The organism is Xanthobacter sp. NM-25 (assembly GCF_022138605.1).
Classification (GTDB): Bacteria; Pseudomonadota; Alphaproteobacteria; order Rhizobiales; family Xanthobacteraceae; genus Xanthobacter.
In genome coordinates, this window is the sequence record NZ_JACBFS010000001.1 from 1078087 (window position 1) to 1133821 (window position 55735).

54 protein-coding genes and 1 other RNA gene (2 of these 55 running past the window's edge) are annotated in these 55735 nt (G+C 69.0%); 24 read left to right on the top strand and 31 right to left on the bottom strand.

Going from position 1 to position 55735, the window contains the following annotated elements; translation table 11 throughout:
- Positions 1 to 1460: the 5' portion of a tetratricopeptide repeat protein gene (locus MEU52_RS04860; protein WP_238119733.1), read on the bottom strand. 1393 nt of this gene lie to the left of the window's left edge; 1460 of the gene's 2853 nt are visible here — the first part of the coding sequence; it begins with the start codon at positions 1458 to 1460; its stop codon lies beyond the left edge, outside the window.
- Between the two features lie 618 nt (positions 1461 to 2078).
- Here MEU52_RS04860 and MEU52_RS04865 point away from each other — a divergent pair.
- Positions 2079 to 2486, top strand: a complete 408-nt coding sequence (locus MEU52_RS04865) for a MerR family transcriptional regulator (protein ID WP_443266059.1) — start codon at positions 2079 to 2081, stop codon at positions 2484 to 2486.
- 81 nt (positions 2487 to 2567) lie between these two features.
- Here MEU52_RS04865 and MEU52_RS04870 read toward each other — a convergent pair whose 3' ends face one another.
- The 6 genes from MEU52_RS04870 to MEU52_RS04895 all read right to left on the bottom strand — a co-directional run bounded on the left by MEU52_RS04870 (position 2568) and on the right by MEU52_RS04895 (position 5958).
- Positions 2568 to 3314: a YebC/PmpR family DNA-binding transcriptional regulator gene (locus MEU52_RS04870; RefSeq protein WP_238119725.1), complete on the bottom strand. Its 747-nt coding sequence runs from the start codon at positions 3312 to 3314 to the stop codon at positions 2568 to 2570.
- 176 nt (positions 3315 to 3490) lie between these two features.
- The gene (locus tag MEU52_RS04875) at positions 3491 to 4315 is read right to left on the bottom strand and encodes a TIGR00282 family metallophosphoesterase (RefSeq protein ID WP_238119723.1); all 825 of its coding nucleotides are present in this window, start codon (positions 4313 to 4315) and stop codon (positions 3491 to 3493) included.
- A gap of 10 nt (positions 4316 to 4325) precedes the next feature.
- Positions 4326 to 4964, bottom strand: a complete 639-nt coding sequence (locus tag MEU52_RS04880) for a 5-formyltetrahydrofolate cyclo-ligase (RefSeq protein WP_238119721.1) — start codon at positions 4962 to 4964, stop codon at positions 4326 to 4328.
- Positions 4965 to 5037: 73 nt separating this feature from the next.
- A non-coding RNA gene (ssrS, locus tag MEU52_RS04885) (6S RNA) lies at positions 5038 to 5191 on the bottom strand.
- 69 nt (positions 5192 to 5260) lie between these two features.
- Positions 5261 to 5647, bottom strand: coding sequence for a cell division protein ZapA (locus tag MEU52_RS04890; RefSeq protein WP_238119719.1), 387 nt, complete (start codon positions 5645 to 5647; stop codon positions 5261 to 5263).
- A gap of 5 nt (positions 5648 to 5652) precedes the next feature.
- Positions 5653 to 5958: a DUF4164 domain-containing protein gene (locus MEU52_RS04895; RefSeq protein WP_238119717.1), complete on the bottom strand. Its 306-nt coding sequence runs from the start codon at positions 5956 to 5958 to the stop codon at positions 5653 to 5655.
- A gap of 437 nt (positions 5959 to 6395) precedes the next feature.
- Between MEU52_RS04895 and tkt the strand changes: the two genes are divergently transcribed.
- From tkt to MEU52_RS04930, 7 genes are all read left to right on the top strand, one after another.
- Entirely contained in the window at positions 6396 to 8387 is a 1992-nt protein-coding gene (gene tkt / locus MEU52_RS04900) for a transketolase (protein WP_238119715.1), read from the top strand.
- A gap of 106 nt (positions 8388 to 8493) precedes the next feature.
- Complete coding sequence (gene gap / locus MEU52_RS04905) at positions 8494 to 9501, top strand: type I glyceraldehyde-3-phosphate dehydrogenase (RefSeq protein ID WP_238119713.1); 1008 nt, start codon at positions 8494 to 8496, stop codon at positions 9499 to 9501.
- A gap of 20 nt (positions 9502 to 9521) precedes the next feature.
- Positions 9522 to 10718 carry a phosphoglycerate kinase gene (locus MEU52_RS04910; protein ID WP_238119711.1) on the top strand — a complete coding sequence of 399 codons (1197 nt, stop codon included), beginning with the start codon at positions 9522 to 9524 and terminating at the stop codon, positions 10716 to 10718.
- 151 nt (positions 10719 to 10869) lie between these two features.
- Positions 10870 to 11892 (top strand): class I fructose-bisphosphate aldolase, encoded by a 1023-nt coding sequence (locus tag MEU52_RS04915; protein WP_238119709.1) that lies wholly within the window; start codon positions 10870 to 10872, stop codon positions 11890 to 11892.
- A gap of 172 nt (positions 11893 to 12064) precedes the next feature.
- Positions 12065 to 12715, top strand: coding sequence for a thiamine phosphate synthase (locus MEU52_RS04920; protein ID WP_238119707.1), 651 nt, complete (start codon positions 12065 to 12067; stop codon positions 12713 to 12715).
- 41 nt (positions 12716 to 12756) lie between these two features.
- The gene (locus MEU52_RS04925) at positions 12757 to 13926 is read left to right on the top strand and encodes a tetratricopeptide repeat protein (RefSeq protein ID WP_238119705.1); all 1170 of its coding nucleotides are present in this window, start codon (positions 12757 to 12759) and stop codon (positions 13924 to 13926) included.
- Positions 13927 to 14095: 169 nt separating this feature from the next.
- Positions 14096 to 14884, top strand: a complete 789-nt coding sequence (locus MEU52_RS04930) for an inositol monophosphatase family protein (RefSeq protein ID WP_238119703.1) — start codon at positions 14096 to 14098, stop codon at positions 14882 to 14884.
- A 63-nt stretch (positions 14885 to 14947) separates the two neighbouring features.
- Here MEU52_RS04930 and mutL read toward each other — a convergent pair whose 3' ends face one another.
- From mutL to rph, 4 genes are all read right to left on the bottom strand, one after another.
- The gene (gene mutL / locus MEU52_RS04935) at positions 14948 to 16837 is read right to left on the bottom strand and encodes a DNA mismatch repair endonuclease MutL (RefSeq protein WP_238119701.1); all 1890 of its coding nucleotides are present in this window, start codon (positions 16835 to 16837) and stop codon (positions 14948 to 14950) included.
- 98 nt (positions 16838 to 16935) lie between these two features.
- Positions 16936 to 18057: a radical SAM family heme chaperone HemW gene (gene hemW / locus MEU52_RS04940; protein ID WP_238119698.1), complete on the bottom strand. Its 1122-nt coding sequence runs from the start codon at positions 18055 to 18057 to the stop codon at positions 16936 to 16938.
- 221 nt (positions 18058 to 18278) lie between these two features.
- Entirely contained in the window at positions 18279 to 18914 is a 636-nt protein-coding gene (gene rdgB, locus MEU52_RS04945) for an RdgB/HAM1 family non-canonical purine NTP pyrophosphatase (protein ID WP_238119697.1), read from the bottom strand.
- On the bottom strand, positions 18911 to 19627 hold the full coding sequence (gene rph, locus MEU52_RS04950) for a ribonuclease PH (protein WP_238119695.1): 717 nt from the start codon (positions 19625 to 19627) through the stop codon (positions 18911 to 18913). Before rph ends, rdgB begins: the two co-directional genes overlap by 4 nt.
- A gap of 217 nt (positions 19628 to 19844) precedes the next feature.
- Here rph and hrcA point away from each other — a divergent pair, with 217 nt between their 5' ends.
- Together hrcA and grpE are read left to right on the top strand one after the other, a co-directional pair.
- Positions 19845 to 20939 carry a heat-inducible transcriptional repressor HrcA gene (gene hrcA / locus MEU52_RS04955; protein ID WP_238119693.1) on the top strand — a complete coding sequence of 365 codons (1095 nt, stop codon included), beginning with the start codon at positions 19845 to 19847 and terminating at the stop codon, positions 20937 to 20939.
- A 108-nt stretch (positions 20940 to 21047) separates the two neighbouring features.
- Complete coding sequence (gene grpE, locus MEU52_RS04960; RefSeq protein ID WP_238119691.1) at positions 21048 to 21668, top strand: nucleotide exchange factor GrpE; 621 nt, start codon at positions 21048 to 21050, stop codon at positions 21666 to 21668.
- Between the two features lie 148 nt (positions 21669 to 21816).
- Here grpE and MEU52_RS04965 read toward each other — a convergent pair whose 3' ends face one another.
- Together MEU52_RS04965 and efp are read right to left on the bottom strand one after the other, a co-directional pair.
- Positions 21817 to 22248: a response regulator gene (locus MEU52_RS04965; protein WP_238119689.1), complete on the bottom strand. Its 432-nt coding sequence runs from the start codon at positions 22246 to 22248 to the stop codon at positions 21817 to 21819.
- Positions 22249 to 22357: 109 nt separating this feature from the next.
- A complete protein-coding gene (gene efp, locus MEU52_RS04970) occupies positions 22358 to 22927 on the bottom strand; it encodes an elongation factor P (protein ID WP_238119687.1) in 570 nt (189 codons plus the stop codon).
- Positions 22928 to 23071: 144 nt separating this feature from the next.
- Here efp and epmA point away from each other — a divergent pair, with 144 nt between their 5' ends.
- On the top strand, positions 23072 to 24139 hold the full coding sequence (epmA, locus tag MEU52_RS04975; RefSeq protein ID WP_238120284.1) for an EF-P lysine aminoacylase EpmA: 1068 nt from the start codon (positions 23072 to 23074) through the stop codon (positions 24137 to 24139).
- A gap of 66 nt (positions 24140 to 24205) precedes the next feature.
- Here epmA and MEU52_RS04980 read toward each other — a convergent pair whose 3' ends face one another.
- The 8 genes from MEU52_RS04980 to MEU52_RS05015 all read right to left on the bottom strand — a co-directional run bounded on the left by MEU52_RS04980 (position 24206) and on the right by MEU52_RS05015 (position 31616).
- On the bottom strand, positions 24206 to 24508 hold the full coding sequence (locus tag MEU52_RS04980; protein WP_238119684.1) for an STAS domain-containing protein: 303 nt from the start codon (positions 24506 to 24508) through the stop codon (positions 24206 to 24208).
- Positions 24498 to 26138, bottom strand: a complete 1641-nt coding sequence (locus tag MEU52_RS04985; RefSeq protein WP_238119682.1) for a Na/Pi symporter — start codon at positions 26136 to 26138, stop codon at positions 24498 to 24500. Before MEU52_RS04985 ends, MEU52_RS04980 begins: the two co-directional genes overlap by 11 nt.
- A 188-nt stretch (positions 26139 to 26326) precedes the next feature.
- On the bottom strand, positions 26327 to 26779 hold the full coding sequence (locus MEU52_RS04990) for an ATP-binding protein (RefSeq protein ID WP_238119666.1): 453 nt from the start codon (positions 26777 to 26779) through the stop codon (positions 26327 to 26329).
- Positions 26780 to 26788: 9 nt separating this feature from the next.
- The gene (locus tag MEU52_RS04995; protein ID WP_238119664.1) at positions 26789 to 27148 is read right to left on the bottom strand and encodes an STAS domain-containing protein; all 360 of its coding nucleotides are present in this window, start codon (positions 27146 to 27148) and stop codon (positions 26789 to 26791) included.
- A 109-nt stretch (positions 27149 to 27257) separates the two neighbouring features.
- Entirely contained in the window at positions 27258 to 27929 is a 672-nt protein-coding gene (locus MEU52_RS05000) for a GNAT family N-acetyltransferase (protein ID WP_238119662.1), read from the bottom strand.
- Entirely contained in the window at positions 27926 to 28936 is a 1011-nt protein-coding gene (locus MEU52_RS05005) for an ABC transporter substrate-binding protein (RefSeq protein WP_238119661.1), read from the bottom strand. The genes MEU52_RS05000 and MEU52_RS05005 overlap by 4 nt, the downstream gene beginning before the upstream one ends.
- Positions 28936 to 30924, bottom strand: a complete 1989-nt coding sequence (locus tag MEU52_RS21760; RefSeq protein ID WP_273546036.1) for an MFS transporter — start codon at positions 30922 to 30924, stop codon at positions 28936 to 28938. Before MEU52_RS21760 ends, MEU52_RS05005 begins: the two co-directional genes overlap by 1 nt.
- A complete protein-coding gene (locus MEU52_RS05015; RefSeq protein ID WP_238119659.1) occupies positions 30921 to 31616 on the bottom strand; it encodes a hypothetical protein in 696 nt (231 codons plus the stop codon). The genes MEU52_RS21760 and MEU52_RS05015 overlap by 4 nt, the downstream gene beginning before the upstream one ends.
- Positions 31617 to 31745: 129 nt before the next feature.
- Here MEU52_RS05015 and MEU52_RS05020 point away from each other — a divergent pair, with 129 nt between their 5' ends.
- The 4 genes from MEU52_RS05020 to MEU52_RS05035 all read left to right on the top strand — a co-directional run bounded on the left by MEU52_RS05020 (position 31746) and on the right by MEU52_RS05035 (position 36648).
- Positions 31746 to 32492: a hypothetical protein gene (locus tag MEU52_RS05020; RefSeq protein ID WP_238125002.1), complete on the top strand. Its 747-nt coding sequence runs from the start codon at positions 31746 to 31748 to the stop codon at positions 32490 to 32492.
- Complete coding sequence (locus tag MEU52_RS05025; RefSeq protein WP_238119655.1) at positions 32482 to 33297, top strand: hypothetical protein; 816 nt, start codon at positions 32482 to 32484, stop codon at positions 33295 to 33297. Before MEU52_RS05020 ends, MEU52_RS05025 begins: the two co-directional genes overlap by 11 nt.
- A complete protein-coding gene (locus tag MEU52_RS05030; RefSeq protein ID WP_238119653.1) occupies positions 33297 to 35354 on the top strand; it encodes a SpoIIE family protein phosphatase in 2058 nt (685 codons plus the stop codon). Before MEU52_RS05025 ends, MEU52_RS05030 begins: the two co-directional genes overlap by 1 nt.
- Before the next feature lie 79 nt (positions 35355 to 35433).
- Complete coding sequence (locus MEU52_RS05035) at positions 35434 to 36648, top strand: MFS transporter (protein WP_238119651.1); 1215 nt, start codon at positions 35434 to 35436, stop codon at positions 36646 to 36648.
- 48 nt (positions 36649 to 36696) lie between these two features.
- On the opposite strand, the gene MEU52_RS05040 is transcribed toward MEU52_RS05035, so the two are convergent.
- The 5 genes from MEU52_RS05040 to MEU52_RS05060 form a co-directional block, all read right to left on the bottom strand.
- Complete coding sequence (locus tag MEU52_RS05040) at positions 36697 to 38148, bottom strand: FAD-binding oxidoreductase (RefSeq protein ID WP_238119649.1); 1452 nt, start codon at positions 38146 to 38148, stop codon at positions 36697 to 36699.
- 121 nt (positions 38149 to 38269) lie between these two features.
- Positions 38270 to 39199: a dihydrodipicolinate synthase family protein gene (locus MEU52_RS05045; protein WP_238119647.1), complete on the bottom strand. Its 930-nt coding sequence runs from the start codon at positions 39197 to 39199 to the stop codon at positions 38270 to 38272.
- 83 nt (positions 39200 to 39282) lie between these two features.
- The gene (locus MEU52_RS05050; protein WP_238119632.1) at positions 39283 to 40278 is read right to left on the bottom strand and encodes a TRAP transporter substrate-binding protein; all 996 of its coding nucleotides are present in this window, start codon (positions 40276 to 40278) and stop codon (positions 39283 to 39285) included.
- A gap of 43 nt (positions 40279 to 40321) precedes the next feature.
- Positions 40322 to 41587 carry a TRAP transporter large permease gene (locus MEU52_RS05055; RefSeq protein WP_238119630.1) on the bottom strand — a complete coding sequence of 422 codons (1266 nt, stop codon included), beginning with the start codon at positions 41585 to 41587 and terminating at the stop codon, positions 40322 to 40324.
- Between the two features lies 1 nt (position 41588).
- Positions 41589 to 42212 (bottom strand): TRAP transporter small permease, encoded by a 624-nt coding sequence (locus MEU52_RS05060; protein ID WP_238119628.1) that lies wholly within the window; start codon positions 42210 to 42212, stop codon positions 41589 to 41591.
- 122 nt (positions 42213 to 42334) lie between these two features.
- Between MEU52_RS05060 and MEU52_RS05065 the strand changes: the two genes are divergently transcribed.
- The 3 genes from MEU52_RS05065 to rimM all read left to right on the top strand — a co-directional run bounded on the left by MEU52_RS05065 (position 42335) and on the right by rimM (position 44155).
- Positions 42335 to 43024, top strand: a complete 690-nt coding sequence (locus MEU52_RS05065; protein ID WP_238119626.1) for a GntR family transcriptional regulator — start codon at positions 42335 to 42337, stop codon at positions 43022 to 43024.
- An 80-nt stretch (positions 43025 to 43104) separates the two neighbouring features.
- Positions 43105 to 43530, top strand: coding sequence for an OsmC family protein (locus tag MEU52_RS05070; RefSeq protein ID WP_443265993.1), 426 nt, complete (start codon positions 43105 to 43107; stop codon positions 43528 to 43530).
- A 73-nt stretch (positions 43531 to 43603) separates the two neighbouring features.
- Positions 43604 to 44155 (top strand): ribosome maturation factor RimM, encoded by a 552-nt coding sequence (gene rimM, locus MEU52_RS05075; RefSeq protein ID WP_238119622.1) that lies wholly within the window; start codon positions 43604 to 43606, stop codon positions 44153 to 44155.
- Between the two features lie 73 nt (positions 44156 to 44228).
- Here the strand turns inward: rimM and ahcY are convergent, their stop codons facing one another.
- The gene (gene ahcY / locus MEU52_RS05080) at positions 44229 to 45626 is read right to left on the bottom strand and encodes an adenosylhomocysteinase (protein WP_238119620.1); all 1398 of its coding nucleotides are present in this window, start codon (positions 45624 to 45626) and stop codon (positions 44229 to 44231) included.
- Between the two features lie 543 nt (positions 45627 to 46169).
- On the opposite strand from ahcY, the gene MEU52_RS05085 reads away from it, so the two are divergent.
- Positions 46170 to 46757, top strand: a complete 588-nt coding sequence (locus MEU52_RS05085; RefSeq protein ID WP_238119618.1) for a CarD family transcriptional regulator — start codon at positions 46170 to 46172, stop codon at positions 46755 to 46757.
- Between the two features lie 191 nt (positions 46758 to 46948).
- Positions 46949 to 47134, top strand: coding sequence for a hypothetical protein (locus MEU52_RS05090; protein ID WP_238119616.1), 186 nt, complete (start codon positions 46949 to 46951; stop codon positions 47132 to 47134).
- Positions 47135 to 47203: 69 nt separating this feature from the next.
- Here the strand turns inward: MEU52_RS05090 and MEU52_RS05095 are convergent, their stop codons facing one another.
- On the bottom strand, positions 47204 to 48811 hold the full coding sequence (locus MEU52_RS05095) for a gamma-glutamyltransferase family protein (RefSeq protein WP_238119608.1): 1608 nt from the start codon (positions 48809 to 48811) through the stop codon (positions 47204 to 47206).
- A 145-nt stretch (positions 48812 to 48956) separates the two neighbouring features.
- Here MEU52_RS05095 and MEU52_RS05100 point away from each other — a divergent pair, with 145 nt between their 5' ends.
- Positions 48957 to 49199 (top strand): hypothetical protein, encoded by a 243-nt coding sequence (locus MEU52_RS05100; RefSeq protein ID WP_238119606.1) that lies wholly within the window; start codon positions 48957 to 48959, stop codon positions 49197 to 49199.
- Positions 49200 to 49208: 9 nt separating this feature from the next.
- Here MEU52_RS05100 and MEU52_RS05105 read toward each other — a convergent pair whose 3' ends face one another.
- A complete protein-coding gene (locus MEU52_RS05105) occupies positions 49209 to 49778 on the bottom strand; it encodes a nitroreductase family protein (protein WP_238120282.1) in 570 nt (189 codons plus the stop codon).
- Between the two features lie 637 nt (positions 49779 to 50415).
- Here MEU52_RS05105 and MEU52_RS21765 point away from each other — a divergent pair.
- Complete coding sequence (locus MEU52_RS21765; RefSeq protein WP_273546034.1) at positions 50416 to 51069, top strand: cold-shock protein; 654 nt, start codon at positions 50416 to 50418, stop codon at positions 51067 to 51069.
- Positions 51070 to 51451: 382 nt separating this feature from the next.
- Positions 51452 to 51643, top strand: coding sequence for a hypothetical protein (locus tag MEU52_RS05120; protein WP_238119604.1), 192 nt, complete (start codon positions 51452 to 51454; stop codon positions 51641 to 51643).
- Between the two features lie 372 nt (positions 51644 to 52015).
- On the opposite strand, the gene yihA is transcribed toward MEU52_RS05120, so the two are convergent.
- Entirely contained in the window at positions 52016 to 52672 is a 657-nt protein-coding gene (gene yihA, locus MEU52_RS05125; protein ID WP_238119602.1) for a ribosome biogenesis GTP-binding protein YihA/YsxC, read from the bottom strand.
- A 246-nt stretch (positions 52673 to 52918) separates the two neighbouring features.
- Positions 52919 to 55300, bottom strand: coding sequence for a transglycosylase domain-containing protein (locus MEU52_RS05130; protein ID WP_238119599.1), 2382 nt, complete (start codon positions 55298 to 55300; stop codon positions 52919 to 52921).
- Between the two features lie 353 nt (positions 55301 to 55653).
- Here MEU52_RS05130 and MEU52_RS05135 point away from each other — a divergent pair, with 353 nt between their 5' ends.
- A protein-coding gene (locus tag MEU52_RS05135; protein ID WP_238119597.1) for a c-type cytochrome crosses the window boundary here: on the top strand, positions 55654 to 55735 show its start. 1010 nt of this gene lie beyond the right edge of the window; 82 of the gene's 1092 nt are visible here — the first part of the coding sequence; it begins with the start codon at positions 55654 to 55656; the stop codon falls past the right edge of the window.

Here is a 55735-nt window from a genome sequence, read left to right on the forward strand (position 1 = left end):
GGGGGCGCGGCGGCAGCCGGGGACTGCGGATCGGCGACCTGCGGATCGGCGACCTGAGGATCAGCGACCTGGGGATCAGTGACCTGGGGATCAGTGACCTGCGGCGACCAGACATCGTCGGCGGTGCGGTCGAGCACCACCGGGGCCTCCTGCAGATCCATGCCGGGGCCCTCGCCCATCAGCACGCTGGCGCGGCGCTCCACCTCGGTCTGACGGGCCTCCAGGGCGGCGAGACCGCGCTTGAGGCCGACCACCACCGGTCCTTCGGTGTCGGTGGAGACCTTGCGGGTCACCGCTTCCACCGCCTCCTCCACCGCCCCCTGGGCGGCCACGACGGACGCGTGGCGCACGCCCCGCAACTCCTCCATCACGGCGCCGATCGCGTCCTCGATGCCGTCGAGCCGCTCCAAATGCACCTGCGCGCTCTGGAACCGCTCGGTGAGCGCCATCAAATGGTGTTCCACCACCTCGGCCAGCGGCGAAACCACGGCCGTGCCGGCCCCCTGCGCGACGTCCAGCCGGTCCAGCACCGCCCCGAGCCGCTCCGCCAGATCGGCGCCCAAGGCGGGAGACAGGCGGCTCAGCTGGGCGCTCACGCCATCCAGCCGATCATGCAGGGTGCGCACATTGGCTTCCACATCGCGCCGCAGTTCCTCGGCGCTGGCGCTCTGCCCTTCGCGGGCCCGCGCCTCATAGGCGTCCACCCGGCTCAGCAGCGCCTCGGCATTGCGCTCCAGGGCGCTGGTGGCCTCGGCCACCCGCTGGGCGGTTTCCTCGCCGGCGCGGGTGATCTGCTCGGCACATGCCGCCAGACGCTCCGCCAACGGCTGCAAGGCGGACCCGGAAAGGGTGCGGGTGACCAGCGACTTGAGCTCTGCCGACTGCGCCTGCAGCCGCGCCATCTCCACCGGATCGATGGCCTTAGCGTTCAGAATGTCGATCTTGCGCGCCAGCAGATCGAGGCCGGCGGACAGCGCCTCGAACCGCTCCGGCGCCCGCATCTCGTCGAGGCCGGCCCGCACCGCCATCAGCTCGTCGGCCAACAGCGCCACATCGTCCTGCCCGTCGCCGAGCCCGCCGATCCGCAGATCCTCCACCCGGTGATGCAGCAGGGTGATGGCCCGGTCCATCTCCACCACGGCCCGGCGCGGCGCCGCATGGGAAAGGCGCGCCCGCAGATCGGCCACCTCCGCCTTCAGCGCCTCCACGGCGCCCATGGCGAAGGCCGGAGCCCCATAGGGCGGATCATAGGATGATGGGTCGACCCAGGTGTCCGGGCCGGCCGAGCCGCGCGCCTTGCCCGAGGGCCAGGCGGCCGGGGGGCGGGGGGCCGGGTTCCAGTCCCGATCGTTCACGGCGCCGGTGTCGCCGGCGCGACCCTCCCGCGCCGGGTACCCCTCGTCGCGGATCTGAGCCTTAGCCGCGGAGCCCGCCCAGGTCGTGCGCTGAAATCGCTCCATGTCCGCCTCCCTGCGGCCGGAGGAGAGAACCTGTGAGGGTGCCCAACTACCATGCTCGCACTGCGGTGATTCGTGATCTGCAGCATCTCGCGAACGTGGTAAATGAGGGGTTAAGCCGGAAATTTTCGTTTATTTTCAACGTCAGGTAACGGTTACTTTCCCTAACGGTAGCCCGTTGTCTCTCCCGGCGACGCCCGGCATCACGCTACAAAGGTTGCCGTGACGGAGCGGAACTTGCCAGCGGAATTGTACCGCCAGCCCGCTTTCAACCCGGGACTGCGGCGCCCTGCGCCAAGGTCGATCCGGGCGGATGTCACGGGTGGTGGTCCCTCCGGCCGGCTCCAGCCCCTCCCTGGCGATCCAGCAGATGCCACGGGATGGGCGCGACGGTGCGCCGGCGGCTACGGGTCCGGTCCCCTCCACCCATCCGGCGAACGGGCCGTTCGCCGCCGCCATCTGTGGCGCCCGCCGCCCGGGCGCCATGACGAGCAGCACTGGAACCGCGCGCTCCCGCTCCGCCCCCAGCCCGAGCCGGACGCAGATTGAATGACATGGGAGTGACCCTGTATGGACGCGAATACCTACGAACTCGGCCGTGGCCTGTCCCATCCGGTGGCCATGCCCCGGCCCGATGGCAAGGTCGACGCCCTGGGCAAGGCCGAGGACGTGTTCACCATCGGTGACCTCGCCCGCGAGTTCGGCACCACCCTCCGGGCCCTGCGCTTCTATGAGGACAAGGGCCTGATCGCGCCGCGCCGCGACGGCATGACCCGGCTTTACTCCGCCACCGATCGCGAGCGGCTGAAGGTGATCCTCAAGGGCAAGCAGCTCGGCTTCACTTTGGCCGAAATCCGCGCCCTGGTGGCCGCCCACACCGGCGCCGCCGCCGATCACGATGCCGCCCAGGGCCTCGCCCTGACCCGCGAGCGCTGCCTGAAGCAGCTGGCCCAGCTGGAGCGTCAGCGTGGCGAGATTGACAGCGCCATCGCCGAGCTGCAGTCCATCGCCAACAGCCTGGCGGCCTGATCCCCGCCCACCGCGCCCTCCCCCGGGAGGACGCGGTGGCTGATGTCAGAAAAGTGGTATTTTAAAACCTCAGCTGGCCACTCACTCGGCCATCTTGGCCAGCAGGGTCTCGGACAGCTCGAAATTGGCGGTGACGTTCTGCACGTCGTCATTGTCCTCAAGGCTGTCGACCAGCCTCAGCAGCTTCTCGCCGGTCTCGTCGTCCACCGCCACGGTGTTCTGCGGACGCCACACCAGACCGGCCTTGCGGGGTTCGCCGAACTTGGCTTCCAGCGCCTTCTGCACCTCGGCGAGGTTTTCCGCCGCGCACAGCACCTCGTGGCCGTCCTCGTCCGAGGAGACGTCGTCGGCGCCGGCCTCGATGGCCGCTTCCATCATGGCGTCGGCATCGGCCTTGGCGGCGTCGAACTCGATCGCCCCCATCCGGTCGAACATGAACGACACCGCCCCGGTCTCCGCCAGATTGCCGCCCGACTTGGTGAAATAGGAGCGCACTTCCGAGGCGGTGCGGTTGCGGTTGTCGGTCAGCGCCTCGACGATCACCGCCACCCCGCCGGGACCATAGCCCTCGTAGCGGATCTCCTCGTAATTCTCCGCATCCCCACCCGACGCCTTCTTGATGGCGCGCTCGATATTGTCCTTGGGCATGTTCTCCGCCCGGGCGGCCAGAATGGCGGCGCGCAGGCGCGGGTTCATGTTGGGATCTGGCAGGCCCATCTTGGCCGAGACCGTGATCTCGCGGGCGAGCTTGGAGAACAGCTTGGAACGCACCGCATCCTGGCGTCCCTTGCGGTGCATGATGTTCTTGAACTGTGAATGCCCGGCCATGGCGCCACCATCCCATTGAACACGGCCCCGCGCCCCGCCGAAGACGAGGCCGCCCGAACCGCAACGTTGACTGGAGCCGGCCTTATAGGCGGGAGGAAGGGAAAAGGGCAAGAAAGCCGGCGCAGAAAAGCCGGCGGACAAAGGCGTGCTGACCTTTCGTCAGCACGCCCGATGGCTCAATTCTCCCAGAAGGTCGGCCGCGTCTCCGCCAGGCTGCCGCCCAGCCGCACGGCGCTGACGCGCACCGCAAGGCCGGTCCGGTCATCGGTCTCCACCGCCACCCCGGACAGGGTGCCCGGCCCCGTGGCCGGCTCGAACCGCGCAGAAGCCAGCTTGCGGGTGAAGCGGCGCAGCGGCTCTTCCTTGTCCATGCCGATGACACCGTCATAGCAGCCGCACATGCCGGCATCGGTGAGGTAGGCGGTGCCGCCGGTGAGGATGCGGTGATCGGCGGTCGGCACATGGGTATGGGTGCCCACCACCAGCGAGGCGCGGCCGTCGCAATAATGGCCGATCACCTGCTTTTCGCTGGTGGTCTCCGCATGCACGTCCACCACCACCGCATCGGCCACCTCGCCGAGCACCGCGCCATCCAGCGCGCGGTCGATGCCGGCGAAGGGGTCGTCCAGCGGATCCATGAAGGTCCGCCCCATCACGTTGAGCACCAGCACCTGGGCGCCATTCTTGGCTTCCACCAGCGCGGCGCCGCGACCGGGGGTGCCTGCGGGATAGTTCAACGGCCGCACCAGCTGCGGCGCCCGCTCGATGAACACCAGCGCCTCGCGCTGGTCGAACGCATGGTTGCCGAGGGTCACCGCATCGGCGCCGGCGGCGAGCAGATCCTCATAGATGGCCTCGGTGATGCCGAAGCCACCGGCGGCGTTCTCGCCGTTCACCACCACGAAATCGAGCTTCCAGGCTTCCACCAGCCCGGGCAGGCGGTCCTGCACCACCTCCCGGCCCGGCCGTCCCACCACGTCGCCCAGGAACAGAATACGCATCGTCAGGCCTTCATCGTCCGCTGCAGGGGATCACCTCAGCTTCCGTTACCATCACATCCACCGGCTCGTCATGGGGTTCGGCGGGCACCCGCTCCACTTCCTGACAGGCGAAGGCAAAACCGACGGCCAGAAGCGGCCTCGCCGCCCGCAGGCGCGCCAGGGTGCGATCATAGAAACCCGCGCCATAGCCGATGCGCAGCCCGCGCCGGTCGAAGGCGGCGAGCGGTACCAACACCACCTCCGGCTCCAGCTGCGCGCACTCGGGGCCCGGGGTCGGAATAGCGAAAGCGCCCTGCGGCGCCAGCGCGGCCCCCTCGGCCCAATAGCGGAAAAGGAGCGGCACGCCCCGATCGACGATCACCGGCAGCGCCAGCTGGGCGTTGCGGCTCCATAGCTCGCGGGCCAGGGGCAGCGTGTCGATCTCATCGCGGAAGCTGGCAAACAAGGCGATGCGACGCCCCGTCAGGTCACCGTCGCGGCCCAGCAGCGATGTGGCGAGCCAGGCGGCCTGGGCGGAGGCGCGGGAGCGGGCCACCACGCCCATCTCCGCCCGCTGCGCCAGCGCCCGGGCCCGCAGCCGCGCCTTCTCGGCGCGCGAGGCCTCGCCATCTGCAGCGGCACCGACCGGAAGATCGACGGGAGAAGGCATGAGGATCCTGGCCACCACGCCCTGGCGGTGAAACCACCGGGCGAAGGCCCTGCGACGAGAGCCTTGAAATCAGTGCGGGGCCGCAAAGCCGTCGGAGGTCGATCCCGGGAAACCTACAACGTAGGTGGGCGCCGTGTGTCCAAGCCCGCAGGCGAGGTCAGAGACAGCTCCCTTAAGGATCGATAAGGCCCCGGGGAATAGTCTCCTAACGCACCCCGCAGCTCCGCTCCTCATATCTAGGGAGCTTTGCCCCAAGGCGCCAGTCCTTCCCGCGACCGGAACCACGCGACCCGAGGTTATCCCATGCCGATGGTGCCGCCGCGCTCCCGCGGCACCAGATCCGCCACCAGCCGCTCGATGCGCTCGGCCACTTCCTCAATGGTGCGGGCCACCTCGCCCTCGCTGGCCTCGATGCGGGCGATCGCGGAGGCGCGCGCGTCGCGCTGCCCCTCGATGTCGCTTTCCAGCGCGCGGATCCGGTTACGCGCCTCGGCCAGTTCGTCGGCGATGGTGATGGCGGCCATCACCACCAGGCGCTGGTCCCCGATCTCGCCAAAGGCCGTTCGCAGCTGCGAAATGCGCGTGTCGATATCGTGCGCCAAGCGTACGAGATGGTCCTCCTGGCCCTCGTCGCAGGCCATCCGATACTGACGGCCGGCGATGGTGACGGAGACATGAGGCATGAAGATCAGCCGCCGTGAGTCGCGAGCACGTCGCGGATGGTGGACATGGCGACATCGAGCCGGCGCATGACTTCCTGCGCCACCTCCCCCACGTCGCCGGCCTCCGCCTGCGCCTTGTCCAGCTGGGCGGCGAGCCGCGCCCGGTCGTTGCCCAGCGCATGCAGCTGCGCCTGCAGCGCCTCCTGGTGACGATCCGCGTCCCGCCGCCGCTCCAGCGCGTCGACCAGCGAATCGAGGGCGGCATGCAACCGCCGGGTCGCCGCCTCAATGGGGGCGTCCTCAATGGGGAGACGTTGCTTCAGCGCGTACATGCAGAAAGTTTAGCCGAGTCGACCCGGCCGGCGCCACTGCTCCTTGAGTTGTCAACCAGAATGCTTTCGGCTTTTTTCTGCATGGCGTTAGCGAGTGGTTGATGCGCCTGACCCCACCCCCGGGGCGGCCAAACCCCGTGCCAGAGGGCACCGGCGGCAAGAAACTACCGCCTCCCGCAGCACCATCGGCGCCTGCCTGCCAAATAGCCCTGCATAAGAGGGCGCCACAGCGACGATGAAACGCGGCCGTGATGGCACTCGCCCCTTGACGTCACGGAGCCGGGCGGGTTTGACACCCCGGCAGGCACTGTTATCTAGACTGCCGCACGGTCGGCATGGGCTCCGCATGGGCCCGAAGGTCGCCGTTCCGGCCGCGCCATTCGGTGCGCACCTTCGCCGTTCCGGCCCGCCGCGCGTGCCGCAGGAGTAGAGGATTAATGTCGAACCGCACCCGCCATGATCGCATGGCCAATGCCATCCGGTTTCTGTCCATGGACGCCGTCGAGGCGGCCAAGAGCGGGCATCCCGGATTGCCCATGGGTGCGGCGGACATCGCCACCGTCCTGTTCTCCAAGGTCCTGAAGTTCGATCCGAGCCAGCCCGGCTGGGCCGATCGGGATCGCTTCGTACTCTCCGCCGGGCACGGCTCCATGCTGCTCTATTCGCTGCTGCATCTCACCGGCTATGCCAGCGTGCCCATGGCGGAGATCAAGCGCTTCCGCCAGCTCGGCTCGCTCACTCCCGGCCATCCCGAGAATTTCGTCACCGAAGGCGTGGAGACCACCACCGGCCCGCTCGGCCAGGGCATCGCCACCGCGGTGGGCATGGCCATGGCGGAACGTGCCCTCGCCGCCCAGTTCGGCCCCGAACTGGTGGACCACCGCACCTATGTGCTGTGCTCCGACGGCGACCTGATGGAAGGCATCAGCCAGGAGGCCGCCGACCTCGCCGGCCACCTCAAGCTCGCCAAGCTCACCGTGCTGTGGGACGACAACCACATCTCCATCGACGGGCCCACCTCCATCTCCGGCTCCACCGATCAGCTGGCGCGGTTCGCCGCCTCCGGCTGGGCCACCACCCGGGTGGACGGCCATGATCCCGAGGCGATCCTCGCCGCCATCGAAACCGCCAAGACCTCCAACCGGCCGACCCTGATCGCATGCCGCACCACCATCGGCTTCGGCTCGCCCAAGAAGGCGGGTTCCGAGAAGGTGCACGGCTCGCCGCTGGGCGCCGAGGAGATCGCCGCCACCCGCGCCGCCCTCGGCTGGGAGGCCGCCCCCTTCGAGATCCCCGCCGACGTGCTGGCCGATTGGCGCGCCGCGGGCAGCGCCGGAGCCACCGCCCGCGCCGCCTGGGAGGCGCGCCTCGCCGCCGCCCCGGCGGAGCGCAAGGCTGAGTTCGAGCGCCGCGTTTCCGGCACCCTGCCGGCCGCCCTGGGAACCGCCGTGGTGGAGGCCAAGGCCCAGGCGGTGGCCGCCGGCGGCGCCGTCGCCACCCGCAAGTCGTCGGAGATGGTGCTCGACATCATCACCCCGGTGGTGCCGGAAATGATCGGCGGTTCGGCCGACCTCACCGGCTCCAACAACACCAAGGCCAAGACCGCCAAGTCCATCACCCCGGACGACTTCTCCGGCACCTTCGTACACTGGGGCGTGCGCGAGCACGGCATGGCCGCGGCCATGAACGGTATGTCGCTGCACAAGGGCGTGGTGCCCTTCTCCGGTGGCTTCCTGGTGTTCTCCGATTACTGCCGCCCGGCGATCCGCCTCGCGGCGCTCATGGGCGCCCGGGTGATCCACGTGCTCACCCATGATTCCATCGGCCTCGGCGAGGATGGCCCCACCCACCAGCCGGTGGAGCATCTGGCGGCCCTACGGGCCATTCCGCATCTTCTGGTGCTGCGCCCGGCCGACACGGTGGAGACCGCCGAAGCCTGGCAGATCGCCCTGGAGGCGCAGGATCGCCCCTCGGCGCTGATCCTGTCGCGGCAGAACCTGCCGCTGCTGCGCACCGACGCCACCGCCGAGAACCGCAGCGCCGCCGGCGCCTATGAGCTGATCGCCGCCAGCGGCCCGGCCCAGGTGTCGCTGTTCGCCACCGGCTCCGAGGTTTCGGTGGCGGCGGAAGCGCGAACCCTTCTGGAGGCCCAGGGTGTGCCCACCCGCGTGGTCTCCGTGCCCTCGTTCGAACTGTTCCTCGAAAAGTCCGCCGCAGAGCGGGCCAAGGTGATCGGGGACGCTCCGGCCAAGGTGGCGGTGGAAGCCGCCATCCGCATGGGGTGGGACGAAATCGTCGGTTCGGATGCCGCCTTCGTGGGAATGACATCTTTTGGCGCCAGTGCGCCGGCAAAGGACCTTTATGCGCATTTCGGAATAACCGCGGAGAAGGTGGCCGAGGCCGCCCTCGACAAGCTCCGGCAGGTTTGAGTTCCGCGCGCGGCGGGCGCGACATCGCAGCGGCGCGGGAATGGGTCCCGCCGCCGCGCCCATAATGCAGGAGCCGTGCCTCATGGCCGGCTATGGAGGATGAGACATGAGCGTCAAGGTGGCCATCAACGGTTTTGGACGCATCGGCCGTAACGTGCTGCGCGCCATCATCGAATCGGGCCGCACCGACATCGAGGTGGTGGCGATCAACGATCTCGGCCCGGTCGAGACCAACGCCCACCTCATGCGTTTCGACAGCGTGCACGGCCGCTTCCCCGGTGAGGTGAAGGTGGCCGGTGACACCATCGACGTGGGTCGCGGCCCCATCAAGGTGACCGCCGTGCGCAACCCCGCCGAGCTGCCCCACAAGGAACTCGGCGTCGAGATCGCTCTCGAGTGCACCGGCATCTTCACCTCCCGGGAGAAGGCTGCCGCCCACCTCACCGCCGGCGCCAAGCGGGTGCTGGTGTCGGCCCCGGCCGACGGCGCCGACCTCACCGTGGTCTATGGCGTGAACCACCAGAAGCTTACGGCCGAGCACCTGGTGGTCTCCAACGCCTCCTGCACCACCAACTGCCTCGCCCCGGTGGCCAAGGTCCTTAACGATGCGGTCGGCATCGAGAAGGGCTTCATGACCACCATCCACGCTTATACCGGCGACCAGCCGACCCTCGACACCATGCACAAGGACCTGTACCGGGCCCGCGCGGCGGCCATGTCCATGATCCCCACCTCCACCGGCGCCGCCAAGGCGGTGGGCCTGGTGCTGCCGGAGCTCAATGGCAAGCTGGACGGCACCTCCATCCGCGTGCCGACCCCCAACGTCTCGGTGGTGGACCTCAAGTTCATCGCCAAGCGGTCGACCACCAAGGATGAGATCAACGCGGCCATCATCGCCGCCGCCAACGGTCCGCTGAAGGGCATCCTCGGCTTCACCGACCAGCCCAACGTCTCCATCGACTTCAACCACAATCCCAACTCGTCCACCTTCCACCTGGATCAGACCAAGGTGATGGACGGCACGCTGGTGCGGGTGCTGTCGTGGTACGACAACGAGTGGGGCTTCTCGAACCGCATGAGCGACACTGCCGTCGCCATGGGCAAGCTCGGCTGAGCGGACAGGGGGGCGCACCGATGACCGCCTACCGCACCCTCGACGATGCGGACCTCACCCAGAAGCGGGTGCTGGTTCGTGTGGATCTCAACGTGCCCATGGAAAGTGGGCGCGTGACCGACGACACCCGCCTCAAGGCCATCCTGCCCACCATCCGCGCCATCACGCAGAAGGGGGGCAAGGCGGTGCTGCTGGCCCATTTCGGCCGGCCCAAGGGCCGCGATGAAAGCCAGTCCCTGGCGCCCGTCGCCAAGGCGCTGGAAGCCCAGCTCGGCCATTCCGTCGCCTTCGCCTCCGATTGCGTGGGCGAGGCGGCGGCCGATGCCATCTCCCGGCTCGCCGCCGGCGATGTGATCGTGCTGGAGAACACCCGCTTCCACGCGGGTGAGGAAAAGAACGCGCCGGATTTCATCGAGGCCCTCGCCAAGCTCGGCGATGTCTATGTGAACGACGCCTTCTCCACGGCCCATCGCGCCCACGCCTCCACCGAGGGCCTCGCCCATCGGCTGCCGGCCTTCGCCGGCCGCTGCATGCAGGGCGAGCTCGATGCCCTCACCAAGGCCCTGGAGGCGCCTGAGCGTCCGGTGCTGGCAGTGGTGGGTGGCGCCAAGGTCTCCACCAAGCTCGAGCTGCTCGGCAATCTCGTGCAGAAGGTGGATATCCTCGTGATCGGCGGCGGCATGGCCAACACCTTCCTGGCCGCCATGGGGCACAACGTGGGCAAGTCCTTGTGCGAGCATGATCTGGGCGAGACCGCCCGGGCCATTCTCGAGAAGGCCAGGGCCGCCCAGTGCGAGATCGTGCTGCCGGTGGACGCGGTGGTGGCCAAGGAGTTCAAGGCCAACGCCCCGCACCGGGTGGTGGACGTGGACCATGTGGGCGCCGACGAGATGATCCTCGACGCCGGCCCGGCCACGGTCGCGCTGGTGAAGGAGAAGCTCAAGGGCGTGAAGACCGTGGTCTGGAACGGCCCGTTCGGTGCCTTCGAGATCACGCCCTTCGATGCCGCCACGGTGGCGGTGGCGAAGGAGGTCGCGGCCCTCACCACCGCCGGCAAGCTGCTGTCGGTGGCGGGCGGCGGCGACACCGTGGCCGCCCTCAACCACAGCGCGGTGGCGGACGAGTTCTCTTATGTCTCCACCGCTGGTGGCGCCTTCCTCGAATGGCTGGAGGGCAAGGCCCTGCCCGGCGTCGAGGCCCTGTGCTCCCACCGCTGACGGCGGATCGTTCGGCCCGGAGCGGCGCGTGCCGGCCCGGGCCTCTTCTCAGTTGCGTAACCGCCCGTCGTGGACCTCGGGTTCCGCGGCGGGCCGGTCAAACCCAAACCTTCCATCCGCCCAATGTGGCGGCAAAGCAGGATTTCAAGGCATGACGGCGGAGCTCGACGCGAACGCGCAGAAAATGGTGGCCGACGGCAAGGGCATCCTGGCGGCCGACGAGAGCACCAGCACCATCAAGAAGCGGTTCGACGCCATCGGCGTGGAGTCCACGGAAGGCAACCGCCGCGACTATCGCGAGCTGCTGTTCCGCTCCACCGAGGCGATGCAGAACTACATCTCCGGCGTCATTCTCTATGACGAGACCATCCGCCAGAAGGCCGCCGACGGCACCCCGCTGGTGGCGCTCATCGAGCAGGCCGGTGCGCTGCCCGGCATCAAGGTGGACGCCGGCGCCAAGCCGCTGCCGTTCTGCCCGGGCGAAACCATCACCGAAGGCCTCGACGGCCTCGCCGGCCGGCTGAAGGAATATCGCGATCTCGGTGCCCGCTTCGCCAAGTGGCGCGCGGTGATCGATATCGGCGCCGGCATCCCCTCCCGCGGCGCGGTGGAAGCCAATGCCCAGGCGCTGGCCCGCTATGCGGCTTTGTGCCAGGAAGCCGGCATCGTGCCGATCGTCGAGCCGGAAGTGCTGATGGACGGCGACCACACCATCGATCGCTGCTATGCGGTGACCGAGTTCGTGCTGAAGGAGACCTTCTATCAGCTCTACCATCAGCGCATCCGCCTGGAAGGCATGGTGCTGAAGCCCAACATGGTGGTGCCCGGCAAGAAGTGCGCCCAGAAGGCGTCGGTGGAAGAGGTGGCGGAAAAGACCGTGCGCCTGCTCAAGAATTGCGTGCCCGGCGCGGTGCCCGGCATCGCCTTCCTCTCCGGCGGCCAGTCGGACGAGGAGGCCACTGCCCACCTCGACGCCATGGTGAAGCTGGGCGGCCTGCCCTGGAAGCTCACCTATTCCTATGGCCGCGCCCTGCAGGCGGCGCCGCAGAAGGCGTGGTCGGGCAAGGTGGAGAACGTCGCCGCGGCCCAGGCCGCCTTCACCCACCGCGCCCGCATGAACTCCCTGGCGGCGCGCGGCCTGTGGTCGGCCGGCGAAGAGCAGAAGGCGGCCTGATCGCCGCGCCTCCCTTGTGAAAGGCCGGCCCTGCGCCGGCCTTTTTCATGCCCGGGGACATCCGCGCCCCGGGGTTCCGCAGCGGCCGGCTCGATCCCGGTCCCCGAGGCAATGGGGCCCGAACCGCCCTCCTGCCGCCAATTCGCCCCTTTCTTGGCCGACCGATCACCCCATGTCGCACCCTGCTCCGCCGCCCGGCGCCCGTCTGATGCTGATCCTGCCGCTCACCGGCAGCCTCACCCCCGCTCACGCCACCGCCTGCGCCACGGCCGGTGACGTAGCGGCGGTGATTCTGACCCCCACGGCGGCCCCGCTCGATCCAGCCACGCTTCGTGCCCTCGCCGCGCCGTTGCAAGCCCTCGACTGCGCCGTGGTGCTGGCCGCCGATGCCGCGCCTGCCGCCGCGGCCGGACTCGACGGCGTGCATGTGAGCACCCCGGCCACACTTGCCGCCACCCTCAAGGCCCTGAAGCCCGACGCCATCGTCGGCGCCGGCGGGCTGGAGAGCCGGCACGAGGCCATGGAGGCCGGCGAATCGGGCGCCGACTACGTCCTGTTCGGCGACCTCGACGGGGCCCCCGCCAGCTTGCCGCGTACCCGCGACATGGTTGTGTGGTGGACCGAGCTGTTTGAAATTCCCTGCGTGGGCGTCGCCGCCGATCTCGAGGCGGTCGCCACCCTCGCCGCCGCCGGCGCCGACTTCATCGCCCTCGCCGCCCCCCTGACGGGCGCCGACGATGCCCCGGCCCAGATCCGCGCCGCACAGGACATCATCGCGGCCCAGGACATCATCGCGGCCGACGGCGCGGATCGCGCACCATGAGCGGGGCGCGGCGCCGCGTTTGCGGGTGGGCCAGGACGGGCGTGGCGGCGCTCGGTCTTCTGCTCGCCTTTTCGATGGTCGCCCCCGTCCGCGCCGAGGAACGCACAAAGCCCGCCACGCGCAGCACCGCCAAGCCGCAGCCGAAACCGAAGCCGGCGGCGCCCGAGGCGACCCCCGGCGCCAAGCCGGGCCCCGAAGGGGCTTCGGCCAAGGCCCCGGCGCCGCTGCTGGGGATTGCGCCACCAACCACCTTTCCTCACCTCGACAGCCCCGGCGCCAGCGGCGACGTCGCCTATGGCGCCTATCAGCGGGGCTATTACCTGACCGCCCTGAAGGACGCCCAGGCCCGCGCAGCCGGCGGCCAGGACGCGGCCGCCATGACCTTGCTGGGTGAGCTCTACGGCCACGGGGTGGGTGTGCCCTATGACCCGAAGAAGGCAACGCAGTGGTACCGCAAGGCGGCTGACCTCGGCTCCGACGATGCCAATTTCGCCTTGGGGATGATGGAGCTCACCGGCCAGGACGGCGCCAGCAACGAGGAGAAGGCGGCCAAGCTGTTCCGCAAGGCGGCAGAGAAGGGCAATGGCGCCGCAGCCTATAATCTCGGCCTGCTGTACATGCAGGGACGCCAGATGCGGCAGGACATGCGGCAGGCCGCCCACTGGTTCGAGATCGCCGCCGAGCAGGACGTGGAGGACGCCCAATACGCCCTCGCCGTGCTGCTGAAATCCGGCAATGGGGTGGAGCGCGACCTGCCCGGGGCGGGACAATTGATGGGGCGCGCCGCCAAGCTCGGCCATGTCACGGCGCAGGTGGAATTCGCCATCATGCAGTTCAACGGCAACGGCGTGCCGAAGGACGAGGCGGCGGCCGCCGCCTGGTTCCGCAAGGCCGCGCTGGCGGGCAACGTCATCGCCCAGAACCGCTATGCGCGCCTGCTGGCGGTGGGCCGGGGCACCGCACAGGACCGGGTGGCTGCCGCCACCTGGCACCTCATGGCCAAGAGCCGCGGGCTGGGCGATCCCATGCTCGACCAGGTGGTCGCCGAGCTTTCCCCCGAGGAGCGCGCCCGCGCCCAGGCCCTGGCCAACCGCTGGGGCGCCGATCTGGCATCCTCGGCCAACGGCGCGCCGGGGGCTGCCGCGCCTGCGCCCAAAACCGCACCGACGCCCCCCGCCCATCCCGCCGCCAAACCCGCCGCAGCCAAATGAATGTGGCCTGAAAGTGCATTGACGGGGCGCGCGCGGCGCGTGTGCCTTGACGGCGCCGTTTCCGGCGGGCACACGTCCCCCCAACATCCCGCATCCTCGCCCGGCGCCGTCTGGCGCTCCCGCGTCGTTTCCCCGCCGCCTCGCCGGCCAGCCGCTTCAGAGTGCCCGCATGATCCGCTCACCGCTCATCACCGTCATGGTCCAGGCCGTCCGCAAGGCGGGCCGCGCCCTCATCCGCGATTTCGGCGAGGTGGAGCAGCTGCAGGTCTCCACCAAGGGCCCGGCGGATTTCGTCTCCGCCGCCGACCGCAAGTCCGAGGACGTGCTGTTCGCCGAGCTGTCGAAGGCGCGGCCCGGCTATGGCTTCCTGATGGAGGAGCGCGGCCGGGTGGAAGGCACCGACCCCGCCAACGAATGGGTGGTGGATCCCCTCGACGGCACCACCAATTTCCTGCACGGCATTCCCATGTTCGCCATTTCGGTGGCGCTGCTGCGCAATGGCGTGCCCATGGCCGGCGTCATCTTCAACCCGGCCACCGACGAATTGTTCGTGGCCGAGGTGGGCCAGGGCGTCTATCTCAACGACCGGCGCCTGCGGGTGGCGGCCCGTCGCAAGCTGGCCGATTGCGTGGTGTGCTGCGGCCTGCCGCACATGGGCCGCGGCAACCATGAGCAGTTCAACGCGGAGCTCGCCGTGGTGCAGAAGCAGGTGGCGGGGCTGCGCCGCACCGGCTCGGCCGCCCTCGATCTCGCCTGGGTGGCCGCCGGTCGCTTCGACGCCTTCTGGGAGCGCAAGCTCGCCCCCTGGGATATGGCGGCTGGCCTGGTGCTGGTGAAGGAAGCCGGCGGCTTCATCTCCGACATGGACGGCGGCGACAAGATCCTGGAGAAGGGCGAGGTGCTGGCCGGCAACGAGCTGATGCACCGCGACCTGCTGCGCCTTTTGAAGAGCGCCTGAGCGGCCCGATCATCCCTGACGTTCGATGCCCGGCCCCGTGCCGGGCATTTTCGTTGGAGCAGCTCAGCGCCGGGCGAACAGTTTTTCCACGTCCTTCAGGGAGAGGGTGACGAAGGTGGGGCGGCCGTGGTTGCACTCGCCGGAATTTGGCGTGGCCTCCATTTCCCGCAGCAGCGCGTTCATCTCCTCCACCCTGAGCCGGCGCCCCGCCCGCACCGAACCGTGGCAGGCCATGGTGGCCGCCACGTGCAGCAGGCGCCGCTCCAGGGGCAGCGCATCGTCCCATTCCGCCGCATGCTCGGCGAGATCGCGCACCAGCCGCGTCACGTCCGCATCCTTGAGCAGAGCCGGCACCTCGCGCACCAGCACCGCGCCGGGGCCGAACGGCTCCACCACGAGGCCCAAGGCGGCGAGATCCGCCGCCTTGTCGGCGAGCCGCTCGGCCTCGGCCGGGTCGAGATCCACCACGGCGGGAATGAGCAGCCCCTGGCGGGCGACGCCATCGCGGTCGAGGCCCGCCTTCAGCCGTTCATAGACCAGCCGCTCATGGGCCGCGTGCTGGTCCACCAGCACCAGCCCGTCGCGGGTCTGGGCGACGATATAGGTCTCGTGCAACTGCGCCCGCGCCGCGCCGAGCGGGCGGTCGAGGTCGACGGCATTGACCGGGGCGGCATCGGCCCGCGCATCGGCCGAGGGGAAAGCGATGTCGAGACGCCCCTGCCCGCCCGGCCCCGCTGGCGTCTGCTCCGGCGCCAAGGGCTCGGCGAAGCCGTCTGCCGGCAGCGGCCGGGCCGGTGAGGTGCGCCAGTCATAGCCGCCACGGGGTGCGAAAGCGGCGGGGCGGGGCTGCGTCGACCAGCCGGGGGCGGCAACCCCGAGGGCCGGTGGCGGCGGCTCCAGCTCCGGCGCGCGGGCGAGGGTGACGAGGCGATCGGCGATGGTGCCGGCGGTGCGCGGCACCCGCTCGGCCAGGGCATCGGTGAGGGTGCGCACGATGAGCGCGCGCACATTGCCGCCGTCGCGAAAGCGCACCTCGGTCTTGGCCGGGTGCACGTTCACATCCACCTCGCGCGGGTCGAGCGCGAAGAACAGCGCCACCACCGGATAGCGGTCCGAGGGCAGAAGGTCCGAATAGGCGCCGCGAATGGCGCCCATCAGCAATTTGTCACGCACCGGCCGGCCGTTGACGAACAGATACTGGCTCAGCGAATTGGCCTTGGAATAGCTCGGCAGGCCGGCGAGGCCCTCCAGCGTCACCCCGCCCCGCTCGCCGGAAATGGTGATGACGTTGCGCCCCACTTCCGCCCCCAGCACGTCGGCAAGGCGGGCGGCACGGCCGGCGGCATCCCGGCTGCGGGCCGGCCAGGTGATGGCCGGTCTGTCCTCATTGACCAGGGTCACCGCCACATCGGGGCGGGCCAGGGCCAGCCGGCGCACCACATCCACTGCCGCCATGGCCTCGGCGCGGTCGGATTTCAGGAACTTGAGCCGCGCCGGAGTAGCGAAGAACAGGTCGCGCACCTCCACCCGCGTGCCCTCGGCGAGCGCCGCCGGGCGCGGCGGCGTCACCACCCCGCCATCCACCCGCACCTCGAAGGCATGGGGGGCGCCCCTGGGCCGGCTGGTGATGGCAAGATGCGCCACCGCGCCGATGGAGGGCAGCGCCTCGCCGCGAAAGCCCAGGGTGTTGATGGCCAGCAGGTCCTCGCTGGCGAGCTTGGAAGTGGCGTGCCGCTCGATGCACAGGGCGAGGTCGTCCGGCCCCATGCCGGCCCCGTCATCGGTGATGCGCACCAGATCCCGGCCGCCGCCAGCGAGGATCACCTCCACCGCCCTGGCGCCGGCATCCATGGCGTTTTCCATGAGCTCCTTCACCACCGCGGCCGGCCGCTCCACCACCTCGCCGGCGGCGATGCGGTCGATGAGCACGGGGGGCAGGCGACGAATGGACATCAGGCGCGGCGCCTCCGGGCGACTCAAGGAAGGGTTAAGGGAATGTTAACGCGGATCATGGCGTCGGGCAGGCACGGCGGGGACCGTGCACAAACGCTCTAATCCTCGGCCAAAGCGCCAATCACCGCATTGAGCACCGGGAAGCCGGCTTCGGTGGCGGCGAGGCGGTCGCCCGCCTGCCGCACCAGCCCTTCGGCGGCGAGATCGGCGATGCGGGCGGGGGACAGGGGCCGGCCGGCGAGGCGCGCATAACGGCGCAGGTCCACCCCCTCCTTCAGGCGCAGGCCCATGAGCAGCATCTCATCCCCCTGCTCGGCGTGGGTCAGCGTCTCGTCGGAGACCATGCCATGGCCCTGCGTCGCCACCCGGTCGAGCCAGGCGTCGGGCATCCGCTCGGTGAAGGTGGCGCGGCGTTCGCCGTCGACGGACATCCGGCCATGGGCGCCGGGGCCGATGCCGGCATATGTGCCATAGCGCCAATAGACGAGATTGTGCCGAGCCTCAGCGCCGGGGCGGGCGTGGTTGGAAATCTCATAGGCCGGCAGGCCGGCCTCCGCCGTCACCTCCCGGGTCACGTCCCACAGGGCGCGGGAGAGGTCGTCATCGGGCAGGATCAGCTTGCCGGCGCCATAGAGCCGCTCGAACGGCGTGCCCGGCTCGATGGTGAGCTGGTAGAGGGAGAGATGCTCACAGCCCTCCGCCAGCGCCCGCTTCAGCTCCTGCGCCCAGGCCTCGGGGGTCTGGCGCGGGCGGGCATAAATGAGATCGAACGACACCCGCTCGAAGGCGCTGCGGGCGATGGCCACCGCCGCCAGGGCTTCATCCACGCTGTGCATGCGGCCGAGGTTCTTCAGGTCCGCATCGTTCAGCGCCTGGACCCCGAGGGACACCCGGTTCACCCCCGCCGCCCGGTAGCCGTGGAAGCGGGCAGCCTCCACCGAGGTGGGGTTGGCCTCCAGGGTGATCTCCGCATCGGCGGTGAGTGGCCAAGCCTCATGAATGGCGGCCAGCACGCCGGCCACCGTCTGCGGATCCATCAGCGAAGGGGTGCCGCCGCCGAAGAACACGGTCTGCGCCCGCCGCGGCCCGGTGAGCGCCCGCATGGCGGCGATCTCGCGCCGATAGGCGGCGAGGAAGCGGGCCTGGTCCGGCGGTGCACGCCGCACATGGCTGTTGAAGTCGCAATAGGGGCATTTGGCGAGGCAGAAGGGCCAATGCACATAGACCCCGAAACCGCCATCGTCCGTCCCCTGCCCGGTAGCCCCCTCTCCCGCTTGCGGGGGAGGGTTGGGAAGGGGGAAAGGCGGAGAAAACGGGAGGGGGAAAGGCGCCGCCCTTCCCTGATGCTCCGCCGCGCCGTCCGCGCACGCCTCCACCCTGCCCTCCCCCGCAGGCGGGAGAGGGTTCGCATCGGGCGAGCAGATGACGGCGGGCAAGTCGCTCATCCTTCCAGGCAGGCCTTGGAGAGCTTCAGGAAGGCGCGGGCGCGGTGCGAGAGGCCGAAGCCCTTGGGGGGCATGGCGTGCTTCTCGTCGGCGGTCATCTCGGCGAAGGTGCGCGTGTGGTCCTCGGGCACGAACATGGGATCGTAGCCGAAGCCCTTGGCGCCCCGGCGCGGCCACACCAAGGTGCCGTCCACCACCCCCTGGAACTGCTCCAGGTGCCCATCGGGCCAGGCGAGGCACAAGGCCGAGACGAACCGGGCGCGGCGCTGCTCGGGGGTGGTGGCACCGACCTTCTGCAAGGCCGCCTCCACCTTCTCCATGGCCATCTCGAAGTCGCGGTCCGGCCCTGCCCAGCGGGCGGTATGGATGCCGGGCGCGCCACCCAGAGCGTCGATGACAAGGCCGGAATCGTCGGCAAAGGCCGGCAGGTTCGCCGCCTTCGCCGCCGCCACCGCCTTGATGCGGGCATTGCCTTCGAAGGTGGTCTCCGTCTCCTCCGGCTCGGGCAGGCCGAGCTCACCGGCGGAGACCGCCTCCACCCCGAACGGCTCGAGCAGCATGCGCATCTCGATCAGCTTGCCGGGGTTGTGGGTGGCGACCACCAGCCGCCCGGTGAGGCGCCGGTGGCTCATTTGCCGATCGCCTGCTTCTGCAGCGCCACCAGCTGGTCGACACCGTCCTTGGCGAGGCCCAGCAGCGCCAGCAGCTCGTCCTGGGTGAAGGGGGTCTTCTCGGCGGTGCCCTGGATCTCGACGATGCCGCCAGTGCCGGTCATCACGAAATTGGCGTCGGTCTCGGCCACCGAATCCTCGGCATAGTCGAGATCGAGCACCGGCGTGCCCTCATAGATGCCGCAGGAGACCGCCGCCACGTGCTGCTTCAGCGGCATCTCCTTGATCATGGAGCGCGCATACATCCACGACAGGCAGTCGTGCAGGGCGATCCAGGCGCCGGTGATGGAGGCGGTGCGGGTGCCGCCATCGGCCTGGATCACGTCGCAGTCGATGGTGATCTGCTTCTCGCCCATGGCCACGAGATCGGTGACCGAGCGCAGCGAGCGGCCGATCAGCCGCTGGATTTCCTGGGTGCGGCCAGAGGGGCGGCCGGTGGTGGATTCGCGCCGGGTGCGATCATGGGTGGCGCGGGGCAGCATGGCATATTCGGCGGTCACCCAGCCGCGCCCCTGGCCCTTCAGCCACGGCGGCAGGCGCTCTTCCAGGGTGGCGGAAACGAGCACGTGGGTGTTGCCGAACTTGACCAGGCACGAGCCTTCCGCATGGCGCATCACGCCCCGTTCGAACGATACGGCGCGCATCTCGTTGCTGGCGCGCTTGCTGGGGCGCATGGCATGTTCCTTCATGACTTCAGATTCTGGAAAGGCCCGCCGGTGCGGGCTTTCGGGCGCTCCTTTTAGGCGCCGCGCGGGCCTTCCGGCAAGGCGTCGGCCACCGATACCGCTTGAAGCCGGCCGGCGGAGACGACACATAATGGGGAGCGGCGGGCAAAACCGGCCATTCGGGGCGCCCGCCGGGCCCTGACCTGAGGCGTGTGGAACCGTGGCGATGGATCCTCTTCTGTCCCTGTCCTCCGGCGCGCTGGCGCAGATCGACGCCCGTGCGCGGGAGATCTTCCGCCAGATCGTCGAGAGCTATCTCGCCACCGGCGAGCCGGTGGGCTCGCGCAATCTCTCGCGCCTCATCCCCATGACCCTGTCGCCCGCCTCGGTGCGCAACGTGATGGCGGACCTGGAAGCGGCCGGCCTCATCTATGCCCCCCACACCAGCGCCGGGCGGCTGCCCACCGAGCGCGGGCTGCGCTTCTTCGTGGATGCGCTGATGGAGGTGGGCGACGTCAACGCCCGCGACCGCACCAATATCGAAACCCAGGTGATGGCCGCCGCCAAGACCACCACGGTGGAAGGGGTGTTGCAGGAGGCCTCAACCCTGCTCTCGGGCCTTGCCCGCGGCGCCGGCGTCGTCACCGCCACCAAGACCGATCCGCGCCTGAAGCATGTGGAGTTCGTGCCGCTTGATCCCGGCCGGGCGCTGGTGATCCTGGTGTCGGAGGATGGGCAGGTGGAGAACCGCGCCCTCGCGTTGCCGCCCGGCCTGCCAGTGTCGGCCTTGGCGGAGGCCACCAATTTCCTCAATTCCCACATCCGCGGCCGCACCCTGGCGGAAGCGCGGGCGGAGATGGAAAACCTTCTGGCGGAACTGCGGCGCGATCTCGACGCCATCACCGCCCGGGTGGTGGAAGACGGCCTCGCCTCCTGGTCCGGCGACGAGCCGGCGGAACGCAAATTGATCGTGCGCGGCCAGGCCAAACTGCTGGAGGACCTCCATGCGCTGGAGGACCTGGAGCGCATCCGCCTTCTGTTCGACGATCTGGAATCCAAGCGCGAGGTGGTGGACCTGCTGGGCCGCGCCGAGGAGGCGCAGGCGCTGCGCATCTTCATCGGCTCGGAGAACCGCCTGTTCTCCCTCTCCGGCTCCTCCACCATCGTCGCCCCCTATCGCGATGGCCAGGGCCGGGTGGTGGGGGTGCTGGGGGTGATCGGCCCCACCCGGCTCAATTACGGGCGCATCGTGCCCATGGTGGACTTCACCGCCCGGCTGGTGAGCCGGGTGCTGGGCGCCCCGGGGGTGGATGCGGCCTGAGAAGAAGCCGCGCGCAGGCTTGATTTTTCGCGCCCGCCCCCCGATATGCCGTGAGACAGACGGCTCGGCCCCCTTCGGGGCCAAATCCCAGCCAAAAGGAAAGACCGGATGAGCGAGCAGACGAGCGCGCCCGAGACCGGCGACGATGTGAACGCGACGGCGGCAGCGGCCCCCGACGCGCCCGCCGCCGCCCCCGCGCAGGCCGGAGCCGAGACATCAGGCGAGAAGGACCGCCTGGAGGCGGAAATCGCCACCTTGAAGGACAAGTTCCTGCGCGCCTTCGCGGAAGCGGAGAACGTGCGGCGCCGCGCCGACAAGGAGATCGCCGACGCCAAGGTTTATGGCATCGCCAATTTCGCCCGCGATATGCTGACCGTGGCCGACGACCTCTCCCGCGCCCTTTCGGCGGTGGATGATGAGACCAAGGATAAGGCGGAAGGCCCGGTGAAGGCGCTGCTGGAAGGCATCGAGATCACCGAGCGCGGCCTCGCCCAGGCGCTGGAAAAGCACAAGGTGCGCAAGATCGAGCCGCGCGGCGAGAAGTTCGACCCGAACCTGCATCAGGCCATGTTCGAGGTGCCGGACGCGAGCGTGCCCAACGGCACCGTGGTCCAGGTGGTGCAGGCCGGCTATGTGATCGGCGACCGGGTGCTGCGCCCCGCCATGGTGGGCGTCTCCCGCGGTGGCCCGAAGGCAGAGCCGAACGCGGACGCCAAGCCGCAGGGCTGAACGCACCCAGCCGGCAGGCCATCCCCCGGCAGGCCATGGGCCAACACATCTGAAACGGCGGCATCGGCAAGATGCCGCCGTTTCCATGTGGGGCCTGGTTCAGCCGCGTGCGGAAGAGCATGGGTGGTGGCGTCGTCCCGGCGCGCCCTCAGGCTCTGCCCGGGCTCTCGCCGACGCCGCGCAGCCCGAGGGCGCCCGAGGCGCCATGGTGACGGGCCTGGGGCGCAAGGACGTTGGCCAGCGCGGTGGCGATCATCCGGTTGGTATAGGGCTTGGCCACCCGCGGCTTGTGGGTGAACTCACGCGGCATGCGCTCACGGCCGGTAAAGGCAGAGCAGAAGACGAACGGGATGTTGCGCTCGGCCAGCAGCTGTGCGGCCGGATAGACGCTCTCGCCATTGAGGTTCACATCGAGCAGAGCGGCATCCACCGCCTCGTTCTCGGCCGCATCCAGCGCTGCGGCGAGGCTCGCAAATGGCCCCACCACGGTGCAGCCGAGCGCCCTGAGGCCATCTTCCAAGACGAGGGCGACCAGGAACTCGTCTTCCACGACGAGCACCCGCAATCCCGCAAGGTTCATCGTTCACGCCTTCAATACATCTTCCGCCCCATAACGGGCGGCTGGCGTGAAAGTTCCCTTCGCCTTTGGTCACAGCGCCATCCCGCCGGCGGCGGAATGGCGCCGGTCGTCAGTCCTTGGCGCGCTCCACATAGGAGGCGTCGGCGGTCATGATGACCACGCGGGTACCAGCGGAGATGTGCGGCGGCACCATGGTGCGCACGCCATTGGAGAGCATGGCCGGCTTGTAGGATGAAGAGGCGGTCTGGCCCTTCACGGTCGGCTCGGTGTCCACGATCTCCAGGGTCACGCGGGCCGGCAGCTCGATGGCGATGGGATTGCCATTGTGGGTGGAAAGCATGCATTCCATGCCTTCCTGGAGATAGACTGAAAGGTCGCCCATCACGTCCTTGGGCACGGTGACCTGGTCGTAATTCTCCGGATTCATGAAGGTGTAGCCGTCCGAATCCTCGTACAGGAAGGTGTGGGGTCGGTCTTCCACGAAGGCCCGCTCCACCTGTTCGGTGGTGCGATAGCGCTCGGAGATCTTCACACCGTCGGAAATGCGGCGCATGTCCAGCTGGGTCACCGGGGTGCCCTTGCCGGGATGAATGTTTTCAGCGCTCAGGACGACATAGAGCTTATCGTCGATATCGACCACATTGCCTTTGCGCAGGGAGCTGGCGATGACCTTGACCACGTCGCGTCTTCCTTGAACTTTTCTCGCGGCGTCATGCCGCTTTTCACCTTCGGCGCGCACCATACCCATCTTCGCGCCGAGCGCCACCCTTGGTCGCCGTTTCTGGCGCCGGAACGCCCCCGTGAAGGACTTTCGCCCGTGAAAATGGTATCTGGTTCCGCAAAGAGCCCCCAGAGCCCTTGGTGGGATCGGGAGGTCTATGCCGACCGCCGGCCCTTCCTCCTCGCCCGCAACAGGATCACGGCGGCGGTGCGGACCTGGTTCCTGGCCCGCGATTTCATGGAGGTGGAAACCCCGGTGCTGCAGGTCTCGCCGGGCAACGAGGCCCACCTGCACGCCTTCGCCACCGATCTCATCGCCGCCGACGGCACAAGCGCGCCGCTGCACCTGCGCACCTCGCCGGAATTCACCGCCAAAAAACTGCTGGCGGCCGGCGAGCCGCGCTTGTTTGAGCTCGCCCGGGTGTTCCGCAACCGCGAGCGCGGCCCGGCCCACCATCCCGAATTCACCATGCTGGAATGGTATCGGGCCGAGGCGTCCTATACGCAGCTGATGGACGACTGCGCCGACCTGCTTCGGCTGGCCGCCGAAGTGGGCGGCTGCCCGTCATTCAGCTACCGGGGGGCGGCTTGCGACCCCTTCGCCGCGCCGGAGCGGCTCACCCTGATCGACGCTTTCGCCCGTTACGCCGGCATCAACCTCGATGCGGTGCTGCCGGCGCCGGGGACGGCCGCCGACCCCGCGCCGCTCGCCGCCGCCGCCCGCGCCGCCGGCATCCGGGTGGCCGAGGATGACGGCTGGACCGATATTTTTTCAAAAGTGCTGGTGGAGCGCGTCGAGCCCCACCTCGGCATGGGCCGCCCGACCCTGTTGTGCGATTACCCCTCCAGCGAGGCGGCCCTCGCCCGCCCCAAGGCGGACGATCCCCGCCTCGCCGAGCGATTCGAGTTCTATGCCTGCGGTCTGGAGCTGGCCAACGCGTTCGGAGAGCTCACCGATCCACAGGAGCAGCGCCGCCGCTTCACCCACGAGATGGCGCTGAAGGCGCAGCTCTATGGCGAAAGCTATCCGCTGGATGAGGATTTTCTCGCCGCTCTCGCCCACATGCCCGACGCCGCCGGCTGCGCCATGGGCTTCGACCGGCTGGTGCTGCTGGCGAGCGGCGCCCGGCGCATCGACGACGTGCTGTGGGCGCCGGTGGCGACGCCCTGAAGGCGCAGGCCACGGCCTGCGACCGGCGCCAAAAGTGTTCGCTCGAGCGCCGCGCGGGCTTTGGTCTCAGGAGATCTCGAACAGGGTCGAGAAGCCGGAGATGTCGAACACCTCGCGGATCTGCGGCTGCAGCGCCTCCAGCGCCAGCCGGCGCTTGGCCGTGCGCATGGCCTTGCCGGCCACCAGCAGGGCGCGCAGGCCCGAGGAGGACACATAGTCCACCCCCGCAAGATTGACGACGATGCCGCCGCCGGTGGTGGAGACCACCTCCATCAGGCTCGCCTCGAACGGCTTGGCATTGGGCGTATCGAGCCGCCCCGCCACTTTCAGGAGCACGTCCCCGCCAACCAGATCACGCTCAATGTGCATGGACTTCGTTCCGCTCCGCGCCCGACGACAGTCCCGGATTATCGTCATTCTCGACAGGGTGCAACGCCACCACGATGCGGTGCATCAGCCAAACGGCCCGCTCGAACAGCGTGGTTGCAAGCAGCAGCCGGCGCATCTCGTCGCCCGCTTCCGCCTGGGTGCCAAGCAGCGATTGGCGGATGCGATGCAGCAATGTGCTGCGATCGGCGGTGAGCGCCGCCAGCACCGACAGATCCTCCGCCCCCTCCGCATCGGCCAGCGACAGGACGAGGGTGCGCAGGGATTCGGAAAGGTTGAAGCCGAGCGGCGGCAGCGCGTCGAAGCTCTCTACCACCTCGGAGAAGTCGTGCAGGGTGTCCTGCAGGGCGCGAATCATCTCCACCAGCGCCTGCTGGCGCAGCGCCACCGCCAGTTCCTCCGGCCCCGGTCCGCGGCCCATGAGGGCGACGAGGAACAGATCCACGTCGCGCACCACCGCCCCCGCCCCCCGCCACAGCGCAAGCCGTTCTCCGGGGGTGGCCGCGTCGCTCTGGTCGAGGTCGGGCAACAGGGTCGGTAGCAGCGACACCAGCCGCTGGATCTCCCGTTGCGAGAGGTCCAGCGCCGAGGCCGGCGCATCGAGGGCGCGGGTGTCGATGTAGCGGGGCCGCGAGGCGCCATCCTCCAGGCTGGGGGGGCTGAGGCGGCTCGCAAGGCGCTCGGCCGCGCCCCGCGCCAGCGTCACCGGCAGCGCTCCGGCCAATTGCAGGGTCAGGAACAGCACCGAAACCGCCAGGGCGATATTGCCGCCGGCGGCCGCCTGCAGCAGGTCGGCCGGCTCGGCGCTGCCCCACAATCGCGCGCTCACCAGGCCCACCGCCCACAGCGCCGCCACCAGCAGGCAGCCGACCGCCTTCACCAGCACATGGACATGGCACAATTGCCGCCCGGTGCCCTCCAGCCCGCCGGCCGCCAGCAGGGCCGACAGTCCGGAACCGAGATTGGCGCCCAGCACGAGGGGAAAGGCGGCGCTCAGATCCAGCAGGTGCGCCTGCAGGAGCGCCAGCACCAGGAGCGTCGGCGCCGATGACGACTGACTCACCACCGCCAGCGCGAGGCCGATGGCGAAGCCGAGCCAGGGCGAGAGCAGCGGCCCGATCCACGTGGCCATGGCGGCCGCGTCCAGGGCCCGCGGCGCCTGCTTGATGAAGACCAATCCCAGCAGCGCCAGGGTGAGCCCCAGCGCCGCGCCGATCCAGTCGCGCCAGCCCGGGTGACGATCGAGCCGCAGATGAATGGCGAACCCCACCGCGGCGAGGGCAAAGAACACCAGCAGACGAAAATCGATGGCCGCCACCAGCACCAGCGCCGCGGTGCCGACGCTGCCGCCGGCCACCACCGGAATGGCGTCACGGGTGTGGAACACGCCGCCGCGCACCAGATTGCCGCAGATGATGGCCACCGCGTTGCTGGATTGGGTGGCCGCCCCCGCCAGGGTGCCGCAGACAAGGCCCCGGAGCGGCGCGCCGGTGGCGCGGCGGATCCATTGCCGGGCCCGCCAGCCGGTGGCGTGCTGCAGGTGCGACGACAGGCGGCTCAGCCCCACGAACAGAAGGCCGAGGCCGGCCAGAAGCTCAGCAAGAACGGACATCAGTGACGCATTTCACAAACCGCGCGACGCCCCGCCCCGAACCGGACGCCACCGCGCCCGCCGCTGAAAACACGCACAGCGACGCCGCCCGCGCGGGAGCCGGCACGGGGGAGGATGAGCAAGCCTAGCGGCGGCGCATGTCAGTCATGCGACAGCCCCTTGATCCTGTGACAGGTCCGGCGCCCGGTTCAGTCCGCGGCCTTCGGGCCGGCCACCAGGGTCAGCTGGTTTTCCCCGCCCGCGCGTCGGTAGCTGAGGCTTTCGAGGAAATGCCGCATCAGCTGCACCCCATGCCCGCCGATGCGGGCCTCCTCGATGGAGGCGGCCGGATCCGGCTCGGGCAGGCCGGTGGGATCGAAGGCGATGCCATTGTCGATCAACCGCACGGCCACCCGCCCGTGCGGCTGGCGATAGACCTCCAGGCGGATCTGCGGGGCATGGTCGACCGCCGCGAAGCCGTAGGAGATGACATTGGTCAGCGCCTCTTCCACGCTCAGCTCCAGACCGAAGCGCAGCGCATCGGGCCAGCCCTCCCGGGCCCCCAGCGCACCGAGCCACGCGGTGGCGTCGGAGATGGCGGCAAGCTCCGCGCCGACCTGCAGCGCGGAAACCAGCGTATCAGCGGCAGGCGAGGTGCTCATGGGCGCCGGTCAGCCTGCTCCGCCCGCAACCCCGCCGCCCAATTCCGCCAGCGCGGCCTCGCGGGTGGGCACGATGGCGATCAGTTGATCGACGCCGGTGCTGCGCAGCACCCGCTCCACCTGGGGATCGCAGCCGCACAGCAGCATACTGCCCTCGCGGCGGCTCAGCGCCTTGGCATTGGCGAGCAGCAGGCGAATGCCGATCGACGCGATGAACGGGGTCTGGGACAGATCGACCACCACCACCCGGGCCTTGCCCGCCTCGACGGCGAAGGCGGCTTCCACCGCGGCGGCGCCGGCGATGTCCAGACGGCCCTCCAGGGCGATCAGCACCACATCCAGGGCCAACGGCGACGTGTCCATCTTCATGCGTCGGATCTCTCGATCGGCGGCGAGCGCCATCCATGGGCCCCAAAGCGCGCAGCACACTTTAGAGCGCCGCAAGCCGCAGCGGAAGCCCCGCCGCGGCGCCCGCGCCTCAGCGCGGGCGCGCCAGCACCAGGCCCGTGGCGCCCGTGTCCGAGCGGCCGCGCCCATAGCCGCGCCAGCCCTCGGCGAACAGCGCCTTCTGCCGGTCCGTATCGAGCGGATCGACCACGATCCGGGCGCCATCATCGGGCTCCGAACCGTCGCGGACCATGACGTAGCGGGCATAGCCACCGAAGAACAGCTCGATGCCGGAGATGGGAAAACCGCCGGCCACCAGGTTCGACCAGCTGGGCACGTTCACCGGCGCGGCGGTGGAAAACAGCAGCATGTCCGCCGGCGCCAGGTCGATCCGCCCGGCGATGAGGGCCTTCTGCAGCCCCTGCCCGCGATAGGACGGATGCACCGAGGCGCCCGCCAACCGCCCCACCGCCCGGCTCGGCGCCACGTTCAGCAGCCGGTGCGGGCCGTCCTTCGGCGTGTGCTCGTGCTGGAGGATGCCATAGGCCACCAGGGCGCCGCCGTCGCACAGGCCGACGGTGCGCCCGCGACCCGCCAGGATGCTCTCGAAATAGGCCCGGCTCTCCGGCTTCACCACCTCGGGTCGGGCGATGGGCCCGATGGCGACGCGATGCAGCGCCTCCACCGCGTCGAGGTCCGCCGGGCCAAGCTCGCGCTGAGTGAGGGGACGAGCCGGCGCACTGGCCACAACAGCGCTGGTCACGTGACGACCTCCGCATAATTGAGCATGGCGATGGGGGGATAGGCCCCGAGCTGCCGCGCCACGCTCATGTTGATGATGAGTGCGAAACGCCGCAGCGTTTCGATGGGAATGGTGCGCGGTGCGCGATGGTTGACCAGGATCTCGGCGGCTTTCGAGCCGGCAAGCTGGCCGACCGAATAGTAGCGGCTCACCAGCCCCACCAGCCCCAGGCCCTGGCGCAGGAAGAACTCGGTGGCGCCGAAGGTGGGCAGCTTCACCTTGAGGGCGGTCTCGCCCACCCGGTCGAAGATGCTGGCCAGGAAGGTGTCCGCCGGCAGATAAAGCCAGTCGGCGCCCTGCTCCTTGAGATCACGCACGAAGCCTTCGACGCCATCACCGGTGGCGCGGGTGCCGTTCATCACCAGCGGCCGGGTGATCACCTCGACATTGATGGCCGAGCAGAAAGCCCGCATTTCCTCGATGATGGCCAGCGAGTTGTTCTCGTTGGGCGAATAGATGACGCCGACCTTCTTGAACGGCTTGTAGCCCTGCATGGCGCGCATCTGCACATCGGTGGGCACCACGTGCACGGCGCCGGTGACATTGCGCTGGGAGGAGGCGAACGAGGGCGCGATCTTCACCTGCACCGGCGCCGCCACCAGCGCGAACACCACCGGAATGTCGCGCACGAACGGCGCGGTCGGTGGCGCATCATAAGGCCCCACCACCGCCAGGGTGTTGGGGGTGCCGTAAGTATAGATGAGGTCCGGGCGGAAGGTGGGCAGGGTCTCGGCCAGGATGGACTTCACCCGACCGGAATCGCGCTCCACGTCCCTGGTGAGGAATTCCGCATTGATTTCGTTGGCGGCGAAATAGTCGCGGAAGCCCCGCTCCACGTCGGTCTCGCCACGGAAGGTCAGCATCAGGATGCGGAAGGGGGTGCCCGGGCTGTCGGCCCGCGCGGCGCGGCCGAGAAGACCGGCGGCGCCGGCGCCCAGACCCAGCGAGAGGAGCGAACGGCGGTCCATCACACAGGACTCCCTTCGGACGAGGATGCGCGCATGTGGCGGCGCGAACCGGACGTTGCAGCAGACCGTTGTCCCGATAGCGCAAATACCGCTGCGCCCGCCACAACCACAGCGCCCAAAAGCGCGGTTGCAATGGAGAATCCCACCGCTGCCAGCAAAACACCAGCGCCCGCCGGGCCCGCCGCATTGCCGGAGCGCTCCACCAGCCGAAACAAACCCAGTACGCCGGCCGGACGCCCCCCGGCGTGCGCCGCGGTATCGGCCACCAGCGCCGATTGCGAGGCGATGGACATGGACTGGCCGAGCCCCAGCAGCGCCAGCGCCACCACGATCAGCACAGCGGAGGGATTTAGCGGCACCAGCATGGAGCCGATGCCCGATACCAGCCCTCCGGCGATGACGAAACCGGCCCGCGCGTTCCAGCGATCCGCCAGGGCAGCGAAGAACGGCACCGCCAGCACCATCAGCAGCGGATAGATCATCTGAAAGCGGCCGATCGCCGCCGACGAATAGCCCTGCCGCTGCAGCTCCAGCGGCACCAGCAGCAGGCACAGGGCCGCGAACAGCAGCTTGGCGGGAAAGGCGCAGCCGAGCAGCAGCGCCATCAGCCGGGGGGCGCGGGCGGAGCGCGCCAGATCCCGCAGGGTGGCCGGCGCATGCACCACCCCACGGGGCGCCTTCGGCACCACCATGGCGGCCACCAGCGCCGACACCACCGCCACCGCCGCCGAGGTGAACAGCGCCACCTCCGCTCCCAGCCGGTCGGCGATGACACCGCCGATGGGCGGACCGCACAGGCACGCCACCATGATGGCCCGCACGAACACCGCCAGCGCCGCGCTGCGGCCGGCCCCATGGGAATGATCCACCACATGCCCCTGGGCGGAGACGAAGACCAGCGCATAGCCGAGACCGGTGACCACCCGCGCCAGCAGGAACAGGTGGTAGTGTCCGGTCACCGCGGAGACCGCATAGCCGAGCGCCGCCAGCAGCGCCCCAGCGAGGAAGCCGTTGCGCCGCCCCATCCGCTCCGACACGCTGGCGAACGGGATCTGGCACAGGGCCACCACCGCCATGAAAGCGACGATGGGCAGGCTGGCGGCCACATTGGGGCTCAGCCCCGCATCCCCCGCGGCCAGCCCCTGGGCCAGCCGCGGCATGTAGGGCCGGGTGAGCTCCTCGCACAGCATGAACAGGAACAGGGCCGGCCGCACGGCGGCGGCGAGGCGGCTTTCAGTGCCCTCGGTCTCGCCGACACCGCTGCGTTCCGCCAGCCGGTCCAGCCGCGCCACCAGCGCCGCATCCCCGGCCTGGACCGCCCGCGCCCGGGCCTGCCGATGGCGGGCGCCGAGGCGGCTGGTGATCGCGTCGATGGGCGCCAGCAGCGCGCGCACCGCCATGCCGCCGTCATCCTGCTGGGTCGCGAGCCGGCCCCGCGCCAGCGCCTTCAGGCGCTGCTCCACCGCCACCAGCGCGGCGATCGCCCGGCCGCCCACCACCAGCGCCACCAGTTCCAGCGCCACCAGCAGGGCCACCACGCCGATGAAGGCCACATCCAGAAGCACCGCCCCCACCTGCTGCCAGACCACGGTGGGATCCACGGTGATGGCGATCTCCGCCACCGGCCCCCCTGCGCCTTGCACCGCGGTGCGCACCACAGCCGCATCGTCGAGCCCCACCCGGGTTCCCGAGCGCGCCAGCACCTCGCCGGAGGGCAACGACAGGCGGATTTCCGCAAACTCGCGGCTCGGGGCTCGCAATTCGTCGAAATAGGCGGGAACCTCGACGAGATCACGCACTGGAATGCCCGCGGCCACCGCCCGCTCCACCAGCCCGCCGGCGGAGCGGCCCACCGTCTCGGCCTTGGCGAGAATGGCCGGGACGATGGTGCGCTGCGCCACCCGCTGCGCGCCCCAGCCGATCACCGCCAGCGCGGCGCACAGAATGAGGGCGATGGCGATGGTGACCGCGGCGCGCAGACCGATCATCGTCCGCCTCCGGCCGCACCGGGGGCCTGCGCGTCCCGGTGCACCCCTTCGATTTCGGCCAGCACCGCCCGCGCCGCGCCGGGCCAGCGGCTGGGATGCGCCGCGCGCCGCACTGCCCGGCGCAGGGCCCCCGCCAGCACCGCGCCCACCAGGATGGTCGCCACCACCGCGCCGGCCAGCGTCGGCCAGGCCACCGCCCACAGGGCGCCGTGGATCTCATCCGCCACCATCGCGAGCGCACGGGGGTCATAGCGCATGATGACCCGCCCGATGATCGCATCGAAATCGTTGCGCACCAGGCTCACCACCTGGTGGGGGGCGGCGGCGTCAGCCACCTGCCCCACCCGCTCGGGGGCACTCGAAAAGACGATGGCGCCCCGTTCGTCGGCAATGTCGATGGAAATGAGATCGGCTTCCAGCCGCGCCTCGCGCCGCAGCACCTCGGTGAGGGTGCGCTGCACCGGCACGGCAATACCGAGGGAGGCGGCGCGCTCGATGATGCTGGAGATGCGGGTGGCGGTGACCTTGAAGCGCGCCTCCACCGCCGTGCCATAGGCACCGCTCAAGGTGGCATTGGCGAAATAGGTGCCGAACGCCACGCAGGCGGCGGCGATCAAGGCGAAAACAGCGATCAGCGACACGGTGGCGCGCGTCATGTCCAGGCCGGAACGGAGCGGAGATCCCACCACCATGTCAACCTCGCAGCGGTATGAAAAGCATCCTGAGATTGCAGGATTTTTTTGATCGCGTACCGTTTTTTTCTGGTTTGGTCCCACGGCTCCGTTTAACGTCCCCCGGCGTCGATCCGGTGAAGCAGGTTCATGACGTTCGTAAGTCGCTTGGCTCTGGTTATGATCCTCGCTGTGATCGCCACTGTGGTGGCGGTCGCGGGGCTTTGCTTTGCCGCCAGCGAACGGGTGAATGTGGAGATCGAACGGGCCCGGGTGGCTAATCTGCTCACCACCTTGCGCACCGCCACCGAGGGCAACCTCTCCATTGGCCTGACCCTCGACCAGATCTCCACCCTGCAGGCGCGCATCGAGCGCGAGAAGGCCAACGACCCGTCGATCCTCGCCATCGACATCTTCAACGCCGCCGGCCGCGCCATCTATTCCACCGACCGCAGCGTCATCGGTGAGGCCCTGCCGCAGGATTGGGTGCAGCGGCTCGCCGATGCCGGCATCTGGCAGACCGTGGAGCGGGGCGACACCGTCTTCGGCACCCATTTCGAGAACGACCTCGGCGTCGCCGGCGGCCTTTCGGTCACCGTCTCCGACCGCAGCCGCCTGGCGCGGACCCAATCCCTGGGGCTGAGCCTGCTGGGCCTCGCCATCGCCCTCGCCGCGGTGGCCGCCATCATCGTGGTGATCGCCGCCGTGCTGTTCTCCTATGTGATGTCCCGCCCGTTCGAGCAGGTGACGCGGATCCTCTCCGGCGAGGCCATGAGCGCCACGTCCGACCGGCAGCTGTCGCGCCTCGCCTTCCTCACCCACCGCAACTGGCAACGCGCCGAAGCCCGGGTCGACCGCGGCCTCGGCCAATTGGGGGCACTCGACGATGCGGCCTGACCCGGTGGATCCCGGGCGGGCGCGCCTGCTGACGGCGGTGTTCGCCTTCCTCGTGACCCTGCTCATCGGCGGCACGGCGGCGGCGCTGCTCACCACCTCCTACCGCGCCCAGGTGCAGGACAGCGCCCGGCGCGACGCTCTGGTGATCGGCACCTCGGTCGCCCGTGCCCTGGCCCAGCAGTTCGAGAAAGCCGCCCGCTTCGGCATTCCCCTGAAGCTGCTGCCGGGGGTGGAGGCCCACCTGGAAGAGACGGTGATCGCCACCCCCGGCATCACCCAGATCATCCTGCGCGGACCCGACGGGCGCGAGTTGCGCAGCGCCATGGACGGCGAGCCGGGCATCGATTCCGCCACCGCCGACGTGGTGGTCGACGGCAATGTCGTGGCCACGGTGGAGGTGGGCACCAATCCCGTGGCCTTTGCCCAGGCGTTCGCCAATGTGGCCGTGCAGGCGGCGGTGGTGGTGTTCATCTGCGCCGCCCTGGCGGCCTTGGCGGCGGGCCTGCTGGTGGGGCTCGCCCTCGACCGCGCCGAAGCGCGCCTGGCCGACGGCCTCAACCGCGCCATCGCCGGTGATTTCGACTGGGACGCCCGCTCCGGCGTGCGCTATGGCGCGGTGGGCCGCGCCTTCCGGGCCCTGAGCGCCGGCAATCGCCATGTGCGCGATCGCCGGGCGGTGTTCGATGCCTATGCGGAGGAGCTGCTGGCGGTGGATTTTGACGGCAGCCTGCGCCCCGAGGTGGAAAGCCTGCGCCAGGACGTGCTGGCCCCGCCGGCCGCCACGGACAAGGAGCGCGACGCCTGATGCTGCTGCGCACCCGGATCACCCTCATCGTGGCGCTCGGCTTCCTCGTGCTGATGCTGGGCGTGTGGGCCGCGACGCTGTTGCGCGACCGCGTCGCGGAAGTGCGCGAGGGCGAGGTGGCCATTGCCGGACAGACGGTGCTGTGGCGCGAGATCGTCGCCTTCCAGACCAACAACCTGTCCCGCATCCTGGAGCGCGTCGACCGCTCCTCGGCGTTCCGCATCGCCCTTGGCTTCGCCGACCGGCCGGGAGTCGCCACCGCGCTCAAGGACGCCGGCGTGGACGTGGGCGACCCCGACACTTCGTTCGAGGTGGTCGGCAGCGACCGCGAGCTGATCTACGGCGCCGGCGGCACCGGGCACACGCGCACCATCCTCGACGCCAGCAGCCTCGACCGCGCCCTCAAGGGCGAAGTGCTCGGCGGATTGCGGCAGGTGGCCGCCGACCGCATCATCGTCATCTCCACCCGCACCGTCACCCTGCCCAATGGCGGCAGCGCGGTGCTGGTGCTCGGGCGCGATGCCAGCCTCGGCATCGACCGCTTCGCCCGAGGCATCGGCGCCACCACCACCCTCATCACCGTGCGCGGCCGGGTGGTGACGAGCACCGATCTGCGCCTGTGGGAACGGGCCAAGCTCACCCTGACCCCGCGCCGCCCCCTGGCCGAGCGCATCAGCGTGGACAGTCGCAACTACACCCTCACCAGCGTGCCGGTGGAAGCCATCGGCGGCAGCGTGGTGGGCGCCCTGGTCAGCCTGGTGGACACCACCGAGACCCTGCGCACCTCCAACCTCATCCGCCAGGCCGCCGTCTGGGGGGCGATCGCGCTGATGGTGCTGGGCATCATCGGCCTCAACCTGTTCCTCTGGTACAGCTTCCGGCCCCTGGAATCGGCCATCGACGTGCTCCAGGCGCTGGCCCGCGGCGACACTTCGGTCACCGTGGACCATGCCGGATCCGACGAGATCGGCCGCATCGCCTCGGCGGTGGTGGCGCTGCGTGGCCATGTGCAGGCGCTGGCCGAAAGCCGCCGCCAGCGCGAGCGGGTGCGGCGCCGCCAGGAGGCGGTGATCTCCAGCGAGCTCAAGGCCCTCGCCGCCGCCATCGACCCCACCGACCGCGAGGAGGTGCTGGCACTGCTGGCCACCCAGCCCGAAGACGCCCAGCGGGACGATGAGCTGCGGCGCGTGGCGCGGGTGCTGCACGACCTCTCGCGGCGCATCGTCGAGCAATATACCCGCCTCTCCTCCATGGTGGTCGAGCTGCGCGAGGCCCTCATCACCAAGACCAAGCTGGCTGGCCTGCAGCAGGAGCTGGAGATCGCCCGCCAGGTGCAGCTCGCCATTCTGCCCAAGGAGTTCCCGCCCGATGCCCGTGTGGCGGTGCACGGCCAGATGACCCCGGCCCGCGAGGTGGGCGGCGACTTCTACGATTACTTCATGATCGACGACCACACCCTCGGCTTCGTGGTGGCGGACGTCTCCGGCAAGGGCGTTCCGGCCGCCCTGTTCATGGCCATCTCGCGCACCCTGCTGCGCTCCACCGCGTTGTTCGAGCGCTCGCCAGCGGGCTGCATCCGCCGCCTCAACGACCTCCTGGCGGTCGAGAACGACCAGATGCTGTTCGTGACCGTCCTCTATGGCGTGCTTGATCTCAACACCGGACAGGTCACTTATGTGAACGCCGGCCACAACCTGCCGTATCACGTGGCCAGCTCCGGCGAAGTTGCAACCCTGCCATCCACTGGCGGCATGGCAGTGGCGGTGCTGGAAGGCTTCGTCTATGTGGAGCGCACCTTCTCCCTGGCCCCCGGCGACACCCTTTTCCTGTACACCGACGGCGTGACCGAAGCCTTCGACGTGGATCAGAATCCCTACGGCGAAACGCGCCTGGAGACCCTGCTGCAGAGCGGCGCCAACGACTGGTCGGTCCTGGAGCTCTCGGAGCGGGTACTGGCCTCGGTGCACATTTTCGAGCGCGGCGCGCCCCAGGCGGACGACATCACCTGCTTGACCCTGCGCTATTTCGGCGGCAAGGGAGCCCAGCGCCCGGCCTGAGCTGCCCCCGCGGCGCAGCCACACGCCCATCCATCGGAGACGGCACCGCCGCCCGACAAGAGGCGGACGGGAGGACAGGGTGTCTGTGAATGCCGATGCGGCCCCCGAGGTTTCGGGCGAGGTCGCCACCATCGGGGCGGTGGGCGTCGCCCATTTCACCAGCCACATGCTGCAGCTGGCGCTGGCGCCCCTGTTCCTGTTCATGCGGGATGATCTGGGCACCTCCTTCACCGAGCTAGGGCTGGTTCTGTCGGTCTATTTCCTGTGCTCGGCGGCCGGCCAGGTGATGGCCGGCGTGCTGGTGGACCGGTTCGGCGCCGACCGGCTGCTGCTGTCCGGCATGATCCTGCAAGGCGGCGCCACCGCCGCCATGGGATTTGCGCCCCATTACGAGATGCTGCTGCCCCTCGCCGCCCTCGCCGGGTTCGGCAACAGCGTCTATCACCCCGCCGATCTGTCGATCCTCAGCCACAAGGTAGCGCCCCAGCGCCTGGGCCGGGCCTTCGCCACCCATGTGATCTGCGGCAATATCGGCTTTGCCCTGTCGCCGCTGATCAGCGGTGCCCTGGGCGCCATCTTCGGCTGGCGCACGGCGCTGACCACCATGGGCCTCGGCGCGCTCCTTGTGGTGGCCGGCCTCGCCTTGTTCCGCGCCCTGCTCCATTGCGCGCCCGCGCCGGCCGCCGCGGCGGGCACGCCCCATGCGGCCAGCCCGCTGACCTTCCGCACCGTGCTCACCACGCCGGTGGTGATCGTCGCCTTTCTCTATTTCCTGCTCACCTCGCTCTCCCTGAACGGGGTGCAGAGCTTCTCCATCGTCGCGCTGCAGGAGGGCTTCGGCGCCTCGCTCATGCTGGCCACCCTGGCGGTGACGCTCTATCAGCTGGGCAGTGCGGCGGGGGTCGCCATCGGTGGCCACATTGCCGACCGGGCGGAGAACCACCACCTCATCGCCATGAGCGGGCTCGCGGTCTCCGCGGTGCTGGCGGTGCTGGCGGCGGTGATGCATGTGCCGCCGGAGGTGACGGTGGCCTTCATCGCCGCGGTGGGCTTCGCCATCGGCATCACCATGCCCTCGCGCGACGTGCTGGTGCGCCGCACGGCGCCGGCCGGCGCCACCGGCAAGGTGTTCGGCGTGGTCTATTCGGGCTACGACGTGGGCGGTCTGGTGGGGCCAATCGTCTACGGCATGATCCTCGACCACCACGCCCCGCGCCTGGTCTATCTGGCGGCGGCGGTACCGCTGGCCCTGGCCGTGGGCACCGCCTTCGGCGTGCGCCGGCGCCCGGCCTGAAGCGTCCTCTGAGGTCGGGCGAAGGATCGCCTTCGCCCGGCACCCGTGTCACGAGGTGGGCAGCACCTTGCCGGGATTGAGGAGGTCCCGCGGATCAAGGGTGCGCTTCAGCGCCGCCATCACGTCGAGGGCCACCGGATCCTTGTAGAGCGGCAGCTCGTCCCGCTTCAGATAGCCGATGCCGTGCTCGGCCGAGATGGAGCCGCCCATGCTCGCCACCAGGTCGTGCACCAGGCGGTTGAACTCCTCCCAGGTGTCGAGATAGGCCTGCTTGTCCATGCCGATGGGCTGGCTCAGGTTGAAGTGGATGTTGCCGTCGCCCATGTGGCCGAACGGGCACGGGCGCAGGCCCGGCATATGTTCCACACACAGGCGGCTCGCCTCGACGATGAACTCCGGCACCCGCGACACCGGCACCGACACGTCGTGCTTGATGGAGCCGCCCTCGAACTTCTGGGCATCCGACAGAGTTTCGCGCAGCTTCCACAGCGCCTGGGCCTGGGCCTCGCTGGCGGCGATCACCGCATCTTCCACCTCGCCGGCCTCGAAGGCATCGGCCAGCACGCCTTCGACCAGACCGGCCAGGTCATCGTCGCGGCGGGTCGAGGTGAGCTCGGCCAGAATGTAGAATTCATGCTCGCCGGTGAGCGGGCGCGTGGTGCCCGGCATGTGCTTCAGCACCATCTCAAGACCGATGCGCGGCATGATCTCAAAGCCGGTCAGGGCATCGCCGGCCACGTTGCGCAGCCGGTTGAACAGCGCCAGCGCCGCATGGGCGTCGGCGAGGCCCACGAACGAGGTGGCCCGCTGGCGCGGCGCCGGAAACAGCCGCAGCGACGCGGCGGTGATGATGCCCAGGGTGCCTTCGGCGCCGATGAACAGGTCCTTGAGATCGTAGCCCGTATTGTCCTTGCGCAGGCGCGACAGGCCGTTCCAGATCCGCCCGTCGGGCAGCACCACTTCCAGGCCGAAGGCCAATTCGCGCATGTTGCCATAGCGCAGCACGCCGGTGCCGCCGGCATTGGTGGAGAGGTTGCCACCGATCTGGCAGGTGCCTTCCGAGGCGATGGAGAGCGGAAACAGGCAGTCCGCCTCCGCCGCCGCCTGCTGCACCTGATGCAGGGTGCAGCCGGCTTCCGCCACCACCGTCAGGTCGGTGGCATCCAGGCTGCGGATGCGGTTGAGCCGGCCCAGCGACATGAGGATGGCGCCGAACGGCACCTGTCCGCCCACGAGACCGGTATTGCCCCCCTGGGGCACCAGCGGCAGGCCCAGCTCCACGCAGGTGGCGACGATGAAGGCCACCTCCTCGGTGCTGCCGGGCTTCAGCAGCGCCGGGGTGGCGCCATGGAACAGGCCGCGCCCTTCCACGAGGTGGGGGGCGATCTCCTGGGGATCGGTGACCACGTGAGGGGCACCGATGCGCGCCGCGACGCGCTCCAGCAGGGTGGCGACGCGGGTGGCGTCGAGAGCCAGCGGCTCGGGGGTGGTGATGGACATGGGCGGGAAAGTGCCGCAGCCCTTGTTTCCCCGCAAGAGCCCTCGCGCCGCACCCGCACGACATTTTCGCCATCCCCCCGCCGGCGGCACGGGGATGGCGAGCGGGCGGCGATCCGGCGCCTCAGGCGGCCGGGCTCAGACCCACGTCGGGGAGGTCCGAGCGGGTGGCGAGGGCCTTGGCCACCAGCGCTTCCACCTCGGCCTTCTCGTGATCCAGCAGCGCCAGGCGCGGCGGGCGGGTGCGCCAGGTGCCGCGGCCCAGAAGGTGCTCGCACAGCTTGATGCACTGCACCAGATCGGGGCGGGCATCGAGGTGCAGCAGCGGCATGAACCACTCATAGAGCGCCATGGCTTCCGCGTAGCGGCCGGCACGGGCGAGGCGGAACAGGGTCTCGCCCTCGCGGGGGAAGGCATTGGACATGCCGGACACCCAGCCCTGCGCCCCCACGGCGATGCTCTCCACCACCACGTCGTCGAGGCCGGCGAACATCACGAAGCGGTCGCCCACCTTGTTGCGCAGGTCGATGAAGCGGCGGGTGTCACCGGAGCTTTCCTTGAAGCAGACGATGGTGTCGCAATCCACCAGTGAGGCGATCACGTCGGGGGTCACGTCGTTCTTGTAGATCGGCGGGTTGTTGTAGACCATCACCGGCACGTCGGTGGCCTTGGAGACGGTGCGGAAATGGGCCGCGGTCTCATGCGGCTTGGAGGAATAGACCAGCGCCGGCATCAGCATGATGCCATCCACCCCCACCCTGGCCGCCTCCTTGGCGGTGGCGACGGCGAAATCGGTGGTGAATTCGGCGATGCCGCAGATCACCGGCACCCGGCCGGCGGCCACGGACTTGGCGGCCTCCATCACCTGCACCTTCTCCGCGGTGGCAAGCGAGGTGTTCTCACCCACCGTGCCGCAGACGATGAGGCCGGACACGCCATCGCGGATCAGGCCTTCGAGCACCTTGGCGGTGGCGTCGATGTCGAGGGAATAGTCCTCACGGAACTGCGTGGTCACGGCGGGAAAGACGCCTTCCCACCCGATAGCCGGCTTCATCTTGATTGGTCCTTGTTGGGATCTGAGGGGGGACGGCGGGCACACGCCCGGCCGTCTGAGGCGTTCGCGGGAGACCGCGCAGGTCAGAGGCTGGCGCCCACCTTGCGCAGCTCGCCCAGCACCGGCGCCTTGGGCAGCCAGATCTTGTCGTATTCGGCGATGATCTTCTCGCGATCGGCCACTTCGGCCACCTTGATCGGGATAACCTCGCCGAACTTCTTCAGCAGCACCGGCTCGTTGGCCACGGTCTCGTCGATCTGGACGTCGAGGGCGTCCTTGGTGAGCTTGGTGATGAGCGCTTTGTCCTCCGGCGAGAGGGTGGCCCACACCCGGCCGGAGACCAGCGCCACCACCGGCATGAAGATGGCGTCCATCTTCAGCATGGTCTTGGAGACCTTGTCGAAGCGCTGGTTCCAGGAGAAGTCGAGATCGGCCTCCAGGCCGTCCACCTGGCCGTTGGACATGGCATCGAACACCGCCGGAGTGGGGATCGGCGTGGGGGCGGCGCCCAGCAACTGGTAGAAGTCGCGGTAGGCCGGCGTGGTGTTGATGCGCAGCTTCATGCCGTTGAGGTCCTTGATGCCCGAGATGGGCTTCGCGGAAAACACCACGCGCATGGTGGTGATGCCCCAGCCGAGGCCGACCGTGCCGGTCTCCTTGGGCAGCACCTTCAGCATCTCCATGGCCACCGGCGTGCGCACAAGCTGGCCGGCCTTGGCGGTGGAATCCACCACCCACGGCGCGTTGATGGCGGCGATGGAAGGCACCCGCGAGCCGAGCTCGGCGGTCATGATCCAGCCCATATCGAGGGCGCCGGTCTGCAGCTGCTGCATCATCGCCGCCTCGTTGCCCAGCTGGCCCGAGGGGAAGACGGAGATGGAGAGGCGGCCGCCGGTGGCCTCCTTCAGCTGCGCGCCCACCTTCTCGGCGGCCACGTTCCAGGGGTGGCCCACCGGGGTGATGATGCCGAGGCGGAATTCCCGCCCGTCCGCCGCCCGGGCCACATGGGGCGCGGCGAACGGCAGAGCGGCGGCGCCGGCGGTGGCACCGAGGAGGAAGTGGCGACGGGTCAAGGTCATGTCAGGCTCCCGTTGGATCTCGTGGAAGGTCGTGTTTGTTGTTTCACTTGATGAGCAAGGTGGAGAGCGTCGGCACCAGCGACAGCAGCACCAGAAGGGCACAGGCGGCGAAGAAGAACGGCAGGGTCACGATGAACATCTTGCCGGTCTTGGCCCCGGTGACCGCGGAGGCGACGAAGAAGCACAGGCCCACCGGCGGCGAGAGGAAGCCAAGCACCAGGTTGATCACCGCCACCACGCCGAACTGCACGGGATCGATGTGGTAGACCAGGGTGGCGATGGGCAGCAGGATGGGCACCGTCATGATGAGGCCGGGCGCGCCGTCGATGACGGTGCCGATCACCAGCAGGATGACATTGACCAGCAGCATGAAGGTGATCGGATCGGTCGCCACCGTCTGCACCCAGGCGGCCACCGCCTGCGGCACCTTCCCGTAGACCAGCACCCAGGACAGCACCGCCGCCACCGCCACCAGGAACAGGATGACGGCCGAATAGAGCCCCGCCCGCAGCAGCATCTGCGGCAATTGCGCGAAGCGCAGCTCGCGGGTCCAGTAGCGGCCGATCAGCACCGCCGCCAGCGCCCCCACCGCCGCCGCCTCGGTGGCATTGGCAAGGCCGGTGAGGATGGACCCGACGATGACCACCGGAATGATCAGGGTGGGCACCGCACCCAGCACGATGGAGATGCGCTCGGCCCAGCTCATGGGCTCGCCCTTGGGATAGGCGTAGACGTAACCCATGGCATAGATGACGAGGCAGAACAGGCCGGTGAGCAGCACGCCGGGAATGATGCCGGCAATCAGCATGTCGCTGACCGAGACCTGCGCCAGCACCGAATACACCACGAACATGATCGAGGGCGGAATGATGGGCCCGAGCATGCCTGCATAGGCGGTGAGGCCGGCGGAGAAGGTCTTGTCGTAGCCCTTCTTCTCCATCTCCGGCACCAGGATCTGGGCCATGATGGCCACCTGCGCGGTGGCCGAGCCCAGGATCGAGGAAACGAACATGTTGGCGAGCAGGTTCACATAGGCGAGGCCGCCGCGCATGGTGCCGACGAAGGCCATGGCCATGTCGATGAGGCGCCGGGTGATGCCGCCGCCGTTCATGATCTCGCCGATCAGCACGAACAGCGGAATGGCAATGAGGCCATAGCTGTCCACCCCGCCGAACAGCTGGGTGGGAAAGGTCTGCAGCAGCAGCGGGTTGCCGGTAGCCAGGATGTAGACGATGCCGGCAAGCGCGATGCACAGGCTGATGGGCACGCCCACCAGCATGGTGATGAGGAAGGCGGCGGAGGTCAGCATCTCAGCTCGCCGCCTCCGCATGGGCCATGGGAAAGCCCGCATGCGCCGCCATCGGCACCAGCCCCAGATCTTCCATGAGATTGGCGAGGCCGTGCAGGATCATGGAGCAGGCGAAGATGGGAATGATCAGCTGAACCGCCCAGGTGGGCCAGTTCAGGGTCTGGGTGCGCTCGGTATAGAGAAAGTTGAAGCTCTCGCCGGCAAAGGTCCTGGCGTCGAATCCGGCGGCGGCAATGCCGACGGGATCCATCCACAGCCAGCACATATAGGCGAGCAGCAGGCCGAACAGCACGGTGAAGCCGGTGGCCAGCGCCTTCGCCACCTGCGCGCCCTTGCGCTGTAGCTTCTCGGTGAGAAGACCGACCGTGAAATCAAGCCGCAGGCGGGTCATGGCCGAGGCGCCGATGAAGGCGAGCCAGACCACCGTGTAAATGGCGGATTCATCGATCCAATAGAGCGGCACGCCGGTGTAGCGGGTCACCACATTCAACAGGATCAGGCCGCACAGCAGCGCCATGAGGACGATGATGGCGACCCGTTCCACCCTGAGCCAGGCCGACGAAGCGGCCAGCACGAGCCGGCCCGTCGCCGCCTTGCCGGGCGTCGTGGAGGAAGTTTCGGTCATGTTCACGCTCTGGAAGACGGACCGTTTCGGTCTCGATTTCGTGCTTTCGCCCAAACTGTAGATTTTATACAATCGACACGTCAATACCCTCCCCGGCGAAATCCGGCTAGCTTGGCCGCACAATGAAGACGAACCTGAAGCACCGCACCTTGTCGTCGGCGATCCTTGATCAACTCCGGCAGGCGATCCTCGACGGCAGCCATCCCGCCGGCACCCAGCTGCGCCAGGATGCGCTGGCGGAAGCCTATGGGGTCAGCCGCATTCCGGTGCGCGAGGCGCTGTTCCAGCTGGAGGCGGAAGGGCTGGTGCGCATGGTGCCCCAGAAGGGCGCCATCGTTTCCGATCTGTCGGTGGACGAGATCAACGACGTGTTCGAGCTGCGGCGGATGCTGGAGCCCCGCCTGCTGGAAGCCTCCCTGCCCCGCTTCGTCGGCGAGGATTTCGCCCGGCTCGATGCCATCCAGGCCCGTTTCGTGGGCGCGACCCTCGCCCACGACGTGTCGAGCTGGGGCCTTCTGAACGCCGACTTCCACATGGCGCTCTATGCGCCTGCGCCCCTGCCCCGCAGCCGGCAGATCGTCGCCGCGCTGCTGCAGACGTCCGACCGCTACACCCGCCTGCAACTTTCCACGCCGGAAGCCATGGAGCGCGCCCGCACCGAGCACGCCGCCCTGATCGCCCTGTGCCGCGCCGGCAAGGCGGAGGAGGCCTGCCACCTGCTCGATGCCCATATCGGCACCGTGCACACCGAGCTGCTGCAGGTGATCGCGCGGCGCGGCGTCGCCGGCAGGCCGGCCCCGGCGGAGGCCTGAGGCGCGGAACCGCCACCACTCCGGCACCGTTATCCTGAAAGGCGCCGACAGGTTGGCGCCGAAACCAGAGGATGGACATCATGAAGACCTTCGGGAAGGCCGTGTGGAGCGGGGGCATCAAGGACGGCAAGGGCGCCATCTCCACCGCCAGCGGCGCCTTGAGCGCCTATCCCTATGGCTTCGCCAGCCGCTTCGAGGGCCAGCCTGGCACCAATCCCGAGGAGCTGATCGGCGCCGCCCATGCGGGCTGCTTCACCATGGCCCTGTCCGGCATGCTCGGCGCCGCCGGCTTCACCGCCGAGGAGATGGAGACCAAGGCCGAGGTGACGCTGGAAAAAGGCACTGACGGCTTCACAATCACCGCCGTGCACCTGACCCTGCGGGCGAAGATCCCGGGCATCGCGGCCGACGCCTTCCAGGCGCTCGCGGCCAAGGCGGAAGCCGGCTGCCCGGTCTCGCGCGTGCTCAAGGCCGACATCAGCCTCGACGCCGCTTTGGTGCCCTAACCGCGGTTCGGCCTTTCCTTTTGTCGCCGATTGGGAAAGAACGGGCGCCCATCCCCTGTGCCTGGAGTCTCCCGTGACCGACCGCATCCTCATCGCCCGCATCGGCGCTCCCCATGGCGTGAGGGGCGAGGTGCGGCTGTTCATCTTCGCGGAGGATCCGGAGGCGGTGCTGGATTATGCCCCGCTCACCGATGCCAGCGGCCGGCGCACCTTCCGCATCACCGCCCTGCGGCCGGCCAAGGAGCATTTCGTCGCGCGGCTCGACGGCGTCCCCGACCGCACCGCCGCCGAGGCGCTGACCAATGTGGACCTGTTCGTGCCCCGCGACGCCCTCCCGGCGACGGAGGACGATGACACCTTCTACCATGCGGACCTGATCGGCCTGAGGGTCGAGGACGAGGCTGGAGCCACCCTCGGCGCCGTCATCGCGCTGCACGATTTCGGCGCCGGTGATGTGCTCGAATATGCCCCCACCGGCGCCACCAAGGGCCGCACCCTCATGGTGCCCTTCAGCCGCCTTGCCGTGCCGGTGGTGGATGTGGCCGCCGGCCGGGTGGTGCTGGCCGCCGACTTCATCGACACCGGCAAGGAGCAGCCCGAGCCCGGCGAGGATACCGGTGCCTGAGCTCCGCCAATCGCAAAGCCCCAAATAAAACGCCGGCCCGAAGGCCGGCGTTTGCACTTGGAAGATGTCGGGCTCAGTAGCGGTAGTGCTCCGCCTTGAACGGGCCGGCCTGGGGCACGTCGATATATTTGGCCTGCTGCTCGGTCAGCTTGGTGAGCTTCACGCCGATCTTGTCGAGATGGAGGGTCGCCACCTTCTCGTCGAGGTGCTTGGGCAGGGTGTAGACCTTCTTCTCATAGACGCCGGGCTTGGTGAACAGCTCGATCTGCGCCAGCGTCTGGTTGGTGAAGGAGGCGCTCATCACGAAGCTCGGGTGGCCGGTGGCATTGCCCAGATTCACCAGGCGGCCTTCCGACAACAGGATGATGCGGCGGCCGGTGGGGAACTCCACCTCGTCCACCTGCGGCTTCACATTGTGCCACTTGAAGTTCTTGAGGCCGGCGACCTGGATCTCACTGTCGAAGTGGCCGATGTTGCAGACGATGGCGCGATCCTTCATCTCGCGCATGTGCTCCACGGTGATCACGTCCACATTGCCGGTGCAGGTCACGAAGATGTCGGCGCGGGGCGCGGCATCTTCCATGGTGGTGACCTCATAGCCTTCCATGGCCGCCTGCAGGGCACAGATGGGGTCCACCTCGGACACCAGGACGCGGCAACCGGCATTGCGCAGCGAAGCCGCCGAGCCCTTGCCCACGTCGCCGAAGCCGGCAACCATGGCCACCTTGCCGGCCATCATCACGTCGGTGCCGCGGCGGATGCCGTCCACCAGGCTCTCGCGGCAGCCATAGAGGTTGTCGAACTTCGACTTGGTGACGCTGTCATTGACGTTGATGGCGGGCCACAGCAGGGTGCCCTTCTTCTGCATCTCATAAAGACGATGCACGCCCGTGGTGGTCTCTTCCGTCACGCCGCGGATCGCGGCGGCAAGCTGGCTGTACCAGCCGGGCTTGTGCTTGAGGCGGCGCTTGATGGCCGCGAACAGCACTTCTTCTTCCTCGTTGGTGGCGCCGTCGAGGAAGGCGGTGTCGCCCTCTTCGGCGCGCTTGCCGAGGTGGACCAGCAGCGTGGCGTCGCCGCCGTCGTCGAGGATCATGTTCGGCAGGCCGCCGTCGGCCCACTCGAAGATGCGGTGGGTATATTCCCAGTAATCCTCAAGGCTTTCGCCCTTCACGGCAAACACCGGGGTGCCAGCGGCGGCGATGGCGGCGGCCGCGTGGTCCTGGGTCGAGTAGATGTTGCAGGACGCCCAGCGGACATCGGCGCCCAGCGCCTTCAGGGTCTCGATCAGCACGCCGGTCTGAATGGTCATGTGCAGCGAGCCGGCGATGCGGGCGCCCTTGAGCGGCTGGGCGGGCCCGTATTCGGCGCGGGTGGCCATCAGGCCGGGCATCTCGATTTCGGCGATGTCCAGCTCCTTGCGACCCCAGTCGGCAAGGTTGATGTCTTTCACCACGTAATCGTTGCTCATTGCTCTCTCCGCTCGAAATCAGCCGCCTCGAAAGGGCGCAGGATGGCCGCGGCCGCGATACCACGTTCGGCAGGGGCATTAGCACGGCGCAGGCACGGCAGCAATCAGGATATAAAGAAATGTTTATATGCTGAAGCAAGGACCTCACCGGCAGGCGGTGGAACCGGCGCCCGAGGGGGCCGCCAGAGTCATCGCAACGCACGCAATGCGACAGCCACTGGTCGCATTGACGACACCCGCGCTTTGATTCTTACAAAAATTGTGATATACAGCCGTTTACAGTCGATTGCTTCCACCAATGCTGCAGGCGCGTGCACCTTCGCGCATTCTCGGGACACAGGGGCGAGATTTGCGTGTCAGCCGTCTTACCGGCGTGACGCGGCAGTTTGATATGGCCTTCGGCTGACAGAGCGGGTCGTCGGGCGTTCCGGCCGCGGCCCATGTCGACAGCGCACGGCGCGCCACGCCCCCGGTGACCGGACCGGAGTGTTTTCGCGCGCCAACAGATCCGGCCCCCGGGCCGGATCGGGAGTGGTCAAAAGCATGTCGCCCAAGAAGAACGCGCAGACCCGTCTCGGCTTCAAGACGGGTGAGCACATTGTTTACCCCTCGCATGGCGTCGGCCGAATCACGGCCATTGAGGAACAGGAAGTCGCCGGTTTCAAGCTCGAACTGTTCGTTATCTCCTTCGAAAAAGACAAGATGACGCTGCGGGTCCCCGTGCCCAAGATCGCCAGCGTCGGCATGCGCAAGCTCTCCGAGACCAACATCGTCGAGAAGTCGCTCGAGACCCTGCAGGGCCGCGCCCGCATCAAGCGCACCATGTGGAGCCGCCGGGCCCAGGAATACGAAGCCAAGATCAACTCCGGTGATCTCGTCGCCATCTCCGAGGTGGTGCGCGATCTCTATCGCTCCGACACCCAGCCCGAGCAGTCCTATTCGGAGCGTCAGCTCTATGAGGCGGCCCTCGATCGCATGGCGCGCGAGCTGTCGGCGGTGCAGAACATCACCGAGACCGAGTCCGTGAAGCTCATCGAGCAGAACCTGCTCAAGGGCCCGCGGCGCGGCGCCGCCAAGGCGGCGGAAGAGGCGGACGTCGACAGCGACATCGAGGCGGAAGAGGCCGCCTGAGCCTCCCCTCCCCCTGCGCAAGGCCCGGCACCCGCCGGGCCTTTTGCATTTTAGGCCTGGCCGCGGGCGCGCCCCTGCCCCATCCACCCAGTCGCGCCGCCCCATCACTGCCGCCCCATCACTGCCGCCCATGGAACCGCATCGGGTGGGGGGCGTTCTCTTCTCCGGGGGCTCAAGTTGGAGAAGCGAAGATGACCATGCGCGATCAGGAGCAGCGTCCCTCGACGTCCAACCCCAGCCAGAAGCCGCAGAACCCCGACCCCCGTCGGGATCAGGACCGCCAGCAGCAGCAGGCGCAGACGCCCGGCCAGAAGGACCGGCAGCAGCAGCAGGGTGGCCAGCGCAGTCCCGGCCAGCACAATCCCGGCCAGCGCTGAGCCCGGCTCCGGTTAAACACCCGTTTCCAGAAGGATGCGCCGGCCTGTCCGGCGCATCCGCGCGTCCGCTCACACGCCGGCCGCGCCGCCATCGGCGCGCGGGTCGTGCGCGCCCTCCACCTGGCCCTTGGGGTGGAGCACCACCGCGCCGGCGTGGCCCATGGTGTCGCAATAGGCTTCCGGCAACACCACCAGATCGTGCCCGGCGGCCCGCAGGCGCTCCACCAGCCCCTCCTCGAAGCGGTTTTCCAGCTGCAGCCGGGTTTCCGGCGCCCCCCAGGTGCGCCCCAGGAGCCAGCGTGGCCGGGCGATGGCCTCGCCCAGCGGCACCCCATACAGCACATGCCGGGTGAAGACCGCCGCCTGGGTCTGCGGCTGCCCCTCGCCACCCATGGTGCCATAGGCGATCACCCGCCCATCCTTCAGCTGCGCCAGCGCCGGATTGAGGGTGTGGAAGGGCCGCCGGCCCGGCGCCAGCGCGTTGAGCGCCTTGGGATCGAGCGCGAAGCTGGCGCCACGATTCTGCATGAGGATGCCAGTGGACGGCGAGACGCACCCCGATCCGAACTCGAAGAAGATAGACTGGATGTAGGACACCACCAGCCCGGAACTGTCCGCCGCCCCCAGCCAGATGGTGTCGCCCGGCTGCGCCGGCCGCGGCCAGTCCAGCGCCCGGTCGGGCCGGATGCGGCCGGCCAGGGCATCGAGCTGCGGCGCCGACAGCAAGTGGTCGAGATTGGCGGTGACGCGATCGGGATCGCACACCACCTTGTCGCGCACCAGAAAGGCCTGCTTGGTGGCCTCCACCAGGCCGTGAATATGGGCGAAGCTCTCCGCCTGGGCCGCCCCCAATCGCGCGTAGAGCGCCAGAATCATCAGCGATGCGAGCCCCTGCGTGGGCGGCGGCGCGTTGAACACCTCGCCCTGCGGCAGGCTCACCCGCAGCGGCGCCCGCTCGCGCGGCTGAAAGGCCTGCAGATCGGCCCGGTGGATTGGGCTACCCATGGCCTGAAGATCATGCGCCAGTTCGCGCCCCACGTCGCCGCGATAGAGATCGTCCAGCCCCGCCCGCGCCAGATGCTCGAGGGTATCGGCCAGCCGCTCCTGGCGCAGCGGGCTGCCGGCCTTCGGCGGCGCCCCCTGCGGCAGGAACACCGTGGCGAAGCCCGGCACATCGCGCAGCTCGTCCGCCTTCTCCACACTCAGCCGCGCCTGGGAGCCGCTGACCGTGATGCCCTCGCGCGCATAGCGGATGGCGGGCTCCAGTAGCCGCGGCAGATCCAGCCGGCCGCCATGGGCGCGCGCCGCCTCCAGCGCCAGACGCCAGCCACCCACGGCGCCGGGCACGGTGAGGGCGGCGAGCGGACCGCGGAAGGGAATGCTCTCGCATCCCCGGTCATGGTAGTGGGCGATGCTGGCGTCGGCGCCGGCGAAGCCGCACGCCTCGATATAACGCACCCGCCCGGAGGGCTCGCGAATCAGCCAGAAGCCGTCGCCGCCCACATGGTTCATGTGCGGATAGACCACGGCGATGGTGGCGGCGGTGGCCACTGCCGCCTCAATGGCGTTGCCCCCTTCCGCCAGAACCTGCCGTCCGGCCTCCACGGCGAGCGCGTGGGGCGCGGCGACGAGGCCGCGGCGAACGTGGACGCTTTCATGGGTGCGGGCGGACAACATGGGGCGACTCCGAAGGCGCCGGGCGCAACGGCGCGGCGTGTGCGTGGGGCGGGACCTTGACCCTGGCGCACCGGCGGGCCAAGGTCCCGCCCCAATAGAGCAAGGCGCGGCCGATGGAAAATCCCGCCGCCGAGGAGAGATGACGATGCAGCCTGCACCCCGTGGATCGGTGCATTGGGACAATCTGCTCACCGTGGGGAGCGCGACCATTCTCATCGCCACCGAGGCGCTGGCCACCGCCGTGGCGGCAGCCTGGGCGCTGGCGGGTCTGTTCAACCTCGGCGAGATCGGCGAATACGCCCTCATGGTCGTGTTCGGCGTGGTGGCGCTTTACGGCAGCCTCGCCTATTTCCGCAAAGCCAGCGCCGCCGAGCCGCTGCGCGGCTGACGCAGCGCCTCAGGGACGCCAGCGCGTCACCACCGCATCGAGGGCGGGACGCGCCCGATCCTCCCGCCGGATCGCCGGACGGCCGATATGAATGAAGCCGGCCACCGCCTCCTGCGGCCCCACCCCGAGCAGCGCGGCGGCCTGCGGGTCGCGTCCCGGCCATTTGAGCAGCCACTGGGCCGCATAGCCCATGGCTTCCGCCGCTAGCACCAGATTCATGCCCGCCGCGCCCACCGACAAGAGCTGGTTGAATACCGGGACCTTGGCGCCGGCGTCCGGCCGGCTGACCAGGACCACCGTCACCGGCGCATGTGACAGATAGGTGCCCCACATGCTGGCCTTGTCCGCCGGCAGCTGGGGATTTTGCCGGGCGTAGAGCGCATCGAGCGCCGCGCCCGCCGCCGCCCGCGCCGCCCCTTCCAGCACGATGAAGCGCCACGGCGCCAGCGCCCCATGGTCCGGCACTCGGGCGGCAATGGTCAGCATGCGGTCCAATTCGTCCGGCGCCGGCCCCGGGCCGCGCAGCGCCCGCAGCGGCACCGATCGCCGCCGCTCCAGCAGTTCCAGCGCCGCCGGCACCGCCCGCAGCGGCAGCGGCTGCTCCGGATAGGCGGTGGCCGCCCCCTCGTGGTGCCGCGGCGCGGCATCGGGCTGTATCTTGTCAGGCATAACGTCCCCTCCCGCCAGGGCGCCGCCCCGCATGATCACCTTTTCGTGAGGTGAGCAAAATAGCCGCGTGAACGGCGCTGGCGACGGCGCCGGTCGTCGCGCGATCGACCCCACGCGCCCGCCAAGCATCTGAGACGACGCGAAATGACACCAACCCACAGCCCCGTCTCGCGCCGGCCCCGCGCCCCGCTACAACCGGGCGGGCCAAGCCACGATGGGGCCGGCGGCGCGCCGACCAACCGGTCACCCCGGTAAAAATCACGATGAGAGCAAGAGTCTTCAACATTCATGTACCAAATGGAACCAAATGTGTGTTAGTCTCGCGTCTGGCCGGTCGAGTGCGCTCAAGCGAGTTGTTTGGACACGAAATCCGGCCTTGTCCATTAGGCTGCGAGGCAAGAAGCGGGTGGCTGGGTTGAGCGTTGTGCGAAGGCGGAAGTCAATACGCCCGAGGCGTGCATTTTAAGCGCACGAAACACGCATTTTAATTCAGCAGTGGTGGATGGCCCTAAGCCCAAATTGGCGATTGACCTCAACGGAAATACACATGAGCCGTAACCGAGACTTCCGAGAGCCGCGCCGCCGTGGCTTTGACGACGACTTTGCGCCGCCGCGTGATCGCGGCTTCGGAGGGGACCGTCCGTTTTCTTCGCCGAGCAGCTTCAGCGCCCCCGCTCCGTCCGGCCCGCCGATCGACGCCACTGTGAAGTGGTTCAACCCCGAGAAGGGTTTCGGCTTCGTGGAGCTTTCCGACGGTTCCGGTGACGTGTTCCTGCACGCCCGCGCCCTCGAGGCCGCCGGCCAGGAAAGCGTGCCTCCCGGCTCCAAGCTGTCGGTGCGCGTCGGCCAGGGCCAGAAGGGCCGCCAGGTGACTGAGGTGCTTGATGTCGACACCTCCACCGCCGAGGCTGCGGCCCCCCGCCGGGCCTTCGGTGCGCCCCGCATGGGCGGCGGCGCCGGCGCTGCCCCCCGGGCGGCCACCGGCCCCACCGAGGAGCGCGTCGGGACCGTCAAGTGGTACAACCCCGACAAGGGCTTCGGCTTCATCGCCGTTGAGGGCGGTGGCAAGGACGTGTTCGTCCATGTGACCGTGATCTCCCGCTCCGGCCTCACCGACCTGGCCGAGGGCCAGCGGGTGGTGGTCCAGGTGGGCCAGGGCCCCAAGGGTCCCGAGGCCCGCGGCATCGAGCTGGCGGACTGATCCCAGTTCCCATTCTGCGCGCACCATCTCCAAGATGGTGCGCGCAGTTGTTTTGAGCCCCCTTCATCCGCACCCGGACGGCCCTTCGCCGTCCGGTGTGGGGGCACCTTCTGCGCTGAAGGGCATGAGCGCCGGCAGCCGCGGCGGCTCGATCCGGCGGATCGGGCGGAACAACGGCGTGCGGGCGCGCTCTTTTGAGCGATGATCCGATGACCGATCATCCGGCAACTGGCGCCCCGGGCCCCTGCGCCGACCGGTCGGACACTTCCGCAATCATCGGCATGGGCGACGGTTTCAGGGCAACCGCCGTGTCCGCCGAAACGAGGGAGACCGCGGCCGCGCCGCCGTCTCCAGAACAAGCATTTTGGAGTTCCATAACAACATGACGCAATCCGTAGAGGCCGGCCTATCTCGCCTCCTCGATCGTCTCAAGACTGCCCAGCGCGACCTGCTGCTCCTGGCCGCCAAGACGGATACCCTGCCGTCCGACGGGATGCTGAGGAAGCTCTCTGAACTCGAAGGCGCCATCGCCGCCACCGAAGCGCTGCTCCAGGAAGAGCACGACAGCCAGTGACTGGCGACGCGCCTTCCGGCGCGTCTCCCTACCCCTTTACGTATACATTTTGGCTCGCCGGATGCCGATCACCCATCGGTGCGTACCCGCGGCCAACTTGCCCCCAGCCCACGCGCTGGCGGCCCCTCCCGGCCACCCCGGCGATCCGCCGCAAAGCGCGCTTCAGCGCCGACATGCCGCATGATGCGGCCGCCGCCGGAACCGCCATCCCGGTGCGCCTTAACGCCCATCTTCCAAAGCAAGATCATCGAGTCACGCCGCGGTATCGGCCGGCCCGGCGCCGCGACAGCGTGGCTTCGCAGGTCCCGCGCGCATCCGCCGTTGGGTAGGCGCGCCTGTCTTGGGTCCCGCTTGCGTGAGGCCCTCGTGGCCTCAGCCGGCGCGCTCGGCGATCAATTGGGCGATGGCGGCCCGCAACTCGGCAAAGCCCGCACCGGTGGTGCTGGAGGTGGGAAAGACCTGCGGATAGGCCGCCGGCCGCTTGCGGATCTTGTCCTCGATGGCGGCGATCACCTGCGGCAACGCACTCGGCTTCACCTGATCCACCTTGGTCAGAACGATGGCGTAGGACACCGCCGCCTTGTCGAGCAGATCGAGAATGTCCTCGTCCACCGCCTTGATGCCGTGCCGCGAATCGATGAGCACGAAGACCCGGGCGAGATTAACCCGGCCGCGCAGATAGGACCGGATGGTCTGGGTCCAGGCGTCCACCTTGTCCTTCGGCGCCTTGGCGAAGCCATAGCCGGGCATGTCCACCAGCGAGAGCTGCGGCCCCACGCGAAAGAAGATCAGCTCCTGCGTCCGCCCCGGCGTCACCGAGGTGCGCGCCAACGCCTTGCGCCCGGTCAGCGCATTGACCAGCGACGACTTGCCCACATTGGAGCGCCCCGCCAGCGCCACCTCGATGCCCAGCATGGCGGGCAGCGTCTCGATGGTGGGCGCGGCCGCCAGAAACTGCCAGTCTCCGGCGAACAGCAGCCGTCCGGCTTCGATGAAGGGATTGGGGGCGTCGGGATCGGAAGCGGTCATCCCGCCTTATCCTAGAGCCCGCGGCGAAGCGCAACCCTCCCCTGGCCCCCGCGCCGCGCCGGCTGGCGCGTCCCGGTGGCCGCCGGCCATCCGGGCCTCATATCTTGACTTCGACCACCGCCGGGAGCGCCGGGGGGGGGGTCTCCGCCGTATCGTCGCTGGTGGTGCCATCCCCGGTCAGCGACCGGGAGGCGGGATCGGACACCGCAAGGGGCACCAGGCGCTCTGGTGGGCTGCACCGTGGCTTCAGCGCCGGCCCTGGCCGAGGAAGGTCTCAGCGAACCAGCGATCAATGGTCATGGGCGGCTCACGTTGCGGCGCCGGCCCACCGCCGATCTGCCCCACCACCGCCGGCGGGCGGTCGTCCGGCAGGTTCTCCGGCGGCAGATAAGAGCCGCCCGGCTCGCCATAGCCGACACCGCCGAAACCGGCGGTGCGGGTGCCGCCCGGCAGCTCGGCCACCGGCAGCCCCTTGTGCGCCACCTTCATGTAGCGGCTCCAGATCTCCACCGGCAGGTTGGCGCCCGAGGCCCTCTTGGTGGGGGAGGAATCGTCATTGCCCAGCCACACCACGGTAACGAAGCGGGCGGTGTAGCCGACAAACCAGGCGTCGCGATAATCCTGCGATGTGCCGGTCTTGCCGGCCGCCTCCCAGCCGGGCAAATCGGCGCGCCGGGCGGTGCCCATGATCAGGGTCTGGGTCAGCATCTGGTTCATCTCGGCGGCGTAGGCCGGGTCCATCACCCGCCCGGGACCAGAGCCGGCGCGCTGGTACAGCACCTGGCCCTGGGCATCCTTCACCGTCTCGATCACATAGGGAATGACGCCGATGCCGCCATTGGCAAACGGCACATAGGCGCCCGCCAGCTCCAGCACCGAGACTTCCGATGTGCCCAGCGCGATGGAGGGGTTGGGATCGAGGTTGGAGACGATGCCCAGCCGATGGGCAGTCGCCACCACCGCCTTCGGCCCCACCTCCAGCGCCAGACGCACGGAAACCGTGTTCAGCGACAGCGCCAGCGCGGTGGTGAGGGAGACCGGCCCGCGATAGTCGTGGCTGGCGTTCTCCGGCCGCCAGCCCTTGAGCTGGATCGGCGCATCCTCGCGAATGGTGTCCGGGGTCAGGCCGGATTCCAGGGCGGTGAGATAGATGAACGGCTTGAACGCCGAACCCGGCTGACGCTTGGCGGTGACGGCGCGATTGTATTGGCTCTTCTCATAGGAGCGCCCGCCCAGCAGGGCCTTCACCGCGCCATCGGTGTCGAGGGACACCATCGCCCCCTGCTCCACCCCATATTTGGTGCCGGATTTGGCCAAGGTCTCGTCCAGCGCCTTCTCCGCGGTCTGCTGCAGAGTGCCGTCGATGGTGGTGCGCACGGTCACGTCGCCGCTCAGGAGCCCGACGAAGGAATCGAGCTGGTCCATCACCCAGTCGGCCACATAGCCCATGGAATCGGGCGCCTTCGGCGGTGCCAGCTGGGCGGGGCGGGCGAGCGCGGTCTCGGCCATCTGCGGGGTGATGAGCCCCTGCTGCTTCATGGCATGGAGCACCAGCGCCGCGCGCGCCTGGGCCCCCTTCAGATTGCGGGTGGGCGCCAGCCGCGAGGGTGAATTGACAAGGCCGGCCAGCATCGCCGCCTCAGCCAGGGTCACCTGCCGCGCCGATTTGCCGAAATAGCGCTGGGCCGCCGCTTCCACGCCATAGGCGCCGGCGCCGAAATAGACGCGGTTCAGGTAGAGATCGAGAATCTCGTTCTTGCTGAACTTCTGTTCCAGCCACAGGGCCAGCACCAGTTCCTGGATCTTGCGGGAGGCGGTGCGCTCCTGGGTCAGGAACAGGTTCTTGGCCAGCTGCTGGGTCAGGGTGGAACCGCCCTGCCGCAGCCGGCGGGAGGTGAGGTTGGTGACGAGGGCACGCGCCAGGCCTTCCGGATCAAGACCGAAATGGCTGTAGAAGCGCTGGTCTTCGATGGCCACGAACGCCTTGGGCAGATAGGGCGGCAGCTCGCCGATGGGCACCGCCACCCCGCCCATGTCGCCACGGGTCGCCAAGGTTTTTCCATCAGCGCCCTGGATGGTGACCGTGGGCGGCCGCTTGGGGATCATCAGCGTCTGCATGGGCGGCAGCTTGGAAGCCTCATAGGCGATGACCCCGGCCACCGCGATGACCCCCCACACGGCCAGGACCATGCCCCATTTGACGAGGCCCCACAGCAGCGAGCGCCGCCGCCGGACGGGGCGCGCCCGCGCCGGCTTCTCGGCCTTTGCCCTGCTCCGTTTGTGCGCCCGACCGCTCAGCTCCGCATCTCCTCTGGCTCCACGCCCCGCGGCGTCCGGCACCGGCACCTCCGGCGCGGGGGCCCCGCGCTCCGGTGCCGCCGCGGCCCGCGCCGCCCGTGGGGTGTCCCGCCCGTCCGGCGGCGGATTCAAGGGGGGGACACGATCGAAGCGATCGAGCGCCGGCGGTTCCTTGTGGACCGGCCGCGCCGTCTTCCGCGCCGGCCGCGTTCCGCCGACCGGGCGATCCTCCGCCGACAGCCGGATGTCGAAGCGCGAGTCCGCATGGGCCTCCCCCTTGGGGGTGGTGGGCTCGCGCCCTGTCCCTTCGCCGTAACCTCGCGTCGCCATCCGTCGTCCTGTCCGTTCGCCTGCGGCTCTCCGAATCCCCTTCCACCACTCAAATGGGGCGAAAACGGCAGTGGCTGGGCTGTGCGCCCCCATTTGCGGCCATCGCCCCCACCTTCACTGTGCCGATGCCGCCATGAAGGGGGCGTTAAGGCGCACCGACGCAGCGGCCGCCCGAGCCCGGCACAACTTCCTTAAGGTTCACTTAAGGTTGGCCGTTCACAGGGTGGGCCAAGCCTGTGCCCGCGCACGGGCGGCATTGCGCATCTCACAGCTTTCAGTCGGCAGCTTATTTCTCGATAGGACGAAGGCATTTTCAGCGCCTTCCAAGATCGAAGACATAATCCGGAGGAAAAATGGACTACCCTGTCGTCGGTTCCTATGTATTCGCCTTCGCGGTGGCCCTCGGCTACTTCGCCTATCACGATGGCCAGCGGC

What these genes read in the sequence shown, in the direction of transcription:
- MEU52_RS04865 (WP_443266059.1), top strand. Translation starts at nt 2,079, where the DNA reads ATGCCCCGGCCCGATGGCAAGGTCGACGCCCTGGGCAAGGCCGAGGAC.
- MEU52_RS04870 (WP_238119725.1), bottom strand. Translation starts at nt 3,314, where the DNA reads ATGGCCGGGCATTCACAGTTCAAGAACATCATGCACCGCAAGGGACGC.
- MEU52_RS04875 (WP_238119723.1), bottom strand. Translation starts at nt 4,315, where the DNA reads ATGCGTATTCTGTTCCTGGGCGACGTGGTGGGACGGCCGGGCCGGGAG.
- MEU52_RS04880 (WP_238119721.1), bottom strand. Translation starts at nt 4,964, where the DNA reads ATGCCTTCTCCCGTCGATCTTCCGGTCGGTGCCGCTGCAGATGGCGAG.
- MEU52_RS04890 (WP_238119719.1), bottom strand. Translation starts at nt 5,647, where the DNA reads ATGCCTCATGTCTCCGTCACCATCGCCGGCCGTCAGTATCGGATGGCC.
- MEU52_RS04895 (WP_238119717.1), bottom strand. Translation starts at nt 5,958, where the DNA reads ATGTACGCGCTGAAGCAACGTCTCCCCATTGAGGACGCCCCCATTGAG.
- tkt (WP_238119715.1), top strand. Translation starts at nt 6,396, where the DNA reads ATGTCGAACCGCACCCGCCATGATCGCATGGCCAATGCCATCCGGTTT.
- gap (WP_238119713.1), top strand. Translation starts at nt 8,494, where the DNA reads ATGAGCGTCAAGGTGGCCATCAACGGTTTTGGACGCATCGGCCGTAAC.
- MEU52_RS04910 (WP_238119711.1), top strand. Translation starts at nt 9,522, where the DNA reads ATGACCGCCTACCGCACCCTCGACGATGCGGACCTCACCCAGAAGCGG.
- MEU52_RS04915 (WP_238119709.1), top strand. Translation starts at nt 10,870, where the DNA reads ATGACGGCGGAGCTCGACGCGAACGCGCAGAAAATGGTGGCCGACGGC.
- MEU52_RS04920 (WP_238119707.1), top strand. Translation starts at nt 12,065, where the DNA reads ATGTCGCACCCTGCTCCGCCGCCCGGCGCCCGTCTGATGCTGATCCTG.
- MEU52_RS04930 (WP_238119703.1), top strand. Translation starts at nt 14,096, where the DNA reads ATGATCCGCTCACCGCTCATCACCGTCATGGTCCAGGCCGTCCGCAAG.
- mutL (WP_238119701.1), bottom strand. Translation starts at nt 16,837, where the DNA reads ATGTCCATTCGTCGCCTGCCCCCCGTGCTCATCGACCGCATCGCCGCC.
- rdgB (WP_238119697.1), bottom strand. Translation starts at nt 18,914, where the DNA reads ATGAGCCACCGGCGCCTCACCGGGCGGCTGGTGGTCGCCACCCACAAC.
- rph (WP_238119695.1), bottom strand. Translation starts at nt 19,627, where the DNA reads ATGCGCCCCAGCAAGCGCGCCAGCAACGAGATGCGCGCCGTATCGTTC.
- hrcA (WP_238119693.1), top strand. Translation starts at nt 19,845, where the DNA reads ATGGATCCTCTTCTGTCCCTGTCCTCCGGCGCGCTGGCGCAGATCGAC.
- grpE (WP_238119691.1), top strand. Translation starts at nt 21,048, where the DNA reads ATGAGCGAGCAGACGAGCGCGCCCGAGACCGGCGACGATGTGAACGCG.
- MEU52_RS04965 (WP_238119689.1), bottom strand. Translation starts at nt 22,248, where the DNA reads ATGAACCTTGCGGGATTGCGGGTGCTCGTCGTGGAAGACGAGTTCCTG.
- epmA (WP_238120284.1), top strand. Translation starts at nt 23,072, where the DNA reads ATGGTATCTGGTTCCGCAAAGAGCCCCCAGAGCCCTTGGTGGGATCGG.
- MEU52_RS04980 (WP_238119684.1), bottom strand. Translation starts at nt 24,508, where the DNA reads ATGCACATTGAGCGTGATCTGGTTGGCGGGGACGTGCTCCTGAAAGTG.
- MEU52_RS04985 (WP_238119682.1), bottom strand. Translation starts at nt 26,138, where the DNA reads ATGTCCGTTCTTGCTGAGCTTCTGGCCGGCCTCGGCCTTCTGTTCGTG.
- MEU52_RS04990 (WP_238119666.1), bottom strand. Translation starts at nt 26,779, where the DNA reads ATGAGCACCTCGCCTGCCGCTGATACGCTGGTTTCCGCGCTGCAGGTC.
- MEU52_RS04995 (WP_238119664.1), bottom strand. Translation starts at nt 27,148, where the DNA reads ATGAAGATGGACACGTCGCCGTTGGCCCTGGATGTGGTGCTGATCGCC.
- MEU52_RS05005 (WP_238119661.1), bottom strand. Translation starts at nt 28,936, where the DNA reads ATGGACCGCCGTTCGCTCCTCTCGCTGGGTCTGGGCGCCGGCGCCGCC.
- MEU52_RS21760 (WP_273546036.1), bottom strand. Translation starts at nt 30,924, where the DNA reads ATGATCGGTCTGCGCGCCGCGGTCACCATCGCCATCGCCCTCATTCTG.
- MEU52_RS05015 (WP_238119659.1), bottom strand. Translation starts at nt 31,616, where the DNA reads ATGGTGGTGGGATCTCCGCTCCGTTCCGGCCTGGACATGACGCGCGCC.
- MEU52_RS05020 (WP_238125002.1), top strand. Translation starts at nt 31,746, where the DNA reads ATGACGTTCGTAAGTCGCTTGGCTCTGGTTATGATCCTCGCTGTGATC.
- MEU52_RS05025 (WP_238119655.1), top strand. Translation starts at nt 32,482, where the DNA reads ATGCGGCCTGACCCGGTGGATCCCGGGCGGGCGCGCCTGCTGACGGCG.
- MEU52_RS05030 (WP_238119653.1), top strand. Translation starts at nt 33,297, where the DNA reads ATGCTGCTGCGCACCCGGATCACCCTCATCGTGGCGCTCGGCTTCCTC.
- MEU52_RS05040 (WP_238119649.1), bottom strand. Translation starts at nt 38,148, where the DNA reads ATGTCCATCACCACCCCCGAGCCGCTGGCTCTCGACGCCACCCGCGTC.
- MEU52_RS05045 (WP_238119647.1), bottom strand. Translation starts at nt 39,199, where the DNA reads ATGAAGCCGGCTATCGGGTGGGAAGGCGTCTTTCCCGCCGTGACCACG.
- MEU52_RS05050 (WP_238119632.1), bottom strand. Translation starts at nt 40,278, where the DNA reads ATGACCTTGACCCGTCGCCACTTCCTCCTCGGTGCCACCGCCGGCGCC.
- MEU52_RS05055 (WP_238119630.1), bottom strand. Translation starts at nt 41,587, where the DNA reads ATGCTGACCTCCGCCGCCTTCCTCATCACCATGCTGGTGGGCGTGCCC.
- MEU52_RS05060 (WP_238119628.1), bottom strand. Translation starts at nt 42,212, where the DNA reads ATGACCGAAACTTCCTCCACGACGCCCGGCAAGGCGGCGACGGGCCGG.
- MEU52_RS05065 (WP_238119626.1), top strand. Translation starts at nt 42,335, where the DNA reads ATGAAGACGAACCTGAAGCACCGCACCTTGTCGTCGGCGATCCTTGAT.
- MEU52_RS05070 (WP_443265993.1), top strand. Translation starts at nt 43,105, where the DNA reads ATGAAGACCTTCGGGAAGGCCGTGTGGAGCGGGGGCATCAAGGACGGC.
- ahcY (WP_238119620.1), bottom strand. Translation starts at nt 45,626, where the DNA reads ATGAGCAACGATTACGTGGTGAAAGACATCAACCTTGCCGACTGGGGT.
- MEU52_RS05085 (WP_238119618.1), top strand. Translation starts at nt 46,170, where the DNA reads ATGTCGCCCAAGAAGAACGCGCAGACCCGTCTCGGCTTCAAGACGGGT.
- MEU52_RS05090 (WP_238119616.1), top strand. Translation starts at nt 46,949, where the DNA reads ATGACCATGCGCGATCAGGAGCAGCGTCCCTCGACGTCCAACCCCAGC.
- MEU52_RS05095 (WP_238119608.1), bottom strand. Translation starts at nt 48,811, where the DNA reads ATGTTGTCCGCCCGCACCCATGAAAGCGTCCACGTTCGCCGCGGCCTC.
- MEU52_RS05100 (WP_238119606.1), top strand. Translation starts at nt 48,957, where the DNA reads ATGCAGCCTGCACCCCGTGGATCGGTGCATTGGGACAATCTGCTCACC.
- MEU52_RS21765 (WP_273546034.1), top strand. Translation starts at nt 50,416, where the DNA reads ATGAGCCGTAACCGAGACTTCCGAGAGCCGCGCCGCCGTGGCTTTGAC.
- MEU52_RS05120 (WP_238119604.1), top strand. Translation starts at nt 51,452, where the DNA reads ATGACGCAATCCGTAGAGGCCGGCCTATCTCGCCTCCTCGATCGTCTC.
- yihA (WP_238119602.1), bottom strand. Translation starts at nt 52,672, where the DNA reads ATGACCGCTTCCGATCCCGACGCCCCCAATCCCTTCATCGAAGCCGGA.
- MEU52_RS05130 (WP_238119599.1), bottom strand. Translation starts at nt 55,300, where the DNA reads ATGGCGACGCGAGGTTACGGCGAAGGGACAGGGCGCGAGCCCACCACC.